68 protein-coding genes are annotated in these 56,538 nt (G+C 41.0%); 53 read left to right on the plus strand and 15 right to left on the minus strand.

Annotated elements, in window-relative coordinates; translation table 11 throughout:
• Positions 1-256: 256 nt before the first annotated feature.
• The 3 genes from F9K23_14970 to F9K23_14980 all read left to right on the plus strand — a co-directional run bounded on the left by F9K23_14970 (position 257) and on the right by F9K23_14980 (position 2,319).
• Entirely contained in the window at positions 257-637 is a 381-nt protein-coding gene (locus F9K23_14970; GenBank protein ID KAB2914012.1) for a hypothetical protein, read from the plus strand.
• A 12-nt stretch (positions 638-649) separates the two neighbouring features.
• Complete coding sequence (locus F9K23_14975; GenBank protein ID KAB2914013.1) at positions 650-1,051, plus strand: hypothetical protein; 402 nt, start codon at positions 650-652, stop codon at positions 1,049-1,051.
• A 200-nt stretch (positions 1,052-1,251) separates the two neighbouring features.
• Positions 1,252-2,319 (plus strand): T9SS type A sorting domain-containing protein, encoded by a 1,068-nt coding sequence (locus F9K23_14980; protein KAB2914014.1) that lies wholly within the window; start codon positions 1,252-1,254, stop codon positions 2,317-2,319.
• A 49-nt stretch (positions 2,320-2,368) separates the two neighbouring features.
• On the opposite strand, the gene F9K23_14985 is transcribed toward F9K23_14980, so the two are convergent.
• The 4 genes from F9K23_14985 to F9K23_15000 all read right to left on the minus strand — a co-directional run bounded on the left by F9K23_14985 (position 2,369) and on the right by F9K23_15000 (position 4,985).
• Positions 2,369-2,743, minus strand: coding sequence for a glyoxalase (locus tag F9K23_14985; GenBank protein ID KAB2914015.1), 375 nt, complete (start codon positions 2,741-2,743; stop codon positions 2,369-2,371).
• Between the two features lie 20 nt (positions 2,744-2,763).
• Positions 2,764-3,219 carry a GyrI-like domain-containing protein gene (locus tag F9K23_14990; protein KAB2914016.1) on the minus strand — a complete coding sequence of 152 codons (456 nt, stop codon included), beginning with the start codon at positions 3,217-3,219 and terminating at the stop codon, positions 2,764-2,766.
• A gap of 132 nt (positions 3,220-3,351) precedes the next feature.
• Positions 3,352-4,329 (minus strand): YafY family transcriptional regulator, encoded by a 978-nt coding sequence (locus tag F9K23_14995; protein ID KAB2914017.1) that lies wholly within the window; start codon positions 4,327-4,329, stop codon positions 3,352-3,354.
• Complete coding sequence (locus tag F9K23_15000; protein ID KAB2914018.1) at positions 4,326-4,985, minus strand: NAD(P)H-binding protein; 660 nt, start codon at positions 4,983-4,985, stop codon at positions 4,326-4,328. The genes F9K23_14995 and F9K23_15000 overlap by 4 nt, the downstream gene beginning before the upstream one ends.
• Positions 4,986-5,088: 103 nt before the next feature.
• Here F9K23_15000 and mnmD point away from each other — a divergent pair, with 103 nt between their 5' ends.
• Positions 5,089-5,757 (plus strand): tRNA (5-methylaminomethyl-2-thiouridine)(34)-methyltransferase MnmD, encoded by a 669-nt coding sequence (mnmD, locus tag F9K23_15005; protein ID KAB2914019.1) that lies wholly within the window; start codon positions 5,089-5,091, stop codon positions 5,755-5,757.
• Positions 5,758-5,875: 118 nt separating this feature from the next.
• Positions 5,876-6,499: a hypothetical protein gene (locus F9K23_15010; protein ID KAB2914020.1), complete on the plus strand. Its 624-nt coding sequence runs from the start codon at positions 5,876-5,878 to the stop codon at positions 6,497-6,499.
• A 35-nt stretch (positions 6,500-6,534) separates the two neighbouring features.
• Here the strand turns inward: F9K23_15010 and F9K23_15015 are convergent, their stop codons facing one another.
• Complete coding sequence (locus F9K23_15015; GenBank protein KAB2914021.1) at positions 6,535-7,437, minus strand: EamA family transporter; 903 nt, start codon at positions 7,435-7,437, stop codon at positions 6,535-6,537.
• Between the two features lie 238 nt (positions 7,438-7,675).
• Here F9K23_15015 and F9K23_15020 point away from each other — a divergent pair, with 238 nt between their 5' ends.
• From F9K23_15020 to F9K23_15175, 32 genes are all read left to right on the plus strand, one after another.
• Positions 7,676-8,086, plus strand: a complete 411-nt coding sequence (locus F9K23_15020; GenBank protein KAB2914022.1) for a 30S ribosomal protein S12 — start codon at positions 7,676-7,678, stop codon at positions 8,084-8,086.
• 15 nt (positions 8,087-8,101) lie between these two features.
• Positions 8,102-8,569 carry a 30S ribosomal protein S7 gene (gene rpsG / locus F9K23_15025; GenBank protein ID KAB2914023.1) on the plus strand — a complete coding sequence of 156 codons (468 nt, stop codon included), beginning with the start codon at positions 8,102-8,104 and terminating at the stop codon, positions 8,567-8,569.
• A gap of 44 nt (positions 8,570-8,613) precedes the next feature.
• A complete protein-coding gene (fusA, locus tag F9K23_15030; protein ID KAB2914024.1) occupies positions 8,614-10,722 on the plus strand; it encodes an elongation factor G in 2,109 nt (702 codons plus the stop codon).
• A 16-nt stretch (positions 10,723-10,738) separates the two neighbouring features.
• Positions 10,739-11,047, plus strand: coding sequence for a 30S ribosomal protein S10 (rpsJ, locus tag F9K23_15035; protein ID KAB2914025.1), 309 nt, complete (start codon positions 10,739-10,741; stop codon positions 11,045-11,047).
• Between the two features lie 7 nt (positions 11,048-11,054).
• Positions 11,055-11,684, plus strand: coding sequence for a 50S ribosomal protein L3 (locus F9K23_15040; GenBank protein KAB2914026.1), 630 nt, complete (start codon positions 11,055-11,057; stop codon positions 11,682-11,684).
• A 1-nt stretch (position 11,685) separates the two neighbouring features.
• Positions 11,686-12,318 carry a 50S ribosomal protein L4 gene (gene rplD / locus F9K23_15045; GenBank protein KAB2914027.1) on the plus strand — a complete coding sequence of 211 codons (633 nt, stop codon included), beginning with the start codon at positions 11,686-11,688 and terminating at the stop codon, positions 12,316-12,318.
• Between the two features lie 14 nt (positions 12,319-12,332).
• Positions 12,333-12,626: a 50S ribosomal protein L23 gene (locus tag F9K23_15050; protein KAB2914028.1), complete on the plus strand. Its 294-nt coding sequence runs from the start codon at positions 12,333-12,335 to the stop codon at positions 12,624-12,626.
• Positions 12,627-12,631: 5 nt separating this feature from the next.
• Entirely contained in the window at positions 12,632-13,459 is an 828-nt protein-coding gene (gene rplB, locus F9K23_15055) for a 50S ribosomal protein L2 (protein KAB2914029.1), read from the plus strand.
• A gap of 11 nt (positions 13,460-13,470) precedes the next feature.
• Positions 13,471-13,731, plus strand: coding sequence for a 30S ribosomal protein S19 (gene rpsS, locus F9K23_15060; protein KAB2914030.1), 261 nt, complete (start codon positions 13,471-13,473; stop codon positions 13,729-13,731).
• 19 nt (positions 13,732-13,750) lie between these two features.
• Positions 13,751-14,101 carry a 50S ribosomal protein L22 gene (locus tag F9K23_15065; protein KAB2914031.1) on the plus strand — a complete coding sequence of 117 codons (351 nt, stop codon included), beginning with the start codon at positions 13,751-13,753 and terminating at the stop codon, positions 14,099-14,101.
• A gap of 1 nt (position 14,102) precedes the next feature.
• On the plus strand, positions 14,103-14,939 hold the full coding sequence (gene rpsC, locus F9K23_15070) for a 30S ribosomal protein S3 (protein KAB2914032.1): 837 nt from the start codon (positions 14,103-14,105) through the stop codon (positions 14,937-14,939).
• A gap of 30 nt (positions 14,940-14,969) precedes the next feature.
• Complete coding sequence (gene rplP, locus F9K23_15075) at positions 14,970-15,392, plus strand: 50S ribosomal protein L16 (GenBank protein KAB2914033.1); 423 nt, start codon at positions 14,970-14,972, stop codon at positions 15,390-15,392.
• Between the two features lie 2 nt (positions 15,393-15,394).
• Positions 15,395-15,598: a 50S ribosomal protein L29 gene (locus tag F9K23_15080; GenBank protein ID KAB2914034.1), complete on the plus strand. Its 204-nt coding sequence runs from the start codon at positions 15,395-15,397 to the stop codon at positions 15,596-15,598.
• Positions 15,599-15,613: 15 nt separating this feature from the next.
• A complete protein-coding gene (gene rpsQ / locus F9K23_15085) occupies positions 15,614-15,883 on the plus strand; it encodes a 30S ribosomal protein S17 (protein ID KAB2914108.1) in 270 nt (89 codons plus the stop codon).
• A 9-nt stretch (positions 15,884-15,892) separates the two neighbouring features.
• Positions 15,893-16,261, plus strand: a complete 369-nt coding sequence (rplN, locus tag F9K23_15090; GenBank protein ID KAB2914035.1) for a 50S ribosomal protein L14 — start codon at positions 15,893-15,895, stop codon at positions 16,259-16,261.
• A gap of 1 nt (position 16,262) precedes the next feature.
• Positions 16,263-16,610, plus strand: a complete 348-nt coding sequence (locus tag F9K23_15095; protein ID KAB2914036.1) for a 50S ribosomal protein L24 — start codon at positions 16,263-16,265, stop codon at positions 16,608-16,610.
• Positions 16,611-16,624: 14 nt separating this feature from the next.
• The gene (rplE, locus tag F9K23_15100; GenBank protein ID KAB2914037.1) at positions 16,625-17,176 is read left to right on the plus strand and encodes a 50S ribosomal protein L5; all 552 of its coding nucleotides are present in this window, start codon (positions 16,625-16,627) and stop codon (positions 17,174-17,176) included.
• Positions 17,177-17,185: 9 nt separating this feature from the next.
• Positions 17,186-17,455, plus strand: a complete 270-nt coding sequence (gene rpsN / locus F9K23_15105) for a 30S ribosomal protein S14 (protein KAB2914038.1) — start codon at positions 17,186-17,188, stop codon at positions 17,453-17,455.
• Between the two features lie 50 nt (positions 17,456-17,505).
• Positions 17,506-17,901: a 30S ribosomal protein S8 gene (rpsH, locus tag F9K23_15110; GenBank protein KAB2914039.1), complete on the plus strand. Its 396-nt coding sequence runs from the start codon at positions 17,506-17,508 to the stop codon at positions 17,899-17,901.
• Positions 17,902-17,922: 21 nt separating this feature from the next.
• Entirely contained in the window at positions 17,923-18,480 is a 558-nt protein-coding gene (locus F9K23_15115; protein KAB2914040.1) for a 50S ribosomal protein L6, read from the plus strand.
• Positions 18,481-18,508: 28 nt separating this feature from the next.
• Positions 18,509-18,865 carry a 50S ribosomal protein L18 gene (locus F9K23_15120; GenBank protein ID KAB2914041.1) on the plus strand — a complete coding sequence of 119 codons (357 nt, stop codon included), beginning with the start codon at positions 18,509-18,511 and terminating at the stop codon, positions 18,863-18,865.
• A gap of 12 nt (positions 18,866-18,877) precedes the next feature.
• Positions 18,878-19,396, plus strand: coding sequence for a 30S ribosomal protein S5 (locus tag F9K23_15125; GenBank protein ID KAB2914042.1), 519 nt, complete (start codon positions 18,878-18,880; stop codon positions 19,394-19,396).
• Between the two features lie 18 nt (positions 19,397-19,414).
• Positions 19,415-19,594: a 50S ribosomal protein L30 gene (gene rpmD / locus F9K23_15130; protein ID KAB2914043.1), complete on the plus strand. Its 180-nt coding sequence runs from the start codon at positions 19,415-19,417 to the stop codon at positions 19,592-19,594.
• Between the two features lie 4 nt (positions 19,595-19,598).
• Entirely contained in the window at positions 19,599-20,072 is a 474-nt protein-coding gene (locus F9K23_15135) for a 50S ribosomal protein L15 (GenBank protein ID KAB2914044.1), read from the plus strand.
• A 33-nt stretch (positions 20,073-20,105) separates the two neighbouring features.
• A complete protein-coding gene (gene secY, locus F9K23_15140; GenBank protein ID KAB2914045.1) occupies positions 20,106-21,443 on the plus strand; it encodes a preprotein translocase subunit SecY in 1,338 nt (445 codons plus the stop codon).
• 67 nt (positions 21,444-21,510) lie between these two features.
• Positions 21,511-21,729: a translation initiation factor IF-1 gene (gene infA / locus F9K23_15145; protein ID KAB2914046.1), complete on the plus strand. Its 219-nt coding sequence runs from the start codon at positions 21,511-21,513 to the stop codon at positions 21,727-21,729.
• A gap of 17 nt (positions 21,730-21,746) precedes the next feature.
• Complete coding sequence (locus F9K23_15150) at positions 21,747-21,863, plus strand: 50S ribosomal protein L36 (GenBank protein KAB2914047.1); 117 nt, start codon at positions 21,747-21,749, stop codon at positions 21,861-21,863.
• 6 nt (positions 21,864-21,869) lie between these two features.
• Positions 21,870-22,247 (plus strand): 30S ribosomal protein S13, encoded by a 378-nt coding sequence (gene rpsM, locus F9K23_15155; GenBank protein KAB2914048.1) that lies wholly within the window; start codon positions 21,870-21,872, stop codon positions 22,245-22,247.
• 28 nt (positions 22,248-22,275) lie between these two features.
• The gene (gene rpsK, locus F9K23_15160; protein KAB2914049.1) at positions 22,276-22,665 is read left to right on the plus strand and encodes a 30S ribosomal protein S11; all 390 of its coding nucleotides are present in this window, start codon (positions 22,276-22,278) and stop codon (positions 22,663-22,665) included.
• A gap of 26 nt (positions 22,666-22,691) precedes the next feature.
• Complete coding sequence (gene rpsD, locus F9K23_15165; protein ID KAB2914050.1) at positions 22,692-23,300, plus strand: 30S ribosomal protein S4; 609 nt, start codon at positions 22,692-22,694, stop codon at positions 23,298-23,300.
• Positions 23,301-23,323: 23 nt separating this feature from the next.
• On the plus strand, positions 23,324-24,316 hold the full coding sequence (locus tag F9K23_15170; protein ID KAB2914051.1) for a DNA-directed RNA polymerase subunit alpha: 993 nt from the start codon (positions 23,324-23,326) through the stop codon (positions 24,314-24,316).
• 77 nt (positions 24,317-24,393) lie between these two features.
• Entirely contained in the window at positions 24,394-24,948 is a 555-nt protein-coding gene (locus tag F9K23_15175; protein ID KAB2914052.1) for a 50S ribosomal protein L17, read from the plus strand.
• A gap of 60 nt (positions 24,949-25,008) precedes the next feature.
• On the opposite strand, the gene F9K23_15180 is transcribed toward F9K23_15175, so the two are convergent.
• Positions 25,009-25,833: a hypothetical protein gene (locus F9K23_15180; GenBank protein KAB2914053.1), complete on the minus strand. Its 825-nt coding sequence runs from the start codon at positions 25,831-25,833 to the stop codon at positions 25,009-25,011.
• A 39-nt stretch (positions 25,834-25,872) separates the two neighbouring features.
• The gene (locus F9K23_15185) at positions 25,873-26,715 is read right to left on the minus strand and encodes a hypothetical protein (GenBank protein ID KAB2914054.1); all 843 of its coding nucleotides are present in this window, start codon (positions 26,713-26,715) and stop codon (positions 25,873-25,875) included.
• Positions 26,716-26,845: 130 nt separating this feature from the next.
• Between F9K23_15185 and carA the strand changes: the two genes are divergently transcribed.
• From carA to F9K23_15215, 6 genes are all read left to right on the plus strand, one after another.
• Positions 26,846-27,925, plus strand: coding sequence for a glutamine-hydrolyzing carbamoyl-phosphate synthase small subunit (carA, locus tag F9K23_15190; GenBank protein ID KAB2914055.1), 1,080 nt, complete (start codon positions 26,846-26,848; stop codon positions 27,923-27,925).
• A gap of 112 nt (positions 27,926-28,037) precedes the next feature.
• Positions 28,038-29,327, plus strand: a complete 1,290-nt coding sequence (locus F9K23_15195) for a phosphopyruvate hydratase (GenBank protein ID KAB2914056.1) — start codon at positions 28,038-28,040, stop codon at positions 29,325-29,327.
• Positions 29,328-29,494: 167 nt separating this feature from the next.
• Positions 29,495-32,080: a T9SS type A sorting domain-containing protein gene (locus tag F9K23_15200; GenBank protein ID KAB2914057.1), complete on the plus strand. Its 2,586-nt coding sequence runs from the start codon at positions 29,495-29,497 to the stop codon at positions 32,078-32,080.
• Between the two features lie 215 nt (positions 32,081-32,295).
• A complete protein-coding gene (locus F9K23_15205; protein KAB2914058.1) occupies positions 32,296-32,778 on the plus strand; it encodes a hypothetical protein in 483 nt (160 codons plus the stop codon).
• 28 nt (positions 32,779-32,806) lie between these two features.
• Positions 32,807-33,238 carry a hypothetical protein gene (locus tag F9K23_15210; GenBank protein ID KAB2914059.1) on the plus strand — a complete coding sequence of 144 codons (432 nt, stop codon included), beginning with the start codon at positions 32,807-32,809 and terminating at the stop codon, positions 33,236-33,238.
• Between the two features lie 112 nt (positions 33,239-33,350).
• Positions 33,351-34,655, plus strand: coding sequence for a hypothetical protein (locus F9K23_15215; protein ID KAB2914060.1), 1,305 nt, complete (start codon positions 33,351-33,353; stop codon positions 34,653-34,655).
• A 1-nt stretch (position 34,656) separates the two neighbouring features.
• Here the strand turns inward: F9K23_15215 and F9K23_15220 are convergent, their stop codons facing one another.
• Positions 34,657-35,847 (minus strand): CapA family protein, encoded by a 1,191-nt coding sequence (locus tag F9K23_15220; protein ID KAB2914061.1) that lies wholly within the window; start codon positions 35,845-35,847, stop codon positions 34,657-34,659.
• A gap of 174 nt (positions 35,848-36,021) precedes the next feature.
• Here F9K23_15220 and F9K23_15225 point away from each other — a divergent pair, with 174 nt between their 5' ends.
• The 5 genes from F9K23_15225 (at position 36,022) to F9K23_15245 (ending at position 43,762) form a co-directional block, all read left to right on the plus strand.
• Positions 36,022-36,255 (plus strand): DUF350 domain-containing protein, encoded by a 234-nt coding sequence (locus F9K23_15225; GenBank protein ID KAB2914109.1) that lies wholly within the window; start codon positions 36,022-36,024, stop codon positions 36,253-36,255.
• Positions 36,256-36,260: 5 nt separating this feature from the next.
• Positions 36,261-36,698, plus strand: a complete 438-nt coding sequence (locus F9K23_15230; protein ID KAB2914062.1) for a DUF4178 domain-containing protein — start codon at positions 36,261-36,263, stop codon at positions 36,696-36,698.
• Positions 36,695-38,083, plus strand: coding sequence for a DUF4178 domain-containing protein (locus tag F9K23_15235; protein KAB2914063.1), 1,389 nt, complete (start codon positions 36,695-36,697; stop codon positions 38,081-38,083). The genes F9K23_15230 and F9K23_15235 overlap by 4 nt, the downstream gene beginning before the upstream one ends.
• 150 nt (positions 38,084-38,233) lie before the next feature.
• Positions 38,234-39,898 carry a polyamine aminopropyltransferase gene (locus F9K23_15240; GenBank protein KAB2914064.1) on the plus strand — a complete coding sequence of 555 codons (1,665 nt, stop codon included), beginning with the start codon at positions 38,234-38,236 and terminating at the stop codon, positions 39,896-39,898.
• Between the two features lie 207 nt (positions 39,899-40,105).
• Positions 40,106-43,762 carry a PKD domain-containing protein gene (locus F9K23_15245; GenBank protein KAB2914065.1) on the plus strand — a complete coding sequence of 1,219 codons (3,657 nt, stop codon included), beginning with the start codon at positions 40,106-40,108 and terminating at the stop codon, positions 43,760-43,762.
• 4 nt (positions 43,763-43,766) lie between these two features.
• Here F9K23_15245 and F9K23_15250 read toward each other — a convergent pair whose 3' ends face one another.
• The 4 genes from F9K23_15250 to yidC all read right to left on the minus strand — a co-directional run bounded on the left by F9K23_15250 (position 43,767) and on the right by yidC (position 47,561).
• Positions 43,767-44,057: a septum formation initiator family protein gene (locus tag F9K23_15250; GenBank protein KAB2914066.1), complete on the minus strand. Its 291-nt coding sequence runs from the start codon at positions 44,055-44,057 to the stop codon at positions 43,767-43,769.
• A 158-nt stretch (positions 44,058-44,215) separates the two neighbouring features.
• Positions 44,216-45,382 (minus strand): class I SAM-dependent rRNA methyltransferase, encoded by a 1,167-nt coding sequence (locus F9K23_15255; protein ID KAB2914067.1) that lies wholly within the window; start codon positions 45,380-45,382, stop codon positions 44,216-44,218.
• A 3-nt stretch (positions 45,383-45,385) separates the two neighbouring features.
• The gene (locus tag F9K23_15260) at positions 45,386-45,682 is read right to left on the minus strand and encodes a DUF3817 domain-containing protein (protein KAB2914068.1); all 297 of its coding nucleotides are present in this window, start codon (positions 45,680-45,682) and stop codon (positions 45,386-45,388) included.
• Positions 45,683-45,689: 7 nt separating this feature from the next.
• A complete protein-coding gene (gene yidC, locus F9K23_15265; protein ID KAB2914069.1) occupies positions 45,690-47,561 on the minus strand; it encodes a membrane protein insertase YidC in 1,872 nt (623 codons plus the stop codon).
• A gap of 372 nt (positions 47,562-47,933) precedes the next feature.
• Here yidC and F9K23_15270 point away from each other — a divergent pair, with 372 nt between their 5' ends.
• From F9K23_15270 to F9K23_15280, 3 genes are read left to right on the plus strand one after another with little or no spacing between them, the layout of a single operon-like run.
• Complete coding sequence (locus F9K23_15270; protein KAB2914070.1) at positions 47,934-49,031, plus strand: Nif3-like dinuclear metal center hexameric protein; 1,098 nt, start codon at positions 47,934-47,936, stop codon at positions 49,029-49,031.
• A complete protein-coding gene (locus F9K23_15275) occupies positions 49,032-49,790 on the plus strand; it encodes a hypothetical protein (protein KAB2914071.1) in 759 nt (252 codons plus the stop codon).
• Between the two features lie 6 nt (positions 49,791-49,796).
• Positions 49,797-51,332: a tetratricopeptide repeat protein gene (locus tag F9K23_15280; protein KAB2914072.1), complete on the plus strand. Its 1,536-nt coding sequence runs from the start codon at positions 49,797-49,799 to the stop codon at positions 51,330-51,332.
• Positions 51,333-51,335: 3 nt separating this feature from the next.
• Here the strand turns inward: F9K23_15280 and F9K23_15285 are convergent, their stop codons facing one another.
• From F9K23_15285 to F9K23_15295, 3 genes are all read right to left on the minus strand, one after another.
• Positions 51,336-51,875: a hypothetical protein gene (locus F9K23_15285; GenBank protein ID KAB2914073.1), complete on the minus strand. Its 540-nt coding sequence runs from the start codon at positions 51,873-51,875 to the stop codon at positions 51,336-51,338.
• Complete coding sequence (locus F9K23_15290) at positions 51,859-52,383, minus strand: hypothetical protein (protein KAB2914074.1); 525 nt, start codon at positions 52,381-52,383, stop codon at positions 51,859-51,861. The genes F9K23_15285 and F9K23_15290 overlap by 17 nt, the downstream gene beginning before the upstream one ends.
• An 81-nt stretch (positions 52,384-52,464) precedes the next feature.
• Complete coding sequence (locus F9K23_15295; protein KAB2914075.1) at positions 52,465-52,746, minus strand: hypothetical protein; 282 nt, start codon at positions 52,744-52,746, stop codon at positions 52,465-52,467.
• Between the two features lie 135 nt (positions 52,747-52,881).
• On the opposite strand from F9K23_15295, the gene F9K23_15300 reads away from it, so the two are divergent.
• Positions 52,882-54,285, plus strand: a complete 1,404-nt coding sequence (locus tag F9K23_15300; GenBank protein KAB2914076.1) for an MATE family efflux transporter — start codon at positions 52,882-52,884, stop codon at positions 54,283-54,285.
• 58 nt (positions 54,286-54,343) lie between these two features.
• Positions 54,344-56,533 carry a S46 family peptidase gene (locus F9K23_15305; GenBank protein ID KAB2914077.1) on the plus strand — a complete coding sequence of 730 codons (2,190 nt, stop codon included), beginning with the start codon at positions 54,344-54,346 and terminating at the stop codon, positions 56,531-56,533.
• The last annotated feature ends 5 nt before the right edge of the window (positions 56,534-56,538 follow it).

Below are 56,538 nucleotides of genomic sequence, written 5' to 3' on the forward strand. Positions count from 1 at the left end.
GTATAGCAGACCATCTTAAAGGCCTGAGCAATCTATCAGAGAACAATTTTGCCACAAAGACACTAAGACGCAAAGTAAATAGCGCCTTAGTGTCTTTGTGGCATTTTATAGAAAAGCCAATTGAATTTTTAAAAATTAATTTTCAATAAGTTTTGAAAATACAAAAATATACTTACCTTTGATGTGTGATTTGAACAGGGCAATTGGCCCTTTTTTAAAGTTATAAATTTTCAAATGTTTTTGAAAGTTAAATAAAATGATTTCACTTAACCTCACCGGATACCTGATTTACCTGCCCATCACATTTTACATTACGTTTTATGTGGGCGGGGTGCTGTATCGAAGCGGTGAAGCCTTTTTAGCCGACATTTTTGAGGGTAATGCCGCCTTGGGTCATGCTTATAACACATTCCTACTCACGGGCTATTACCTCCTCAACTTAGGCTATGCTACGGTTTCCATCACTTGGTGGAATGCGATTGAAACTACCGGTCAACTGGTTAATGAACTGGCTTTGCGTTTGGGGGTCATTATTATGGTACTAGGCATCATCCACTACTTTAATATGTATGCCTTTTGGCGGTTTGCACCCAAACTAAAAGAATTGTACGAGAACCTTAATAAATCATCAACTTAATAATTATCAATCATGGATACTCCATTCATCGTTATCGCCTACAGTGTGTATTTACCCGTAACAATTATGCTTACGTATTACGTGGCCCGTGTATTGTTTAGCAACGGCAAGGTGTTTATGCTGGACATTTTCAGAGGGCGGGAGGAGATTGCCTTTGCAACCAACAAACTGTTTCAGGTCGGGTTTTACCTGCTCAATATCGGGTTTGCTTTGCTGATGCTGAAAGCCGAAACAGGAGTGTATAACACACAAGGTTTGTTTGAAATACTGAGTTTGAAAGTTGGACGTTTCTCAATATACTTAGGTTTGATGTTGTTTGCTAATTTGTACTTGTTCTTTAGGGGCAAACGTAAATCAAAAGAAAACCAGTTGAGGGCTGAAGGTAAATTGGTTGAACCCAAACCCGAAGAATGAGACAGACCCCGTTACATCTAACCAAAGTATGTTTTAATTGATATAAAGCCAACCGTTACACAAGCCCAAAGACACAAAAAGTTCCGTGTCTTTGGGCTTGTGTGTTAACGATAAAAACAGCCATTGCTGCAACAAATTGCCTGAGGAAACGGTCAATAGTGTTGAAAATCAGCAAATCAGGTTAACTTTGTTTAAACACTATGAAAAAACTATTTACCTTATTAACAGCCGCATTTAGTGTAAGTGCATTGAGTGCTCAGATAACCATCACCAAAAGCGATATGCCTGTTGCGGGAGATAGCTTTCAGTACATGACTGTTCAACCGATTGGAGCAGGTGTAAACGTAAACAACACAGGCGCTAACACTATTTGGAATTTTACAAATCTTACCAAAAACGATAGTACAATGGTTAGGTATTATCGTTCAGCACAAACCCCTTATTCGTTTTACTTTTTAAACACTATGGGGCAAAAAATTGCCGATGATTTGGGCTTCGGTCAGTTTTCGTTTCAAGATGTGTATTCATTTTACAAAGCAACCAACACGGGTTTTACGGCTGAAGGAATAGGCTTCAAGTTCAGTAGTATTCCCTTGGCAGGTTTTTATACTGAAGAGGATTATATCTATAGGTTTCCGCTTACTTATGGAAAAACCGACAGCGGAGATTTTAGAGTGGTGGTTCAAATACCCGGCTTGGGCAAATACTCACAGAGCGGAACACGTAAAAACTATGTTGACGGCTGGGGCAAAATAACGTTACCAAACGGCAATCCGCTGGATTGTATCAGGGTGAAATCAGTACTTACACAAACCGATTCAATATCAGTAACACAACCCTTTCCGGTTTCGTTTGGGTTTCCATCCAGCCGTGTAGAATATAAATGGCTTACCAAAACCGATAAGGTACCTGTATTAGAATTAAGCGGTACGGAGTTAATGGGCAATTTTACACCTACATCTGTTCGTTATCGCAGTCAATCAAAAACCGGCGGCGGTGGGGGTAATGTAAGTGTTAGTGAAGTACAAGAAAACAAAGTAAGGGTATATCCTAACCCTGCTTCTGACAAGTTGATAATAACACTTCCTGATTACGGAACAACCCATGTGAAGTTGTTTACCATGGAGGCAAAAGAAATCAATGTTCAGTTTAACCGCAGTGCTGCGGGAATAGAACTGGATGTAACCAACATACCTGTTGGAAGCTATATGGTATTTGCCAATAGCGGCAATGAGATTGTTTGGGAAAAGTTTACCATAAACCGGTAATACAGCTTTGACTTTTATAAATGAAAAGGAGGGGACTACCCCTCCTTTTTTATTGTTGGGGGTAGGTAACCACATCAACATTTACCCCATTAGGGTCGGTAAGGGTAAAGTGACGCTCACCCCACTCCTCATTGCGAATGTCTAACGTTATAGGAATGTTTAAAGCCTTTATGCGTTCATACTCAGCATCCACATTTTCTACTTCCACAATCAGATAAATACCCTGTCCTGTAAAGGGTTTATGAAAGATAGGGTTTTGTGTAGGATGATTGGGTAACAAAAAGCTGATTTCAGCATTTTTTGCAGGGGTTTCAAGCACAGCATAAAACTCGTTTTCAAAACGAACTTTGCAACCAAATGCAGTGCTATAAAAAGCAATGCTTTCTTGCATTTTTTCTGTAATAATTCCGGTGTTCAGTATCATAGTTTTCTTTTTTTTTGGGATTATTCAATTCCTACTTGTATCAGGGTAATCATACTTTCAGGGGCATCCAAATCAGAGTGGATATAAATCTCTCGGTTTTTGTAGGTAGGCGTTAAACCATTCTGACCCATATAGCCAAACAGTTTACCGTATGTTTCGGGGATTTTTGTCCACTCGCCTTCGTGTATCGCCCATACGCACTTAAATTCTTCAGTGCTTTTAGTGGCAAATTCGCCCGTGTAATTCTCTGGGAATGCTTCAACAGGTATTGCAATTTCAAGTGAGAATAATTGAGCTTCATCGCCAGTAAATCCATCATAGAGCCAATAGGGAGGACCTACAATGCGCATATTGTTTTTAAGCGCATCAGCGTACAAACGATCGGCAATTACCCCAACGTATTGGGCAAGGTCTGTTACCTTAGTTTCAGTGCTGTAATAAAGCAGATTAATAGGGTTGATTATTTTAGTTTGCATAGTGTTATAGTTTGTAGATGCAAACCAACTACGCCTGTATGACAACCCTATGTCAACAGGGTTGAATGAATATGAAAATACATCTGTATCGGGTTGAAAACCAATACTATTAAATTACACTTCTTAAATAAATTAACCGGCTAAAACGGGTTCGTTAATTTCTGAGTGATAATGGGCATACACCTCTGCTGCCATTTTCTTGGTGAGTTCTTTTAATGAATCAGGATACAACGGGGTAACTTCGTTCCCGAAGCCAAGCAACCAGCTGGCAACGCCTGCGGATACCTCACACATAAACGTCATATCAGTGGTGTCTTCTCCGCGTTTCTCATCCACAAAGCCAAAATAGTATTTCTGCTCACCCACAAAACGAAGCATATTGTTGGTAAACCGTATCACAATCTTCTCAATGTTTTTGGGCTTCATGAATTTTTCAAAATGGTGTTGCAGGCCATCAAAAGCTTCTTTCTCAAAAAACTCGTCAGTGGTATGCATACTTTTAATGCGGTCGGTACGGAAATCACGGAAATCGTGCCGAAGCCTGCACCAGCCAATTAAGTGCCAGTGGCCGCTGTAAAAACACAAGCCGTGTGGTTCAATTTTCCGTATAGAGGTTTTGTTGTTGTGAAACGAGTAATACTCCACCTCAAGCACCCGCTGGTGGGCAAGTGCATCCTGTATGTCGGCTACAAAATGATTGGGAAAACCCTCGGGATGTTTTAATTGTTTGTATACTACAATAGATGAATCCAGTTTTTCAAGATATTCCTTCTCGTTGCCGCGAAGCACAGCACGTATTTTCTTCATTGCAGCACTGTAGGGCTGTGATATCGAACTGTCAGATAATTTCTCAAGCAGTTTTTCGCCCGTAAGCAAAGCCGCAGCTTCTTGTTTGCTAAAAATAACAGGCGGCAGATGATAGCCTTCTGCGATAAAATATCCAACACCCGGTTCAGCTCCAATAGGCACGCCTGCCTCTTCTAAGGCTCTTATATCACGGTACACTGTGCGCACACTTATCTCAAAGCGATTGGCAATCTCTTCGGCTTTCACTATCCGCTTACTTTGCAGATGTATCAATGTGGCTACAAGTCGGTCAATGCGGTTCATAGTTTACCAATAACAAACAACTCATCGTTCTCCACAAATCTAAGCCCTTTTTCATCATCCCCTGCAAGTTGTATCATAGCTTTTGCAACCGTGGCCGAGGGTATTGCCTTATACCGTTTTAGTTTTCCTACAAACAGCGGGTTAAATAGTGTCATTATCCATTTGCCTATCAACTCGCCAAACCTTGTTTCTTCCCTTTTGCCCAACAATAATGATGGTCTCACAAAAACAGTTTTATCAATGCCTAAAGCCGCAATGTCTTCTTCCATTTGCCCTTTGGTGCGTATATAAAAGTTACTGCTGTTTGCGATAGCTCCAACAGAGGATATGGTTACCATGCACGGGATGGCATTACGCTTTGCAATTTTGGCCAGTGAAACGGGTAATTCATAATCCACTCGTTTAAAAGCTTCTTGCGAACCTGCCTTTCTAATGGTAGTGCCCAAGCAACAAAACAACACATCGCCGCGTATTTCATTTTGTATCAGCTCAGGGTCACGCAAAGGGTTTACCAACTCTTTTAACTTTGGGTGTTCCTTTCCTGTACTTGCCCGCACAATTATCTTAACAGTCCCGTAGTCAGGATGTGCCAGCAAGTAATCCGTGAGCAGGGCACCGGTTTGTCCGGTAGCGCCAAAAACAAGGGCGGTTTTCATTACTAACAAATATAAAAGGTATTATACACCTTACTGAAAACTTTTGACGAACGGATACCATTTATAAAATAAAAGCAGTGCAGTATTTTTGTAAGTGTATATAATGCTTGAAATAATAACTACCGCCGATGGTTCGTCAAGTTTGTATCATCCTGATTTGAACGAAACCTATCATTCTCGTAACGGTGCATTGGCCGAGTCGATGCACGTGTACATTGATGCTGGTTTTTCCTATTTGTTACAACGGGGAGAAAAAGCTGTGAATATTTTTGAGATGGGTTTTGGTACTGGGTTAAATGCGGCACTTACTTATAAACAATGGACACACAATAAAAATGTGCTTGTTAATTATACCACTATCGAAAAGTACCCGGTGCCTATTGAGATTGCTGTGCAGTTGAAATACGACGGAATAACCGACGAACCGGAAATATCAAAAGCTTATGCCGAAATGCACCAATCGGCTTGGGGCAGTTGGTTTAATTTAGCAACAGGTTTTGATGTGATAAAAGTTGAGGGGGATATCACTCAATATCATCACAAGGGACATTATAACCTTGTTTATTTTGATGCTTTTGCGCCCTCAAAACAGGCTGAGGTTTGGCAAACAGAAATTCTTGAAAGCCTTGTGGCAGCAATGGATAGGGGAGGGGTGCTGGTTACCTATTGCGCAAAGGGACAGTTTAAAAGAACCCTTAAAGCGCTGGGGTTACAAGTAGAAGCATTACCCGGACCGGCAGGTAAAAAACAAATTACCCGGGCACACAAGTAACCAAAAAACTATACATCCTTTGGTATAAGTGGGGTAAAAAGTTTTTTTGCATTTAGATTAAATATATATATTCGACGGTAGAATATTAACTACCGAAAAACTAAACACACACGCAAGCATGAAAGTTCTAAAAGCAGTATTTATAATCCTTATTGTTTTAGCAGCCTTACTAGTAATAGTTGGCTTGTTTATGCCTTCAAAATTCAGCACTGAGCGTTCATTAGTAATTAATGCACCCCAGGAGCAAATTTTTGAGCAAATAAATAATCTTAAGAACTGGAATAATTGGAATGCTTGGAACAAAACAGATCCTAACTGGCAGGTAACATACAGCGAAGCACTTTCAGGTGTAGGGGCATCATACTCATGGGTAAGCCAAAACGAACAGATTGGCAAGGGTAAGGTTACTATCACCAAATCAGAACCGATGAGTGTTGTGGATGGTACCATGGAGTTTGAAGGAATGAATCCCGCAAAAATCTATCATAAACTTGAGCCACAAGACGGCGGCATAAAAGTTACCATGGGTATTGAATCAGATTTGGGAAATAATATACTTATTAAATATATGTTTGGTTTGTGGGGTGATAAAATGGTAGGCGGAAACTACGAGAAGTCGTTGCAAACACTTAACGATTATATTAAAGCTAATCCTCCTGCACCACAAGCACCGGCAGAACCTGCTGCTAATGATACTGCGCATAACCACGATAGTAGTGCTGCTACCCAACCGGCGCATTAATACGAAACAAGATTTAACCTATAATAAAAAGCCGCTTATTGCGGCTTTTTTGTTGTATTGATACCGTTGTTTACTAAGTAAACCCCTGCAAGGGTTAATACGGTAGATATGGCTATCTTAAAAGTCAGTTGTTCATTAAGAAAGTACCACCCTAAAAATACAGCTACAATGGTATTGATGTGTGAGTACATTGAAACTGTTGTTGCAGGTAGTTTATTCAGCACATACATAAAGCAGCCGTATGCCACTATTGAGCCAAATATAATAAGGTAGGCAAGTGCCCAAAGTGCATCACTGCTAACAACGTTTAGTTTTGAAAATTCACCCGAAAAAAAGGCAAACGGCAGCAAAAACAATCCGGCAGTAACCATTTGCCAACCTGAAAACTGTAAAGAGTGGAGCGTAATGGTAGCTGTTTTACGGTAAACCGCTCCATAACCCCAGCACACTATTGCAATAAACATAGCCAGCAGGCTCCATCTAAAATCCTCGCTTTTCAGCAAATCAAGCTTTTCATAAAATATAAATAGCTGCCCTACAAAGCCCAACAGTATACCTGTAATTACCTTAGCATTCGGTTTGCTTTGTCCCAAAGCCCAGCTAAAAAAGAAAACCGCAAACGGAAAAGTTGCGCTGATAATAGCAGTGAGTCCGCTGCTCACAAATTGCTGTGCCCAAACCAATAATCCGTTTCCAATACCCAACATAAGCAACGACATTATAATAATGTGCTTAAACTGGTCTTTAGGAGGTAGCGGGTATTTACGGATAAAGAAATAGGTGAGGATTAATGTTCCGGCTATCAAATGCCTTAAACTGGCAAACAACATTGGGGGGAAGCTCTTTATGCCCACCCCTATAGCCAAGTAAGTTGTGCCCCAAAAGAAGGCTACGCATGCAAAAGCACCCCATGCTTTTGCACTATCATTAACTGCCATTAGTTTATTAAAGGCTCAAAAGTAAATTTAATTTACCGTCCCTCAAAAAAACACACCAATTATAATACCTGTTTGCACTACCTTTGTTAGCTTTTTTACAATGCACAGCAAGTTCTATTTAGCTAAACAGTTAAATATGCGTAAAGAAAATTTAAAAATTTTATGTAGTGTGTTGTATTTGGGCAAAATAAGGCATACCTTTGCCGTCCTTTTAAAATAGAATAATTGTAGATAAAATATGCCAACTATACAGCAGCTGGTAAGAAAAGGCAGAAAAACCATAGAGTTTAAGAGTAAATCTCCTGCCCTAGATTCTTGCCCCCAACGCAGGGGTGTTTGTACCCGTGTTTATACCACAACTCCTAAAAAACCAAACTCGGCAATGCGTAAAGTTGCCCGTGTAAGGTTATCACACGGTAAAGAGGTGAACGCGTACATACCCGGCGAAGGACACAATTTGCAAGAGCACTCGATAGTATTGGTACGTGGCGGTAGGGTAAAAGATCTTCCCGGTGTACGTTACCACATCGTGCGTGGCGCATTGGATACAGCCGGTGTTGAAGGCCGTAACCAACGTCGTAGTAAATACGGAACTAAGAAACCAAAACCCGGACAAGCTCCCGCAGCTAAAGGTAAAGGCAAAAAATAATAGCACTTTAAGGCAATGAGAAAAACCAAAGCGAAGAAAAGAATATTGGCGCCAGACCCCCAGTATAACGATATATTGGTGACCCGCTTTATAAACAACATGATGTATGATGGCAAAAAACAACTTGCCTTTGCATTGTTTTATAAAGCTTTAGAAATCGTTGAAGGCAAAATTCAAGAGAGGGGTATCGACGTATGGAAGAAAGCCCTAAACAACGTAATGCCATCAGTAGAAGTTAAAGCCCGCAGGGTGGGTGGTGCTACATTCCAAATTCCTATTGAAGTGCCCGCAGAAAGGAAAATAGTGCAAGGCATGAAGTGGATGATTGAGTACTCACGCAAACGCAACGAGAAATCATATCCCGAAAAACTAGCTGCTGAAATTATTGCCGCTTCAAAAGGTGAAGGTGCTTCAGTGAAGAAAAGGGACGACACACACCGTATGGCTGAAGCAAACAAAGCTTTCTCACATTTCAGGGTGTAAGATATTTAGTAACAAAAAAAATTAAAATACAACAATAAAAATTTATGTCACGCGACTTAAAATACGTTAGGAACATCGGTATCGCTGCTCACATTGATGCCGGTAAAACAACTACTACAGAACGTATTTTGTATTATGCCGGTGTAAACCACAAGATTGGTGAAGTACACGATGGCGCAGCCACTATGGACTGGATGGTACAAGAACAAGAAAGAGGTATCACCATTACTTCGGCTGCTACTACTGTATTTTGGAACTACCTTGACAACAAATACCAAATTAACATTATCGATACTCCCGGTCACGTGGATTTTACCGTTGAGGTAAACCGCTCACTTAGGGTATTGGATGGTTTGGTGTTTTTGTTTAGCGCAGTTGATGGTGTTGAGCCTCAATCTGAAACTAACTGGCGTTTGGCTAACAACTATAACGTTGCCCGTATCGGTTTCGTTAACAAAATGGATCGTGCCGGTGCTGACTTTTTAGCTGTTGTTAAACAAGTTCGTGATATGTTGGGTAGCAATGCAATTCCTTTGCAATTACCCATCGGTGCTGAAGATGAGTTTACAGGTGTTGTTGATTTGATCAACTTCCGTGGTATGGTGTGGAACGAACACGACAAAGGTATGACCTATGAAGTAGTTCCTATCCCTGCTGATATGGTAGATGAAGCTACTGAATGGCGCGAAAAATTATTGGAAGCCGTATCTGAATACGACGACCGTTTGATGGAGAAATTCTTTGATGATCCTACATCAATCACCGAGCGTGAAATTTTGGATGCTCTTCGCAAAGCTACTCTAGATATGAAAATCGTTCCTATGGTGTGCGGTTCATCATTCAAAAACAAAGGTGTGCAAACAATGCTTGACCTTGTTATGGAATTGATGCCTAGCCCACTTGATAGGGACAACGTTAAAGGTACTGACCCTGATACCGGTGCTGAAATTTCGTTTAAGCCTAGCGAAAGCGAACCATTTTCTGCTCTAGCGTTCAAAATTGCCACTGACCCTTATGTAGGCCGTTTGTGCTTCATTCGTGTGTACTCTGGTGTTTTGACTGCCGGGTCATACGTTTACAATACTCGTTCAGGTAACAAAGAGCGTATCTCACGTATATTCCAAATGCACGCCAACAAACAAAATCCAATCGATAAATTGGGTGCTGGTGATATTGGTGCTGCTGTTGGTTTTAAAGATATCAAAACAGGTGATACTCTTTGCGACGAAAGCCGCAAAATTGTATTGGAAGCAATGGATTTCCCAGAGCCTGTTATCGGGTTGGCAATTGAGCCTAAAACTCAGGCCGACGTTGATAAACTAGGTGTAGCTTTGGCTAAACTAACTGAAGAAGATCCTACTTTCCGTGCACAAACCGATCAAGATACAGGTCAAACCATCGTATCAGGTATGGGTGAATTGCACTTGGAAATTATCCTTGACCGCTTGAAACGTGAATTCAAAGTAGAGTGTAACCAAGGTGCTCCTCAGGTAGCATACAAAGAAGCTATCACCGGTAACTATACTCACCGCGAGGTTTACAAAAAACAATCAGGTGGTCGTGGTAAATTCGCTGATATCATGTTCGAAGTGATGCCTGCTGATGCTGATCACAAAGGTGGTTTGCAATTTGTAAACGAAATCGTTGGTGGTTCTATCCCCAAAGAATTTATACCCGCAGTACAAAAAGGTTTTGCTGCAGCAATGTCAAATGGTGTATTAGCAGGTTACCCTGTAGATAGCCTTAAAGTTCGCTTGTTTGACGGTTCATTCCACGCAGTTGACTCGGATTCGTTGTCATTTGAATTGGCAGCTAAAATGGGTTACAAAGACGCGTGTGCAAAAGCAAGGCCAGTACTACTAGAACCTATTATGAAATTGGAGGTAATTACTCCTGAAGAGTACATGGGTGATGTAATGGGTGATTTGAACAAACGCCGCGGACAAATGGAAGGTGTTGATACTCGTGCCGGTGCACAGGTTATCAAAGCTAAAGTTCCCCTTTCAGAAATGTTTGGTTATGTAACAACTTTGCGTACCATCACTTCAGGTCGTGCTACCTCAACTATGGAGTTCTCTCATTACGAAGAAGCTCCTCGTAACGTAACTGAGGAAGTATTGGCAAAAGTTAAAGGAAAATCAGTAAACGCTTAATAAGCTTAGTATAACAATGGTAAGCCAAAAGATAAGAATAAAGTTAAAATCATACGACTACAACCTGGTGGATAAGTCGGCTGAAAAAATCGTGAAGACGGTTAAGAGCACAGGCGCTGTAGTTAGCGGGCCAATACCCCTTCCTACCGAAAAGAAAATATTTACTGTGCTACGCTCTCCCCACGTAAACAAAAAAGCGCGCGAACAATTTCAAGTATGCTCTTACAAAAGATTGCTTGATATTTACAGCTCAACCGCAAAAACTGTAGATGCCCTGATGAAGTTAGAACTTCCCAGCGGTGTAGATGTGGAAATTAAAGTTTGATAGCACAATGTTAGGACTAATAGGAAAAAAAGTAGGAATGACCAGCATTTTTACCGAAGATGGTAAGAATGTAGCCTGTACAGTAATTGAGGCTGGCCCTTGCGTAGTAACTCAGGTGAAAAGCAAAGAAACCGACGGTTACAACGCAGTACAAATGGCTTATGGCGAGAAAAACGAAAAGCACACTACCAAGGCTATGCAAGGCCACTTTAAAAAAGCAGGTACTACGCCAAAAGCAAAACTTGCTGAATTTAAAGGTATTGACAAAGACCTTGAGCATGATATGAAACCCGGTGAAGTACTTACTGTTGATATTTTTCACGAAGGTGAATTTGTTGACGTAATCGGTACCTCTAAAGGTAAAGGTTTCCAAGGTGTTGTTAAACGCCACGGATTTAGCGGGGTTGGTATGGCTACTCACGGTCAGCACAACAGGTTGCGTGCTCCCGGTTCATTGGGTGCATCATCGTTCCCTTCAAAAGTATTCAAGGGTATGCGCATGGCAGGCCGCACAGGTGGCAGCAGGGTATTGAGCATTAACCTTGTGGTAGTGAAAGTAATTAAAGAACATAACCTATTGGTACTTAAGGGTACAGTGCCCGGTGCCAAAGGTTCATACGTAATAGTAGAGAGATAAAATGGAACTTAGTGTATTAAACATACAAGGTGCAGATACCGGAAGAAAAGTTGTACTAAGCGACGCTATTTTCGGTATAGAGCCAAACGATCACGCTATATACTTAGACGTGAAGCAGTTTTTGGCTAACCAACGCCAAGGAACACACAAAACCAAAGAGCGTTGGGAAATTAACCGCACTACCAAAAAGCTTAAAAGGCAAAAAGGTACAGGCGGAGCCCGTGCGGGTAGTATGAAATCTCCATTGTTTCGTGGTGGTGGACGTATTTTCGGTCCTAAACCTCGCGACTACGGTTTCAAACTAAACAAAAAAGTTAAACAATTGGCTCGTAAGTCAGCATTAGCTCACAAAGCTAAGTTGAATGAGATTGTAGTAGTTGAAGATTTCAACCTACAAAACCCAAAGACTAAAGACTTTGTAAACATTCTTGCAAATCTTAAGCTAGCCGATAAAAAAGCTGTTTTTGTTCTACCTGAGGTAAACAATAATGTAGTTCTTTCAAGCCGTAACATACCCAACTCAAAAGTGGTATTAGCTTCTGATTTGAACACATACAGCATATTGGACAACCAAAGCCTTGTGCTGGCTGAAAACTCAGTAAAAGTTTTGGAAAATATACTTAGCAGTAAATAATTGGAGGAAAGAACATGAGCAGTATATTAAAAAAGCCCCTGATTACAGAAAAAAGCCAGGTTGCTACCGATAAGCTTAAGAAATATGGTTTTGTAGTTGAAAAACAAGCTACTAAAGACCAAATCAAAGCTGAAATTGAAAAATTGTACAGTGTTGAGGTTGAAGCCGTAAACACTATGATATATGCAGGCAAAGCAAAAGCCAAATACACCAAAAAAGGTGTTTTTGCCGGGCGCACTCCTGCCTTTAAAAAAGCATTTGTTACACTTAAAGAGGGTCAACATATCGACTTCTTTGAAAACGTATAAGTAAGATGGCAGTAAAGAGATTAAGCCCCGTAACCCCCGGTACCCGTTTTAGGGTAGCTAACGCTTTCAGCGAGCTTACTACAGGAAACAATCCTGAGAAAAGCCTGATTGCTCCCAAAAAATCATCGGGCGGTCGTAACAATCAAGGTAAGATGACCATGCGCTATATGGGTGGCGGTCACAAACAAAAGTATAGGATAATTGATTTTAAACGCGATAAACAAAACATTGCTGCTGAAGTAATGACGGTTGAGTATGATCCAAACCGTACTTGTTTTATCTCTCTAGTTCAATATGCCGATGGCGAAAAACGTTACATCATTGCCCCTAAAGGTATTGTTGTAGGCCAAAAAGTAAATGCTGGCCGTGGCGTATCACCTGATACCGGTAACACCCTATATATCGAAGAAATTCCTCTTGGTAGCACAATTCACAACATTGAGTTGCGCCCAGGCCAAGGAGCTAAAATATGCCGCAGCGCAGGCTCATCAGCCCAACTATTGGCACGTGATGGTAAATATGCTACTATCAAATTACCTTCAGGCGAAACCCGCATGATATTGGTAGCTTGTATGGCAACCATTGGTTCAGTATCAAACCCCGACCACAACCAAGTGGTATTAGGTAAAGCTGGTCGCAAACGTTGGTTAGGCCGTCGTCCTCGTAACCGAGGCGTATCTATGAACCCTGTTGATCACCCAATGGGTGGTGGTGAAGGTAGGGCTTCAGGTGGTCATCCACGTTCACGCAAAGGCTTGTTAGCTAAGGGTTATAAGACACGTCATCCCAAAAAGGCGTCAAGTAAATACATTTTAGAAAGAAGAAAGAAATAAGGTAATATACTATGGCACGTTCACTTAAAAAAGGACCTTTTGTAGACTGGAAATTGGAGCGCAAAGTGTTTCAAATGACAGAAGGCAAAAAGAAATCAGTAATCAAAACATGGTCTCGCCGCAGCATGATTACACCTGATTTCGTAGGCCACACTTTTGCCGTTCATAATGGCAATAAGTTTATCCCCGTATATGTTACCGAAAACATGGTAGGCCACAAGTTGGGTGAATTTGCACCCACCCGTACATTTAAGACTCACCCTGTTAAGTAATAAATAGCAAGAGAAACCAATGGAAGCAGTAGCAAAATTGAATAATTGCCCAGTATCACCCCGTAAAATGAGGTTGCTTGCCAACCAAATCAGGGGGATGCAGGTTGAGAAGGCGCTAAACACCTTGAAATTCAACCAAAGGCGCCAATATGCCATCAGGCTAGAAAAGTTGCTTTTATCTGCAATAAACAACTGGGAAAAGAAAAACGACCGCGTTGTAGATAGCAGCCTTTTCATCAAAACCGTTTTTGTTGACGGTGGTCCGATGATGAAACGCATAAGCCCAGCTCCTCAAGGAAGGGCATACAGGATTAGAAAGAGATCTAATCACGTAACATTAATTGTTGACTCTAAAGAAGATAAGAACTAATATGGGACAGAAAGTAAATCCGATAGGTTTTAGGTTAGGTATAATCAAAGGTTGGGATTCTAACTGGTATGGTGGAAAAACAGCCGCTGATAAACTATTTGAGGATGATAAAATCCGCCGCTACCTAAATGCCCGTATTACAAAAGGTGGTATAGCTAAGATAGTTATCGAGCGCACTCTTAAGAGAATCATCATTACTATTCACACTTCAAGGCCCGGTATCGTTATCGGTAAAGGTGGCAGCGAGGTTGATAAGATTAAAGAAGAAATCAAGAAACTTACCAAAAAGGATGTTCAAATCAACATTCTTGAAATCAAACGTCCAGAACTGGATGCTGCTTTGGTAGGTGAAAATATTGCCGGACAAATTGAAGCCCGTGTTTCATACAAACGTGCAATTAAAACTGCTATCGCATCAACTATGCGTATGGGCGGTGCCGGTATCAAAATTATGATATCAGGTCGTTTGAACGGAGCTGAGATGGCACGTACAGAAGTTTACAAAGAAGGTCGTACTCCTTTGCACACACTTCGCTCTGATATTGATTATGCTTTAAGCGAGGCACTTACCGTATACGGTAAAATTGGTATCAAAGTATGGATTTGCCGTGGCGAAGTTTACGGTAAACGTGACCTTTCTCCCAACTTTGTTAGCAACCAAGATCGTGCACCTAAAGGTGATCGTGGTGGCGACCGTCGCGATAATCGCGGAGGCGACCGTCGTGACAACCGTGGTGGAGATCGCCGCGATAACCGTGGCGGTGGTGATCGCCGTGGCGGTGGCCAAGGTGGAAACAACCGTGGTGGTGGAAACAACCGTGGAGGCGGAAGGCGATAGTTAGCAAAAGGATTTTAAAAGACTAAAGAAATGTTACAGCCAAAACGTACAAAATTCAGAAAACAACAAAAAGGCAGGGTAAAAGGTATAGCCCAACGCGGACATACCATTGCTTTTGGCACATTTGCCCTTAAAACAATGGAGCCTTCTTGGATAACTGCACGCCAAATTGAGGCTGCCCGTATTGCCCTTACACGTTTTATGAAACGTGAAGGTAAAGTTTGGATACGCATATTCCCCGATAAACCCGTAACTAAGAAACCTGCTGAGGTTCGTATGGGTAAAGGTAAGGGTGCTCCAGAATATTGGGTAGCAATTGTTAAACCGGGTACCATTATATTTGAAGCCGAAGGTGTACCAGTAGATGTAGCTCAAGAAGCTATGCGTCTTGCCGGACAGAAACTGCCTGTGGCTACTAAATTTGTGGTTAAACACGATTATACCGCTGAATAATTATGAAAAATACAGAGATAAGGCAGCTTTCAACCGTTGACTTGGTTGAAAAACTTAGGGAAGAGAGGGCATTGTTGCAAAAGATGCAATTTAGCCATGCGGTATCGCCCGTAGAAAACCCTATGAAATTAAAAGCTTCTCGCAAACTTATTGCCCGCTATCTTACAGAGCTTAGCAAAAGGAATAAGGAGCAGCAGGCACAATAATTTATGGAACAGAACATGGAAAACAATACCATAGAGCGCAATATGCGCAAAGAGATTGTGGGTAAAGTAGCCAGCAGCAAGATGGATAAATCTATCGTGGTTACCGTAGAGCGTAGGATGAAACACAAAAAATACCACAAGTTTGTGAAGAAAACCTTTAAGTTTTATGCCCATGATGAGAAAAACGAATGTCAAGTTAATGACATCGTTCGCCTGATGGAAACCAGGCCGTTGAGCAAAACCAAACGCTGGCGTTTGGTTGAAATTGTAGAAAAAGCTAAGTAATTAATTAAAATGATACAGCAGGAATCAAGACTTAAAGTGGCTGATAACAGCGGAGCGAAAGAAGTGCTGTGCATCAGGGTATTGGGCGGAACTAAGAAACGTTATGCCAGTGTTGGCGATAAAATCGTAGTTTCGGTTAAAGACGCAATGCCCTCTGGCGGTGTTAAAAAAGGTGCCGTTTCTCGCGCAGTTGTTGTTCGTACACGCAAAGAAGTTCGCAGGCCAGATGGTTCATACATCAGGTTTGATGATAACTCATGTGTGTTGCTAAACTCGCAGGATGAGCCACGCGCTACACGTATATTTGGACCCGTTGCTCGTGAGCTAAGGGACAAACAATTTATGAAAATAGTATCGTTAGCACCGGAGGTATTATAATATGGAACGTAAATCAAACAAACAGCAAAAGCTGCACGTAAAAAAAGGCGATACTGTAAAAGTACTTGCCGGTGATGAAAAAGGTAAAAAAGGCCGCGTTATTCGCGTATTGCCTGCTACCCAACGTGCCGTAGTAGAAGGTGTTAACATTGTTACTAAACACCAAAAATCAAGGGCTGCTAACCAACCCGGTACTATTTTGAAGGAGGAAGCTCCGATCCACATCAGCAATTTAATGATTGTTGATGAGAAAGGAAATGCTACCCGTGTTGGCAGACGCGCCGGTGAAGACGGAAAACTGGTAAGGTTTTCTAAAAAATCAGGCGAAGAAATTAAAGACAATAATTAATAAGAGCGAACGATATGTATAACCCACGTTTAAAAGAGCATTACGATAGCAAAGTAAGGCCTGCCCTAACTGAGAAGTTTGGGTACAAAAACGTAATGGAAGTTCCCAAACTGCTTAAGATTTGTATTAATCAGGGTGTGGGTGCTGCCGTTGCTGATAAAAAGCTGGTTGATTCAGCCGTTGCTGAAATGACTTTGATAGCCGGCCAAAAAGCCGTTCCTACAAAATCAAAGAAAGCGATTTCTAACTTCAAACTTCGTGAGAATATGCCTATTGGTGCAAGGGTAACCCTACGCCGTGAGCAGATGTACGAATTTTTGGATAGGTTGATTTCTACTGCATTACCTCGTGTACGTGATTTCGGCGGTCTAGCTGTTAAAGGCTTCGACGGTCGTGGTAACTATACTTTGGGTATCACCGAACAAATTATCTTCCCTGAGATAAATATTGACAAAACCAACCGTATTAATGGTATGGACATTACTTTTGTAACAAATGCAAAAACTGATGTTGAATGCCTTGAACTGTTGAAACAATTCGGTTTTCCATTTAAAAACGCTGAGTAATAAAATACAATGGCTAAAGAATCAATAAAAGCAAGACAACGCAAACGCGAACGTTTGGTAGCTACTTACGCCGATAAGCGTAAAGCACTTAAAGAAGCCGGAGATTACGAAGGTCTTCAAAAATTACCCCGTAACTCTGCTCCGGTTCGTTTGCGCAACCGTTGCAATATCACTGGCAAGCCCCGTGGTTATGTAAGGATGTTCGGCATTTGCCGTAACCAATTCCGCGAAATGGCCCTTAAGGGCATGATTCCGGGTGTTACCAAAGCAAGTTGGTAATACTCAGGATATCGGTTTTATGTTTAACATATTTTAAGAGATAGAATAAAATGACTGATCCAATTTCAGATTACCTCACCAGGTTGAGGAATGCGATAAAAGCAAACCATCGCATTGTAGAGATACCCTCTTCAAAACTAAAAAAAGAGATTACAAGGGTACTTTACGAAAAAGGTTACATCTTAAACTACAAGTTTGAAGATGGCCAAATTCCAGGCGTTATCAAAATCGCCCTAAAATACAACCCAGTATCTAAAGCTCCGGCTATCCGCTCTTTGCGCAGGATTAGCAAACCCGGTTTAAGGCAGTATGCAAAATCAGATGCTTTGCCAAGGGTTATCAATGGCTTGGGTATAGCTATAATTTCAACTTCTAAAGGTGTAATGACCGATAAAGAAGCACGCCTTAACAATGTGGGCGGCGAGGTAATTTGTTATGTGTACTAATTTTAAAGGAGAAAAAGAGAAATGTCACGTATAGGAAAATCACCCGTCAAACTTCCACAAGGTGTTGAAGTTAAAGTTAGCGACAAAAACGAAATTTCTGTAAAAGGTCCTATGGGTACTCTAACCCAAAAAGTTGACCCAGATATAACTGTTAGTGTAGAAGATGGTCAGGTAGTTCTTACCCGCCCCACCGAACAAAAACGCCACAAAGCAATGCACGGTTTGTACCGTTCTTTGATTAATAACATGGTGATTGGTGTGAGCAAAGGCTACGAAACAAAACAAGAACTAGTGGGTGTGGGTTACAAAGCCTCTAACGAAGGCCAAATACTTTCACTATCACTTGGATATTCGCACGAGATTTACTTGCAAATACCCGATGAGGTGAAAATAGCCACAGAAACTGTAAAAGGTAAAAACCCAACAGTTACTTTAAAATCTGCCGATAAGCAACTTATCGGGCATATTGCTGCCAAAATCCGCAGCTTGCGTAAACCAGAACCATACAAAGGTAAAGGTATCAAGTTTGAAGGTGAAGTTTTGAGGCGTAAAGCTGGTAAGTCGGCAGGTAAAAAATAACCATTAACAGCAAAAAGAGAGTAAAAAAATGGCAACTAATAAACAAGCGCGCCGCTTAAAAATAAAAACAAGCATACGCAGCAGGGTTGAGGGAACCGCTGAACGCCCAAGGCTTTCAGTATTCCGTAGCAACAGCCAGATATATGCACAGTTGATAAACGATGTTGAAGGTAACACGATTGTTGCAGCTTCATCTCGTATTGATGCGGTAAACAACGCAAAAATAACAAAGGTTGAAAAAGCCTTTATGGTAGGCAAAGAGTTGGCTGATAAAGCTAAACAAGCCGGAATAACTAAAGTAGTATTTGACAGGAACGGATACCTGTATCACGGCCGCGTGAAGAGCTTGGCTGATGGTGCTAGGGAAGGGGGGCTTGAATTTTAATAAATTACGAAGATGGTAAAAGCAACAGTAAAAAAAGTACGTCAAAGCGACCTTGAACTTAAAGAAAAGGTTGTAGCTATAAACCGTGTAGCGAAAGTTACCAAAGGTGGCCGCACCTTTAGCTTCTCAGCCATTGTGGTTGTGGGCGACGGACAAGGCATAGTTGGATTTGGCCTTGGTAAAGCTGGCGAGGTAACCGATGCTATCAGCAAAGGTGTTGAAGACGCTAAGAAAAACCTTATTAAAGTGCCTATTATTAATGGTACTGTGCCTCACGAGCAATATGGTAAGTTTGGTGGCGGCCTAGTATTTTTGAAACCTGCTTCACATGGTACTGGTGTAATAGCCGGTGGTGCGATGCGTGCTGTTTTGGAAAGTGCCGGTATTACTGACGTTTTGGCAAAATCAAAACGTTCATCAAACCCCCACAACGTTGTGAAGGCAACTATTGACGCACTTGTGAAAATGCGCGACCCTTTTACCGTGGCGCAACACAGGGGACTTGGTTTGAAACGTGTGTTTAACGGTTAATCATCAGGAGGAAAAATCATGTCAAAAATTAAAATCACACAAGTAAAATCAATCATCGATAGGTCAGAAAGGCAGAAAAAGACTATGCAGGCATTAGGTTTGCGTAAGATGAACCAGACCGTTGAGCACGATGATACCCCAGCCATATTAGGTATGGTTGAGAAAGTGAAACATTTGGTAAAAGTAGAAACAGTTTAAAACAATGAGATTACATACACTAAAACCTGCTGAAGGTTCTATAAAAAGAGAAAAGCGTATTGGTCGTGGTACTGGCTCAGGCCGTGGTGGCACATCAACACGTGGTCACAAAGGTGCCCAGTCTCGTAGCGGTAACAGCCGTAAAAAAGGTTTCGAAGGTGGTCAGATGCCTTTGCAACGTCGTATGCCTAAGTTTGGCTTCAAAAACCCATTCAGGGTTGAGTACAAGGTGTTTAACCTAAGCCAACTTCAAGAAATTGCTGATAAGCACAACCTTAAGTCTATTGATTTTGACACGCTTAAAAAGCACCGTTTGGTTCAAAAAACTGATTTGGTGAAAGTTTTGGGACGTGGCGAATTGAAAGCTGCTCTTGAGGTAAAAGCACATGCTTTTTCTGATACTGCTAAAAAGGCTATCGAATCTGCCGGAGGAACCGCGCATGAGGTTAAACCTAATGCCGAGAAAAAGGATATTTAATCTGCTGGAGGAACCGAGCATACTGCATAATCGATGAAAAAAATTATAACCAAGCTAAAACAAATCTGGAGCATAGACGACCTGAGGATTCGTATCATAAACACCCTTGGTCTGTTGCTTATATACCGTATAGGTTCATTTATCACCCTACCCGGTATCGACCCTAATGAGTTGGGAAACCTTGCTGAACAAGGGGCAGGCGGTCTTTTTGGCCTATTGAACATGTTCGCAGGTGGCGCGTTTTCACGTGCATCAATATTTGCATTGGGTATTATGCCATATATATCTGCATCTATTATAGTGCAGTTATTAACTGTGGCAGTACCATACTTCCAACGTATGCAAAAAGAGGGCGAAGATGGACGTAATAAAATGAATCAGATAACTCGTTATCTAACCATTATTGTTACAGCCTTGCAATCAATAGCTTACCTAACAAACCTGCAAAGCGAAGTTGGTACAGCTATCTACAATCCCGGTGTTTGGTTTAGTATCACTTCAGTGGTTATAATGATAGCCGGTACCATGTTTGTAATGTGGCTTGGTGAGCGTATTACTGATAAAGGTTTGGGTAATGGTATTTCACTTATCATCATGGTAGGTATTATATCACGCTTCCCCGGTTCTTTGTTCTCAGAAATAGGCTTCAAGTTTGATGGTAAAGGCGGCGGTTTGGTGATTTTCTTGGTAGAGATGTTTGCGCTGATATCTGTGATAGCAATTGTTATCATGTTGGTACAAGGCACACGTAAAATACCTGTAAACTACGCTAAACGTGTACAAGGTAACAGGCAATTCGGCGGTATGCGTCAATACCTTCCAATGAAGGTAAATGCTACCGGTGTAATGCCTATCATCTTCGCACAAGCTCTTATGTTCATCCCTATTACAGTAGCACAATTCCTATCGGATTCTGATGTTGGATATTTCCTACGTGTATTCTCAGACAATACCTCGTTGGCTTATAACTTAACTTTTGCCTTATTGATTATCGTGTTCACTTACTTCTACACAGCTATCACGGTTAACCCCACACAGATTGCTGATGATTTGAAAAAGAACAACGGTTTCATACCCGGTATCAAGCCCGGCAAAAACACATCAGAATACATTGATAACGTAATGTCTCGCATCACACTACCCGGTTCATTATTCTTAGCCTTGGTAGCCATATTCCCTTCAATAGCCATCATTTTGGGTGTAAACAACCAGTTTGCAGACTTCTTTGGAGGTACATCACTACTAATTATGGTAGGTGTTGTTTTGGATACCTTGCAACAAATAGAGAGCCATTTGTTGATGCGTCACTACGACGGATTTGTTAAATCAGGCATTAAAGGCCGTTCGGTTCCACAAACTCCAACAATGTAATTATTTAATATTTGTTAATATAAAGTAAAAAATATATTTTTGCAGCCCATTTTAAAAACGCTTTAAGTTGGCAAAACAACCTTCAATAAAACAAGACGGTGTAATAACCGAAGCACTTTCGAACGCTATGTTCAGGGTGCAATTAGAGAACGGACACGAGATTATTGCCACTATTTCAGGCAAAATGAGGATGCACTATATAAAAATATTACCCGGTGACAAAGTGCAGGTGGAAATGTCGCCCTACGATTTATCGAGGGGCAGGATATGTTACCGTTATAAATAAGAAGTAACTTTACTAAAATGAAAGTAAGACCCTCAATAAAAAAACGCAGCAGCGATTGCAAGATTGTACGTCGCAAGGGTAAGCTGTTTGTAATTAACAAAAAGAACCCCAAATACAAACAAAGACAAGGATAATTATTTATGGCAAGGATAGCAGGTATAGATTTACCAAAAAACAAACGCGGTGAAATAGGTTTAACCTATGTATATGGTATAGGCCGCACCAATGCCCGCCGTATTTTAGAGGCCGGTAATATTGATTTGGGGAAAAAAGTATCAGATTGGAACGACGAAGACTTGAACCACATCCGTACTTTTATTACAGACAATATTAAAGTGGAGGGCGAGCTTCGCTCAGAAGTGCAACTTAACATCAAACGTTTGATGGATATAGCTTGCTACCGCGGTTTGAGGCACAGGAAAGGACTTCCGTTGCGTGGTCAACGTACACGTACTAACTCACGTACCCGTAAAGGTAAGCGTAAGACTGTAGCCGGTAAGAAAAAGGCTACCAAGTAATAAATAAATAGTTGAAAGAAAGTAACTAATGGCAACTAATAAAAAAACGGCAAAGAAAAGGGTAGTGCAAGTTGAGTCTCACGGACAGGCTCACATACAAGCTACCTTTAACAATATTATCATATCACTTACCAACCAAACCGGTCAGGTAGTATCATGGGCTTCAGCCGGCAAAATGGGTTTCAAAGGTTCTAAAAAGAACACCCCATACGCTGCACAAACTGCTGCACAAGATTGCGGTAAAGTAGCTTATGATTTAGGTATGCGTAAAGTTGATGTGTTTGTTAAAGGTCCCGGTTCAGGTCGCGAGTCGGCTATCCGTACCCTTCAAACTGTAGGTATCGAAGTAATCTCTATCAAAGATATTACTCCAATCCCTCACAACGGATGTCGCCCTCCAAAACGCCGCAGGATATAATTTTTTAACCCGTAGAATAAGAGACAATGGCAAGATATATTGGACCTAAAAGCAAAATAGCAAGGAAATTTGGCGAAGCCATCTTTGGCCCAGACAAGGTTCTTGATAAACGCAACTACCCACCGGGACAACACGGACAATCACGCCGTAAGCCTAAAAAATCTGAATACGCTATCCAGCTTATTGAGAAACAAAAGGCTAAATATACCTATGGTATCCTTGAACGTCAATTCCGTGGTATATTCCACAGAGCAAACGTTAAAGACGGTATCACCGGTGAAAACCTGTTGAAATTTTTGGAAGCAAGGCTGGATAACACTGTTTTCCGTCTAGGCTTAGCTGCCAGCCGCAGCGGTGCACGCCAGTTGGTTGGTCATAAACACATTACAGTTAACGGTCATATCGTTAACATACCTTCATACCAATTGAAGCCCGGTGATGTAATCAGCGTTCGCGAGAAATCAAAATCTCTAGAATCTATTACAGATGCTCTTTCATCAGGACGCAGCCGCAAATACAATTGGTTGGAGTGGGATAACAATAGCATGACAGGTAAGTTTATGGCTTTCCCTGAGCGTGATCAAATCCCTGAAAATATTAAAGAGCAACTAATAGTGGAGTTGTACTCTAAGTAATCACTAAACCCCTTTTAAGCCCCATGGCAATACTTGCTTTTCAAAAACCTGATAAAGTTATAATGCACAAAGAAACTGACTTTTACGGTCAGTTTGAATTCCGCCCCCTTGAAAAAGGTTACGGGGTTACGATAGGAAACGCCCTTCGCAGAATTCTTCTTTCTTCGCTTGAAGGGTATGCTATCACCACTGTGAAAATCCCCAGTGTTGACCACGAGTTTTCAAGCATCAAAGGTGTAGTTGAAGATGTTACTGAAATTGTGCTTAACCTGAAGCAGGTGAGGTTTAAAAAAGTTTCAGATGCCGGTGACAACGAAAAGATTTTTGTTTCACTTAAAGGCAAAGAGCAATTTGTAGCCGGTGATATTAGCCGTTACACAAATGCTTTTGAAATTTTGAACCCTGATTTGGTGATTTGCAACATGGAGCCTTTTGTGAACCTTGAGGTTGAACTTACGGTGAACAAAGGTCGTGGATACGTTCCTGCCGAAGAAAACAAACCCAAAGAGCACGTTATAGGTTTAATTCCTATCGACTCGATATACACTCCAATCAAAAACGTGAAATACCACGTTGATGATTTTAGGGTAGAGCAACGTACTGACTACGAAAAACTGATGATTGAGATTCAGACAGATGGTAGTGTACGCCCTGAAGAAGCTTTGAAAGAATCGGCCAAGATATTGATACAACACTTTATGTTGTTCTCTGATGAGAATATCACTATTGACAGCCAAATTAAAGCTGCCCCTGTTGAAGTGGATGAAAACTTGTTGCATATGCGCAAGTTGCTTAAAACCCCATTGGCTGATCTTGACCTTTCAGTACGTGCATACAACTGCTTGAAAGCTGCTGAGATTAAAACTCTAGGTGATTTAGTAAGCTACGATATTGCTGATTTGTTGAAATTCCGCAACTTTGGTAAAAAATCACTTACTGAATTGGAAGAACTGGTAAGGGAAAAGAACCTTACTTTTGGGATGGACGTTGCAAAATATAAACTGAACGAAGATTAAAATTTAGTTACCGGTTATCAGTTATGAGGTTATCACAATAACTGACTAACTTAAATAACCCAATAACAAATAAAGAAATGAGACACGGAAAAAAAGATAATCACTTGGGTCGTACCAAAGAGCACCGTAAGGCAATGTTGAATAACATGGCCAGCTCACTGATATTGCACAAGCGCATCAGTACAACCTTAGCCAAGGCAAAAGAACTTCGCAAGGTTGTTGAGCCTTTGATTACAAAAGCAAAAGACAATACAACACACTCACGCCGCGTAGTGTTTGGATACTTGCACGACAAGTATGCTGTGAAAGAACTTTTTGGCGAAGTTGCCGGTAAAATTGGCGACAGGCCCGGTGGTTATACCCGCATTTTGAAAACCGGTAACCGTTTGGGTGATAACGCTGAAACTGCAATTATCGAACTAGTTGACTACAACGAATACATGTTGGCAGCTAAAGCTGATAAAGCAGGCAAAGGTAAAACTCGCCGTAGCCGTAGAGGCACTGGTGCTACTGCTAAAACTGAAACTGCTGTTAAGGCTGAAACTAAGCCTGTAGTAGAAGAGGTTAAAGAAGAAACTCCTGCTGTTGATAACACTGCTGAAACCAGCACTGAAGGAGAAACCAAAGAGTAAGTATACATTACTTATACATATAAAAACCCCGCCGCAAGCGGGGTTTTCTTTTTTATACCGTTATGGTCTTGCATTGTTTAGCAAAAAAGCCTTCTCTTCAAATGTTAAACTATCTAAAGTATCCGCTATTTCGATACCTGTTTTCAGTAAGCCCTTTGGTTTTAATATTCTATCTGCCATTTTACGTGATAGGGCCATGTGGCGGAAATAATACTCGGCAAACTTCTTGGGATTCTCAGCAGCCTTCTTAGCCTCATTCCAAACCCTGTTACGCTCCATGCGTAGCCCTTTTGCGGCCTGTTTTGATAGTTTACGTATGGATTGTCGTTTCCACTTCTTATCAGCCTTTAAATGCGGCATAATGTTCTCAAAGTAATCGGCTACAATTTTCTCGTGTATTTTGGCTACCAGTTTATAGTCTTTTTTGTTTGCCTTGGTAGGAGGGTGGGTTTTAAAAACATCGGTAAGTGCAAAGAACAAATCGTGGGTTATGTGGGCACTCATATTCATAATCAGTGATGTTGCATAATGATTGGTATGTTGCTGAGTGTCTAATGCCTGCTTCCAACAGTAATTGTTTACCCCTCCGGTATTTAGCGAATCAAAATTTTTAAGAAAGTAATATCCAAACCGTCCCTCAAGTTTTGATATGAAGGCTGTATCGCGCAGTTTACCTGCTTTTGCAAGAGTTGAAACCCCAATGGATACCCTTTGGTATAAACGGGCAAAATGGTAATAGCAGCTTTGTTGTTGTTGTTTGTTATTAACCAAGCTGTCAAGTTTATGCCTAAACGTAGTGTAGTCATAAGTTTCTTGCGCTTTTATAGAGAAGGGAAGAGAAGAAATGAGAAGAAACAGTGATAAGAAGGCTTTGTTGATTTGCATACAGCCATAAAAATACCAAAAATGAGCAAAGTGTGGGGCTTATTTTTTTGGTACAGGGGCCAGCATACTTAGTTTTGTTGCAAAAGGTAAGCTGTCGAGCGATTTCATCATTTTAAAGCCGGTTTTAATTGGAAACTTAGGGTGCATAAACTGTTGCGCATTTTGCCTGGCAAAAGCCATTTGCTTTTGAGTGATGGCATTTTGCCTTTCAGGATGTTTGTGAGCCTCTAGCGCATTATTCCACGTAACTCTAAGGTATTTTTTCATCTGAAGTTTCACTCCCTTTTTTCCGCTATTAATCAAAACACCCTCTAACCAACTAATGTGAGGGTCGGTTTTGATAAACACCTTCACAATACGGTCTGTTTCTCTTGCCGATATTGTAAAAAACTCTTTTTGTGCCTTTTTAGCATTGTGGTTTGCTGTACCAAATTGGTTAAAATAATTTAACAGGATAAAATACAAATCGTGATTGATGTGTGCGTTGGTGCCTAGTGCTAACCATTGCACATAGCTACAGTTTTTGCAATAGTTTGTATCTAATGCCGCCATCCAGGCATACGGCACACTATCATTGTTGTTATAAGCTGTAAGAGTATTTAGGTAATAAGAGGTAAAGTTCTTTTGGATATAATCTATCAGTACACTATCCGTAAAGTGTCCGGTAGAGTTAGCCGATTGTATCTCTATAAGCATAGTATTATACAATGCTGCAAAGTAGGTTACCGTACTTTGGGTGGTTTTACCTTGCTGTACCACGCTATCAATTTTCTCTACCACTAATTTTCGTGTGGCGAGTTTTGTAGTCTGCTCAGCAATAGTTTGCGCTGTAATCGTACATGATACAAGCAAAGGAAGTATTATATATACAATAAGTTTCACAGGATAAACTAAGCGGTTTATATACTTAGTCAACTATTTAAACCCAAAACGTTGCATTTGGTTTCATTTTATCGTGTAAAAAAATGTAATTTTGCCCCCCAAAAAAGTAACATTGAGTACTATAAATAAAATGCCATCCATCTTACTTCTTGAAGATGGAACTGTATTCCACGGCACATCTATTGGCAAAGTAGGCACTACCACAGGCGAAATTTGTTTTAACACCGGAATGACCGGATATCAGGAGGTGTTTACAGACCCTTCATATTACGGTCAGATTTTGGTAATGACAAGTGACCACATTGGTAACTACGGCGCAGCAGTAGAAGATGTGGAAAGTGATGAAATTATGATTGCAGGTTTGGTGGTGAAAAATTTCTCATACACCTTTTCTCGCAAGCAAGCTAAATATTCATTGCATGAGTATTTTACTGAGCATAACCTAACCGGTATAGCGGATGTAGATACCCGCCAGTTGGTACGTCACATTCGCCAAAAAGGAGCAATGAACGCCATCATATCTTCTGAAATATTGGATATTGATGAGCTAAAAGACAAATTGGCTCAGGTGCCCAACATGGCAGGTTTAGAGTTGTCATCTAAAGTTACTACTCAACAACCCTACTTTTATGGCGATGAAAACGCAGCCCTTAAAGTGGCAGTGTTGGATTTGGGTGTGAAGAAAAACATTCTACGCTGCCTTGCTGAGCGTGGTTGCTACCTGAAAGTATTCCCGGCACAAACTCCTTATCAGGAAATGAAAGCATGGAATCCTGATGGGTTTATGATTAGCAACGGCCCCGGCGACCCCGCCGCTATGCCCTATGCAGTTGAAACTTTAAAACAAATACTGGACGCAAACGAAAAAACCTTTGGTATTTGCTTGGGTAATCAAGTTATGGGATTGGCCTGCGGACTTAAAACCTTTAAAATGCACAATGGGCACCGGGGATTGAACCATCCGGTGAAAAACCTTCAAACGGGTCGTGCCGAAATAACCAGCCAAAACCACGGTTTTGCAATTGAAGGGGATAACGTAAGTGACAGCCCGGTGGAGGTAACTCACGTACACTTGAACGATAACACAGTGGCCGGTATACGCGTAAAAGGTAAAAATGCTTTTGCCGTGCAATACCACCCTGAAAGTAGCCCCGGTCCGCACGATAGCCGCTACTTGTTTGATGACTTTATTGCAATGATGGCTAAATAAAAAGCAATTAGCTTTTGGCTGTCAGCCTTTAGCAGGTTTTAAGCATTTAACCGCTAAAAGCCAAGTGCTAACAGCTGTTCTAATAACTTAACAACGAATAACCGATAACTATATGAGTTTAATAGCTAAAGTTCTTGCCCGTCAAATAATTGACTCACGCGGTAACCCAACAGTGGAAGCCGAAGTAATTACCAATAGCGGTGCTGTTGGCCGTGCTGCTGTTCCTTCGGGAGCATCAACAGGTATTCACGAAGCCGTTGAATTGCGTGACGGCGACAAGAGTGTTTACATGGGCAAAGGTGTAATCAAAGCTGTGCAACACGTTAATAATGAAATTAACGATGCGTTGCAGGGGATGTATATTTTCGACCAGAACGAGATTGACCGTGTAATGCTTGATTTAGACGGTACAGATAACAAAGGTAAATTGGGTGCAAACTCAATATTGGCAGTATCAATGGCTTGCGCACGTGCAGCAGCTGAAGATTGCGGAATGCCTTTGTACCGTTATGTTGGCGGTGTTAATGCAAACACATTGCCCATACCGTTGATGAATATTTTGAACGGTGGAGCCCATGCGGATAATAGTATCGATTTTCAGGAGTTTATGATTATGCCTGTAAATGCTCCTACATTTAGCGAAAGCTTGCGTATGGGTATTGAAGTGTTTCATAACCTGAAAATGGTGCTGAAGAAAAAAGGCTATAGCACTAACGTAGGTGATGAAGGTGGTTTTGCACCGGATATTAAGAGCAACGAAGAGGCTATTGAAACGGTATTGACTGCTATTGAAGCCGCCGGATACAAACCCGGTAAGGATATTTGGGTGGCTATGGATGCTGCCAGCAGCGAAATGTATGACGCTAAAACAGGCTTGTACAAATTTCATAAATCAGACAATAAAGAGCTTACTTCGAGCGAGATGGTAAGTTTTTGGAAAGACTGGACCAGCAAATACCCGATTGTTTCTATAGAAGACGGTTTGGCTGAAGATGATTGGAAGGGATGGAAAGAACTGACTGAAACTATTGGAAGCAAAGTACAGTTGGTGGGTGATGATTTGTTTGTAACCAACGTTAAACGTTTGCAAAAAGGTATTAACGAGGGTATAGCTAACAGTATATTGGTGAAGGTGAACCAAATTGGTACTATTACTGAAACTATTGATGCTATTAACCTTGCCAGCAGAAACTCATACACCAATGTAATGAGTCACCGTAGCGGCGAAACCGAAGATACTACCATTGCTGATTTGGCGGTAGCGATGAACAGCGGACAGATAAAAACCGGTAGTGCAAGCCGCACTGACAGGATTGCAAAATACAATCAGTTATTGCGCATTGAACAAGACTTAGGTACCCAAGCCCGCTTTTTGGGAATGGACTTTAAGTACGTGAAATAATGCTGTAAATTTAACTCGTAGATTATTGAAATTATAGGCCCCTTGCATGTTTGCAAGGGGCTTTTTTGTTTTTTGTAGGTGTTTGTAAATAAAAGTTTTACAGGTTATATGTTGCGTTTGGTAACAATTTGTTAATATTGTTATATCAAACTAATCTATTGCATTTTATGAAAAAAACTATCAACCAATTAGCTAATTGGCATTTTGTGCCGCTAAAACTCGTAGGAACACTACTCTTAATCACAATTTTTTCGTCTGTTTTTGGCCAAATTAATGACCCGCCGGGGTTTGACGCTACAAAGGAGCGGCAAGAGGGTTTAAGAAACGGAGTACATCAAGAGGAAATTGAGAGTTATGTTGAAAAAATGCGCCGTTACTATCAGCATCAAGAGGATATCAGAAAGTTCGGAGGTACCACACGAACTACTCCAACCAGAACCTTTGAACGTAAATCAGGGGGGATTGATTGTTTTGGAGACTTTGAAAATGGAACCGTTCCCTCTTGGACAGGTTACACAGCTTCAAATACAGGGTTAAACAATTTTATAAATAATACTGTAACATTTACTACGGGAGTTGTAAGTGGCCGTCATACAATTATGACCACTGGAAATGATCCAGTTGTTAATGCCGTGAACAAAGTTCATTTAGGCAATTATTCACTTCGTTTGGGAAATAATAGCTCTAATGCGGAGGCAGAGCGAGTGGCTAAAACAATTACTGTAACGGGTACTTGTTTGTCGTTTTGGTATGCGTTGATTTTTGAAGATCCTAGTCATCCAAGCGGACAACAGCCGTTTTTTATGTTCAGAATTTTAGATAACAACGGTAATGTTATACATAGCTACATTAGAGAAGCATCTACCGACCCGTTTTTTACAGCATTAGGAGGAGGTTCAACCGTTGTATATAGAGATTGGACAAAGTATGAGGTAAACTTGGGCTGTCAATACATTGGTAAGGATGTTACCATTGAGTTTACAAATGCTGATTGCTATCAAGGAGCTCATTATGGATATACATACATTGATGATGTGTGTATGGAGAATTGTTGTAATTCATGTGAAAAACTGTTTAACAACGTAGGTGTAATGCTCAATTACAATGTTATATCGTATAAGGGAAGCACCGATTCTTCATGTTGTTACAAATTCAATTGGATTTTTGATCCCGATATTTTCAAGTGTTCACCATTTGGAGTAAGGATATATAACGATAGCAATCCATCCGAAGTATACACTGATTATTTGGATACATTAGGTTTGGTATGGTCTTGCAGAGGGTCAGTCTTTGATGCAAGTGTACTTGATTTTTGTGTCAATAGATCAAACTTCACAAAAAGCAAAAAATTGCGAATAGAGTTTTTAGATCACAATGGAGATGTTATATGTGATACCCTAACTAAAATAATTGAACCTTGTCACTCATCATCATCTGGTTGTAATTGTAACAGCCTGTTTGACAATCAGAACTTTGCAAATACGTCTATCATTAAAAAAGACACTGCTGCATCCGATGAATACGATTGCTGTTTTACTATTGAGCCTTTTAGGGATAGTTCAATCATCAAATGTCCCTATTATGGAATGCGGGTGTATAAAGATACTGTTGGCGGAATAGGCTATGCATATTTAGATAGCTTTAAAACAGGAACTCCTATTGGAGGACCCGGTGCTGATATGGGGGATACAAATAAGATGAAGTTCTGTATAGGGGCATATGTGTTTTCAAACAATGGTCCTCAGAAGCTTCGGATAGAATATCTGGATTCAACGGGAAAAGTTATTTGCTCAAAAACAGAGACCGTAAACTGTGAACAATCTTGCTGTGAGAATGTAAATGTGTTTGTGCGAAAAGATACCACAGAAACTGATCCGTTTAAATGTTGTTACCGCATAGAAGTGTGGGCATTTGCGTGCAATAAAACCTTTACAGCCGAGTTGATGGTAGAAACTGATAGCGGTTGGGTAAATACAGGCAATGATACCTTTAGTATTACCCGCCCTATATTTTTTGATGTGTGTGCTAATAACAGTGATACCACAAGGTATATGGTGTTTATTAAAGACAGTTCTGGCAAGGTGCTTTGTAATAAAGAAGTTATTCAAACCTGCCCAAACTGCTGTGATGTTGTGGCATATACTGCTACCTATGTTCCACCACCACCACACTCAGTTATTGATCGTTGTTGCTGGGATATAAATGTGTACCCTGCTGCTTCTGAAGATTGTAATGTAGGATATTGGGGCGTTTATGATAGTTTACATAAAGTGCCTTCATCGTATTCTCCAATCTTTTCGCCCCCAAGTTCTATTTATCAGGGCAGGCATTGTACGCCTATAATACAAGCACCTAATCCTGCGCCCGGGACATCAATTACTGTGAAATATTGTATTAAACGGTATTTGGCCGTATATGATATTACAGGCAAATTGCTTTGTATTAAGCCGTTTGAATTATGCTGTTATCGTACCTATACTAATAACAACGGAAACCCTCAAGGGCCTTTGAGCATTGGTGTAATACCTAATCCGTTTAACGATGAATTTACTATGAGTATGGATTTGCCACAAGCAATGCCGGTGGCTGTTAATGTTGTTAACTCATCAGGAACTGTTGTGTTTGAGCATAATTACGGACAACAACCTGCGGGTGAGTTTACTACTGAAATTAATTTGGCAGGATTACCTCCGGGCAACTACACCTTGTCTGTAAACAACGGACAAGCCACTGCCCAAATAGTAAAACAATAACTATTTAAATTTTCATAACTACCTACCTTAATCAATCCCCTGCTGCTTGCGGCAGGGGATTTTTTTGTTAAATTTTTTTAGCCCTTAGTAGTAGGCTGTTGTGCTTTTGTATCACAATAACGCGCAGCCGTATAATACACAAGGTTTGTAGGTTTTTTACAGGCAGCGTAGGGATAAGTTGCAAGGGTCTTTCATGAAAAAGCCATGAAAAAGCCATGAAAAAGAGCCAATTAAAAACCATGTTTATTTTATTGCTGATACAGCTGTTTGTTGTATCCGCTTGCAGTAAAAAAGAAGAAAGTCCTGAGCCAACAGTTAAAGAAACACCCGGGCAAGGCAATAATGGAAACAATAACGGGGGTAATAACCCACCTCCGGCAGCAGATACCACCAAGATGTTTACCGATATGGGTTGGTTTATTAAAAAGCTATCCAAAGATGGGGTAGAACAAACCGGTCACTTCTTAATCGGGGCATCGTATAAATTTAATTTACCCAATACCTACTTCTTTTCAATACCAGGTTTTCCATCAGCCGACGGTACTTGGGTGTTTGAGCCTACTACTAAGAAAAGTATCAAGGTAACTAACCAAAACGGAACCAGTACATGGAAAGTACTTTCTATCTCAACAACTAAACTGGTGGTTGAAGAAAATCAGGGTAGCAGCGGGGTATGGATAACAGAGTTCTCACATTAATACAAACCATAAATTAAACTTAAACATCATGAAGAAAAACGTATCAAAATCATTAACAATGTTAGTAGTGCTACTGTTAGCGTTTGCATCTTGTAAAAAAGATGAAGGAACCACTACACCCGCCAACAATACCCCCACTGTAAACAATGAGCCTGCGCTAATTGCAGATAAGTGGATTACCCAAAAAGTATTTATTGACGGTGCAGAACAACAAGGACACTTTTTGTTAGGTTCTATTTATCAGTTTTCGGATGACGATAAGTACACGTTTCTTATTCCCAACTTTGGTAATGCGGGCGGTACATGGAAGTTTGAAAACGCACAACAAACGATTCTTAAACTAAATGCCCCACAAGGTCCGGGACAAACATGGAACATTAAAACACTAAATGCAACCGCATTAGTTGTTGAAATGAATTCTGACGGCAAACTGTGGAAGTACGAGTTTTCTCACCCGTAATCAATTAAAGCAGAGATAAACATAATCAGAGGCTGCGGGCAGTATTGTCCGCAGCTTTTTTATTATATGGTAAAACGTTTTATTTCGTTAGTATAAAACTAACCATTTACTGATGCGAATAATTGTTGCCTGCCTAATGATTTTCTTTACAGGGATAACACAAGCCCAAGATGCTGCCATTGCTCTGCCGAATATGAATGTGCTATATATTGGAATTGAAAACGAAGTAGAAATTGCTGTAAATGGGTATAGCCCAAAAGAACTGGTAAAAGAGCTTACCAACGGACAGGTTATTGAGCGTGACGGAAAAACTTTTTTGGTTGTAGGTGTTAGAGGGATTACTACTTTAAAAGTGGGTGTGAAAAAAAAGAAAAATATTAAGTGGCTGAAAGAACAGGAGTTTAGAGTTCGGAAAATTCCCGAACCGCAACCTATGCTGGGAGTGCTACAACATGGGGAAACGCATAGTATTCAGCTAATTATTGCCAATGCACAAAGAATTTACATAGGATTGGGCGATGGGTTTGCAGCATCATCAGTAAAATCAATAGTTAACAAGTATTCTATTACGCTGATAGATTCGTTTAACTATGAAACTTTTAAAGTAGAAGGCTCTTTAGTTTCTGCTGCGGTGCAGTCAAAAATCAGAAGACTTGCGGCTGGAGGTAAAATTGTTATTTCAGATGTTTACTACGATGTGTATCACGATGGGAAACCCATTGTAACGAATGAACGGTGTGAACGCATGGGAAATGTAGTGATAACAGTGAGGCCTGATATAGGTGCCAGTAGTTTTGACGGTGGCTTTTACGATACTGCTGCCAAAGTGTATTACAGCAGTTTTAGAACAAACGATGCCGCATTTACCGATTTTGTAGGGAAGATGAAACACGGGTATTGGAACTATTATACGGGGTACTGCCCACAAAGAATGTGGGGACAGGAGTATTACGACAGTGGCCGGTTGAAAACTCTGAAAGTATGGGATAGTAGCGGTCGGCTTGTGTTAGATGTTAGTAACGCCTTAAATACCGATACAATGTTTTGGGTAGAATATTTTCCAAATCGAACCATTAAGCGTGAAGGGGTTGTTTTAACCAACAATGCCGGATATGCCTATGAGGGTGAATTAGCAGAGTTTAAAGATAAAGTATCAGGAAATCCAGCCCTTAAAAGCTATTCTGCAATGAACTTTACCCCCATAGGAAAATGGGTTGAATACTATTCAAACGGAGCTGTACGTCAACTGGCATACTTTACTGTAGTTGATGGTAAATACCTCGACAAATATTATTATGTTGAAGATGAAAGCAGTTTTCCCAAAGCAGTAGTTGCAGATGGGGTTTGGACAACGTATGATGAAAACGGTAACTTAATTGCCGAGTTCAAATACAACAAAGGGTTTTATATGAAATAGGTTATTTCAACAGCCACTGCTTTTTCTCACCGTCAAACACATACTCACCCACATTGGTGCTGTGTTTCTCAAACAACTCGTGGCTATCGTCCCTAAACAATTGTAGCTGTTTTAACGCTTGCTTATCCAACGTAATGCTATCGTTTTCGTATTGTGATACGGGGTAAATGGCATAGCTGTTTTTGCCGTTCACTTCCTTTTTATCCACCCACGTTAAAAAGTAGCCACACTCTTTTAGCGTAGTGGCTTTTTCTTTTTTCTGCAACACCAATTTAAACATAGCCCCGCCGTCTTTATAGCGTTCGCGTTGGTTGCTTACAAAGTTACCAAGCGAGTACACTACAATGCTTTCGCGCTTTAGTGTGCTGTCGTATTTGCGGTGCATGGGCTGCAGCACGTGCGGGTGCGACCCGATTACATAATCAGCACCGTAACGAAGGCATATATCCGCATAGTTTTTTTGGTATGCATTGGGCAAAGGTTGGTACTCATCGCCCCAATGGGTAACAATGATAATCTTGTCAGGGTTCAACCTTTTGGCAGCTTTTATATCCTCTTTTATCACCAATGAGTCAAGCAAATTCACAATGGTGGGTTCGGGTACAGGTATTCCGTTGGTGCCGTAGGTATAGTTAAGCACCGCTACTTTTATACCGTTTTTCTCCAGCCACAAAATATTGTGTTTTTTACGGTCGGCTTCATCTTTAAATGTACCCGTACGCGGTATGCCCAAACTGTCTAACACTTGCACGGTGCGTATAATGCCGTTTTTACCGCGGTCGCAACTGTGGTTGTTAGCAGTAACCAAATACCGTATTCCCGAGTTTTGCATGGCATTTGCCAAAGCATCAGGAGCACTGAACTGCGGATAACCGCTATACGGTTCACCTGCCAGCGTAAGCTCAAGATTGGCGATACTGAAATCAACCGACGATGCAATGGGGGCAATGGGAGCAAAGCAAGAAGAGTAATCGTACACTTTGGTGGAGTCGTTATAAGCTGCCCTTATTTGCGGGCCGTGTTGCATTACATCGCCCATAAACAACAACGAGATTTCGGTGGCACTATCAGCCGCTTGTTGCTGTGGAGTTTCAATTGTTTTGCTATGGGTTTGTTTACAAGAGCAACCAATAGAAACAGTGGTGGCAATGGCTGCAACGGCAAGATATTTTACTAATAAGGGGGCTTTCATGTATTTACGGTAAAGGGCAAAAATAATATATAAACGGCGGTTGCAAAGCAAGTTAAACACTCTGTGTACAGCAATCTTTTCAAGTACCCCGAAAAGTAATATTTTTGATGCAAGTAACCTTAACTAATGAAAAAACTCATCTTACTGTTTGTATTTGCGTTAACCAGTTTTCCGATGTGGGCCGATGTGGCCGAAAGGCCTTTTTACGAAAAAGGAATACCCGGAACACTTATCTACTCAGCAGTCGGAATTTTAATTGCCTTGTTGGCGTTTAAGGTAATTGACTGGATTACACCCGGTAAATTATCGAAACAAATTACAGAAGAAAAAAACGTAGCGTTAGCAATAGTTACGGGAGCCCTTATTTTGGGCATTTGCATTATTGTAGCCGCAGCCATTTCAGGTTAATTTTTATGCTGGGGATACTTATCGGCAGCGAAATCCAAATTAAGAAAGTTTCGTATAAGGTAACTGCATACGTTTTGTATTGCAGCGAAGGCGAGTATTGGGCTGAGTGGCAGTTGACCAACAGTGTGAAACGGGTGTTTTGGCTGGCACAAGACAGCAGCGGCTTGACATTGTATGAAGAAATGCCCGAAAAGCCTACGATAGATATATATGAGGCTAAAGTGGCTAATGTAGTAAAGGTAAACGGGGCGGATGTATGGCCTATAGCCAATTATAAAGCTACTGTTATTGAAACAAGCGGGGATGCCGGATTACGTGAAAACGATGTTGAAGAAGTAGCCGAATTAGTAAATGATAGCGGAAGATTTGCAGTGGTTGCGCACCACCATGAGTTGAAATTATATAAGAGTGAACTACTCACCAACAAAGACGTTAAAATTTGAGTACCACCCATAATTGCCCCGATTGTTCAGCTCCGTTTACGGTGCATAGCCAGCTTAGTCATTACTATGTGTGTACTAAGTGTAAATCGCTATTGCACAAAAACAAGGGTAGTTGGGCAAAAGATGTTGCTGCAAATGGCGTTTACATCGAAAAAATTGCCAGTGCGCTTTGGATAGGGGATAATATAAAGATAAAGGGTGCAGACTATACTGTAATATCATTGGCGGGCTACAAAGGGAACTACTTTGAATGGGACGAAGACGACGGAAAGTATTTGGGTGCAGATAATTACAGGTTTATTGAGGTAGGCTTGCAAGATGCTAAGGGCTTTTTTGTTACCATGATTGAAGATGTGGATGGGTTTACCATTTCGCAGCGGGTAATACCGCCACGAAGTTGTATTCCTGAAGAAACATCAAAAGGGGATATTGCTTTTTTTGAGCTGAAAGGCAGCGGTAGAAAGCTTGAGCAAGGAAACTACAAACCCACATCGTTTGTGGGTGAGTTTAGCTACAAACCCGATGTTGAAGAAACGACTTACTATGCGGATATCAGAACTAATGAGCCTAATAGAAAAGGCATAATATCTGTTGAGTGGCAGTTTAACAATCGTGTACCGCATTCTGTTGAGTTTTTTGAAGATACCCCCCAAGAGTTCGGAGGGTTGGGAGCAGTAATAAAGGACGAGGTAATGCTTGAGCGGGCAAAGCCCCTTGTTTGGGCAAAGAACTCGGTATTCTTATTTTTTGCTCTCGCGATGGCCTTTTTAGTAATGGCCGCGATAATGAAGGTTTCAAGCGAGAATTTAATTTTTAAAGAAACGTTTTCATACGGTTTTTACGAAGGTTTTCGGAAAGATTCTGTAGTGACTCAAGAATTTGAGCTTGGGGACGTGGGTGCAATGTACGAGTTAAAACTAAAGAATGCACCCGGTTCATCTGCCGACCAAACCTTAGATGTAGTGATTGATGTTGTTGACGCCAATAATAAAATAGTAAATAGTTTTGACACCGATTTTTTTATTGAAACAGGGTATGATGATGAAGGCGCTTGGACAGAAAGTGAAAAGGAGGCGACCCTGCTGTTAAGGCTTGACCAAGGGGGAGTATACCGTCTTTTGATAACTTACGCAAATACCTCCATTGCCAATAATAGCATTTCGGGTAATTTAAATGTACAACTAAACAAAACCCATGTGCTACGTTACTACATATTTGGGTTTGGAATATGTTTGCTGCTTGGGTTTATTTGTATGCAGTTAGAGGCTTGGTACATGTACAAGTACTTTAAAAAATCAGTAGGCTTTTTTTCAACCGAACATGCTCAGGTTTTTTGGGGCGTAGTGGGGGTTATTATTATAATTTTACTTTTCAGTTACTTATAATGTTAAAGTATTCAAAATACATACTTGCCTTCTTTGGTGTGGTAATATTCTCAACTGTTTTTTGGGCATCAAGCAGGGGTTGGGGCATACCAACAGTTACTAACAAAAGCGTAATAAAAGAAGCTCAAAACTGTCCGCCTGAGCAACGCGATGCATGGGGTAATTGCCCTACAAGAACAACTCGGTCAAGCATACGGTCACGTTATTTTTCGGGAGACGGTAATGGAAGTGGCGGAAAATAAAAACACTATAAGTGATAAGCACGTACCCGTACTGTTGGCATCCATACTGGTAATATCCGCCTGTGCCATCTTGTATGAATTGCTGATAAGCACCCTTTCCAGCTACTTTTGGGGCAGCAGCATCCTGCAGTTTTCAATTACCATCGGTGTATTTCTTTCCTCAATGGGTTTGGGGGCATACCTGTCAAGGTTTATCACTACCCGCTTGTTAGAGCGTTTCATAGTTATAGAAATTTGGCTGGCGTTGCTGGGCGGTTTATCCGCACTCATACTCAATGCAGCCTACACTCTCACTCAAAATTATTACCTCATAGCCATTGGTCTTATCATACTTTTAGGTACGCTTATAGGGTTAGAAATCCCGCTACTCACCCGCATACTTCGCAGTTACAAAAACCTGCGCAATACCATTGCCAATGTGCTCTCGTTCGATTATTTGGGTGCTTTGCTGGCATCGTTGGTATTTCCGTTTTTGTTACTGCCTTATTTGGGTGTAATGAAAACCTCTTTTGTAGTGGGCTTATTAAACTTAGCCGTTGCAGCGTATTCATTATTTATTTTCAGGCGTGAAGTACAAAAATGGGGGCGAAAAATTATGGCAACTGTAGCTGTGTTTATTGCCCTGTTGGGTGGTTTTGCAGCCGCGGTAAACATCACCGGATTTTTTGAAAAATTTGTGTACCAAGATGAGATTATCTACACTTCACAATCACCTTATCAAAAGATAGTACTTACCCGCTGGAAGGACGATATACGGTTGTTCCTTAACGGTAACTTGCAATTTTCATCGGTTGATGAATACCGATACCACGAGCCTTTGGTGCACATACCCATGCTATTGGCAGGAGAAGGGACTAAAAACGTGTTATTGCTGGGTGCCGGCGATGGGCTGGCCGCCCGCGATTTATTACAACATTACAGCGGATGTAAAATTACTATTGTAGATTTAGACAAGGCTGTAACCGATATATGCGCAAGCCATCCGCTAATTACAGGCATTAATCAAAATGCACTTAAAAATCCTGCTGTAACCATCGTAAACGATGATGCGTTTAACTTTATTAAGAACAGTAATACAAGGTACGATGTGGTGCTGATTGACTTACCCGACCCGCACGACCCGGGTCTTAGTAAGTTATATTCAAGGGAGTTTTATGAATTGGTACGTCAATCGTTAGCAGTGGGAGGGGTGGTAGTTACACAAGCCACCTCGCCGTTTTTTGCCACCAAGCCTTTTTGGTGCATACACAACACAATGGGGCAGGTGTTTAAACAAGTAGTGGCTTATCATACCCAAGTTCCCTCGTTTGGTATGTGGGGTTTTCAAATGGCATATAACCTGCCTCAGCAAATGGAAACTGTTGTACCAAGCGATAGTATTGCAAAACACATTGCTCAAAAATTTTCGACAAAAAAATGGAGTAAGCCACTACAGTATTTAAATGCTGCTACCATACCCTCAATGTTTGTTTTTGAAAACGATGTTGACCGTATTAAAACCGAAGTAAACACATTGGATAACCATGCACTGCTGCACTATTATGAAGATAGCTGGAAACGGTTTAACCCTTAATTTGTTGGAGTCTTGAAATGTAAAACTACATTAATTTTATACAAAAGCCCTTCGTGTGGCAACGGTTTTCCTATAAATTGCGTTTAGTATAGTAAACAACCTTTTTTGACCCTTAAATCTTATATATTATTTGTTTTTTGTTTATTTACAGTAGTACCGCTACAGTTACATGCACAATGCAGTATTAACGCCCTCTCTAACGGTTGTTTGGATGATTTAATAAGTTTTAAAGTAAGCTCAGGGCAAACCATCACCGCCACCCAATGGGATTTTGGCGATGGTAATACCTCCACCCAATCGGCACCCGGTTACAAATACAATGTGGCAAAAGCATACACAGTAACGGCTATTGTTACACTTCAAAACGGAACCAAGTGCACCGCTACACACAACATCATTATCCATCCCAAGCCCATCAGTAATTTTTCGGTAAACGGTAACAGTTCATTTTGTTTCTCTAAAAACAATGTCTGTATTACTGATAACTCAACACCGGGGGCTACGGGTAATCCTATTGCTCAGCGGGTGTTTTTGTGGGACGACGGGGCAGGAGATAATTCAACAAACCCCTCGGCTCAAAAGGTATTGTGTCACACATATCTTCAAACAGGCACTTATACCCTTATTATGGAAACTACCGACGATAAGGGATGTATTGCCAAGAGTTCACAAAAAATTACGGTGCAGCCCGATTACGATGCCGACATGGCGTATGATTTAACCGTAAACCCTTCAGATTGTAAGTTTACCGTGTGTTTTACCAATAAAACCAAGCCAAAGGATACTGCAAACGTAAGCAGTTATATGTGGGATTTTGGCGACGGTAATACCAACAACAATATGGTAAATTATGATTCGGTTTGCCATGTGTATCCCAATAGCGGTAATTACACCGCCAAACTGATAGTAAAACATAAAAGCGGTTGTTCTGATACTGCCTTCACCACCATAAACATCACCAAGCCCAAAATTAACTTTAAGCTCAAAATACCTGATTCGGTATGTTTGGGTACCATGGGCCAGTTTTTAAATGATACCACCAATAACGGGGCCTTGTACCGTTGGTTCATTAAAGATTCGGCTACCAATATAGAGCGCCCGATGACGGGTTTAAACAACCCCATTGATGTTAGCTTCACAACTCCCGGTAAGTTTTATATTAAACTGAATATACTGGTAGATAACTGCCAGCAAAACGGTTATGATTCAGTAGTTGTGCGTTGCCCCAGTGCAGGATTACTTCCCTTAAACAATCGTTTGTGCGATGCAGGTGATACTACTTATTTCTGCAATAGCAGTTGTTATTATCAATCATACAACTATAAACAGATATGGGATTACGGACATGGTGAGGCGTGCACAACGGATACGAAAAACGGAATAAATACCAACCGTAACTGCCGTTTTTCAGTGGATAATAACGGTAAGCACTTGTATGGCTTTACGGATACAAGTAAATCGTATGCGTGTTTTACGCCATCATTATATATTGTTGACACAGTAACGGGGTGTGAAAGTACAGGTTCTAATCTGGTAATGTTGGGTATGCCCCCGTTGGACAGCTTGAAAGTGGTTGAGCAGGTTTCGGAATACTGTACCGATATTGGTGGGATAAACAGCGAACGGGTAGTGAGTTTTTTAATTTCGGGGTTGAGTTGTAACCAAGCCTGGAATATGTATCTCAATTTCGACTCAGCAAGAGGCAAAGACTTGTTTTCAAAAGTAACGCCTAATCCCCCCCCACAATTCAGGTACACTTACACGGGCAATCCTACTGGTGATGTTACCATTGGTTTTGTGGTGCAAAACGGAAACCCTACAGTATCAAAATCGTGCTTTGATACGCTGACGATTAAAGGAAAAACTTGTGAAGACACAGTATGGTACCACCATAAATTTAATATGGCGGCAATACCTAACCCCAAGGTAGGATATTATGACGATAGAGGGTGTTCACCTTTTAATTTTACGGTTAGACCCGAAGATACCGTGCAGTATGGGGTGCATAAAATGAAATGGGAGTGGGGGGATAGTACTGCCGATAGTTTGGTACTAAATCCGGGCGACTCAATAATTCCTGTGAGATACCATACTTACCGTAAGAATGGCTTGTACACTGTAATACTCACCATGACAAATAGCAAAGGTTGTTCGGAGCTTGAGTATATGTTGATTGGGCTGGGGTATGACAATTTTGTGGATTACGACAGTATTGTATGTGCAGGAGACTCTGTGGAACTGAAAGAATACGTTTCTTATTTTGACAATGCCCATCCGTTTTGGAAAGACAGTTCACGGTTGGCTCAGCCAAATAAAGAAAAACTGTTTTGGGATTTTGACGACGGTAAAGGCTTTGTTACCAAAAAGCCTGAAACAAAAGTGGTGTTTGCCAATGAAGGTACTTACCGTGTGCGAATGGCTACTGAAGACAGTACCGCTTGCCGTGATACTTTTACATTTTATATACGGGCTGTAAAAGCCGATGCATACATACGCAGTATGCGGGATACTTTTTATTGCAACGATAATATCATACGGTTTTACGATTCCTCATTCGGTAGTCCGCAAATACCCGGTGATGTGGTGGTGGGCTGGCATTGGGAGTTTGGCGATTTTAAAACCCCCAGCTACCTGAAAGACCCTTACCATTTTTACAGTTCGTACGGACAAAAAGTTGTTTCTGTAGCGGTAAAATCTGCGGCAGGATGTAGGGACACTGCCTATAAAACCATTTATATCGATGGGCCGGTTCCGTATTTTGAGATTATTTCCGATTCGGTGGGTTGCGACCCGTTGAAGATAGAATTAGACAATACTTCAAAGCGGGTAAAAACTTGGATTTGGAGCATGGGTGACCCTGCCAACACAACTATAAATACTGATAAGGATTCAAACATTAAGTTTACCTATACCCCGCCCGGCACTTATTACATTAAGCTGTTCGGTGCGGATAGCATTTATAATCCTAATACGGGTAATACTTATTTCTGCTCGGCTACCTACCCCGATACTCCTTTGGTGAAAAAGGTGGTGGTGATACCCAATTATCCCGTGGGGATGGATATACCCGATACCATTTGTCAAAACAATCCTGCAATCATAAAAAGCGTATCAGCATCGCGGTACGATGATTTCCGTTGGTGGATGGGCAATGGGGATAGCGTATTTACCGATACGGAAACGTTTGTGTACATCTATCCCGATGCAGGTAATTTCAGGATTGACTTTAAACCAACGTATGCCCCTAATCAGTGGGAACGTTTGTGTATTGCTGATACGTTTAAAGACATTACGGTAATACCCATTGAAGCTGATTTTGACATTAATCCCAACTCAAAAGAGCCGGTATTTCATTTCACCAATAAATCAACCAATGCAGTGCGGTACGAGTGGGACTTCGGACATCCGGCTTCTGGTAATGATAATAAATCAACGCTTAAAGACCCCTCTCACAATTACAAAACCAGTTTGGGCACGTTTACTGTGTGTTTGCGAGCTTATAATAAAGAAGAGTGCGTAGATACCGTATGCAAGCAAGTAAGCAATAATTACCTGCCCAGATTGTTTATTCCCAATGCTTTTTCGCCGCAGGGAAATGATACCACCAACTTACGTTTTGATATTGATATTTACTTAGCGGGCTATTATCACCTAAACATCTTTAACCGTTGGGGCGAGAAGGTGTTTGAAGGTTTTGAAGACGGTGAAGGAAACTTAGACGGCCTTAACTGGGATGGTAAACACTTTATAACAGGCAGTCTGTGCCCATCAGGGGTGTATTTTGTAGTGTTTGAATACGAGATTGTAGGGCTGGAAGGCAAAAACACCTACAAAGGCACGCTAAATCTTTTTAGGGAAGAGTAAGGAACTATTTGTCCTCTTTAATAATCACAAACACGTCTTCGTTGTCTTTTTTCATCAAGTACTTTTCACGTGCAAATTTTTCAAGACTATCGGGGTGGGTAAATAGTGCGTTGTACTCGCTGCGGGCAATATCAGCCTGCTCGCGGTAGTAATCACGCTCTTCAATAGCTTCGTTGTAGGTGCGTTGCAAACGCCAAACATCCCACCAGTTGTTTTTGTCAAAAAAACTCATCCACACCACAAAAGTGCCTACTACTACCAAATAGCGGTATTTATAAAGAAACCGTACTATCACACCACAAAGTTAGAGTATTAATAATGCTTGGGTAAAAAACTTACTGTGGATTTGTGGATTAGTAAAAAATTGGTGCTTGATGATTAGTGGTTGAGGGATTAGGGATTAGGGAGGGTATCAACATTGTAAAAAAAATAAATGTTGAATGAAAAATACACCTACTCTACCCACAGCAGCAGCCCCTTCAGGTATTCTCCTTCGGGATGGAAGATGTTTACAGGGTGATCGGGCGGTTGGGTAAGGTGTTTCAAAATGCGCACATTACGACGGGCATCAGCCGCAGCCCCGAACACGATTTTTTGAAACAAGGTTTTATCAATGTTTTGTGAGCACGAGAAAGTAAAAATCAACCCACCGGGTTTTATTTTCTTCATCGCTACCATGTTCAACTCTTTGTAACCCCTTGTAGCATTAGGCACTGAACGTGCGTTTTTGGCAAACGCAGGCGGGTCAAGCACCATTATATCATATTCTTCGCGAGTTTGTTTTAAGTAATCAAAACAATCTTGTGCAATGGCTTGGTGGCGGCTTTCGTAACCATTCAGTAGTACGTTTTCTTCGCACTGTGCAATCGCATCTTTCGAAATATCTACCGAGTGTACCTGTGTAGCTCCACCGGCCAACGCATATACGCTAAAGCCTCCTGTGTAGCTAAAAGTGTTCAGTATGCTTTTACCCTGCGAAAGCGTTTTTAGTAGTTGGCGGTTATCGCGTTGGTCGATAAAGAAACCTGTTTTTTGTCCGGTTTCTACATTCACCTTAAACTTTTGTCCGTTTTCAATAACGTCTAAGGGCATTTCAATAGATTCGCCCAACCAGTCTTGCGCCCCAATCCCTTCAAGCACTTGCGAGCTGTTTTTGGTTTTCAGGTAAATATGCTTAAACCCTAAACGGCGGAACTCAGCCTCAATAACAGGTATTAGCTTTTCGGTACCCTTTATCAGTATTTGAGCCACCACTACATTACCATACACATCGGCAATAATACCGGGAAAGAAGTCGCCTTCGGCGTGCAGTAAGCGGTAGCAGTTGGTGTTGCTAAAATCAACAATGCTTTGGCGCATTTGGTAAGCCCGTTCAATTTTGGCTTGCCAATACGCCTCGTCAATCTCAACGGGGTTTTGCGTAAATTCAAAAATACGGCAGCATATCTGGCTGTTAGGGTTAAAAAAACCATAGCCAAGCAAGCTGTTATCGTTGCTGCGTATTTCAATAATTTCTCCGTTTTCGGCAGCAGGAGTATGCTGCACAGCCCCTGTAAACAGCCAAGGGTGGCGGTTGATTACCGCACGCTCTTTTTTGGGTTTAAGTACAAGGGCTTTCATTAATTATTGGGCCTCCGCTTTAAAAATTTTCGCATCGGCATAAAACGTTCCGAAAGGAAATATCGAAGCCAATAATGTAATGATAACCTTTCTGGCGTTCCAGCTATAATCAATACTTACTTGTATTGCTGCCAATACATACAGAATAAATAAAATACCGTGTGCCATACCAACTACTTCTACTGCTTGCGGCATACCCATTGCATATTTCAGCGGCATTGCAACAAACATTAATAGTATTAGCGATATACCTTCGGCAAATCCTATTAATCTCAATCGTCCTAACGAGGTTTTCAGCATTGTACTATTATTTGTTAGGGTTAATACCACGTTTTTTAGCCATGTCTTCCAAACGTTGCTGGAAGGCTGATTTCTTAACAGGTTTCTTTTTATTCTCCTGAATTTTGCGGTGAAGAGCATCTTCATCTACAAAACGACGGATAATAAACTGCTGTGCAATAGAAACCATGTTGGTTAAGAAGTAATAGTAAGTTAAGCCTGCTGCGTAGTTGTTAAAGAACCCAAGGAAGAAAATAGGCATAATATAACCGATGTACTTCATTTGCCCTGTAACACCTGTAAGCTGGTTATTCAGCATGGTGTAGATAAGGGTAGAAACCGTCATCAGCAGGGTAAACAAGCTCACGTGGTCGCCGTAAATGTCATATATCAAAGGAATCTTACCAAAATCCAAAATGCTATCGTAAGTACTCAAGTCAAACGCCCACAAGAAGCTTTGTTGCCTTAGCTCGATAGAATTAGGGAAGAACTGGAACATGGCAATAAGGAAAGGCATTTGTAACAGCAACGGTAAGCAACCGCCCAAAGGAGATACGCCTGCACGTTTAAACAATGCCATTTGCTCTTGTTGTATCTTTTGCAAGTTGTCGCCGTGTTTGGCTTTCAGTTCGTCAATCTCAGGCTTCAAAATACGCATCTTAGCCGATGAGATATAAGAGCGGTACACCAAACCAAACAACAGGGCTTTGATAATCAAGGTCATTAACAAAATAATGATACCGTAATTACCCGTTACCTTGTTCAGGTACTTGAATATCGGCAAAATCATGCCCTTGTTTATCCAACCGAAAATACCCCAGCCCAACTGTACCAACTTATCCATTCCAAGGTCAAGTTTCTTCAACTCCTCATATTTGTTAGGACCGAAGTAGAACTTCATGTTCACCGCTTGATTCTCTTCGGTAACATTAGCAAGTATGGTGCTGGCCTTCAATGTTTTCACATAGTAAGGGTTGGCTATGTCTTCGCTTTCAATAGTAGCACCGCTGAAACCTTCGGGAGAAAGTGATATAAGCGTAGTATTAAAGAACTTTTGCTTGAATGAAACCCACTCTAAACCACCCGCAGGTTTTTGCTGCTCATACTTGGTTTCAGAAATGTAATCCACCTCTTTATCCAAGCCCCTGTAATAAACAGTTGAGGCTTCTTTTTCAGCTTTTAAAGCGTGCTCTTGCAAAGGCATACTAACCTGCCAATCCATTTGCATAAAACGCTGTGTATTTGATAGGTAGTTTTTAATCCCTACCATCTTCACAGTATAAAACAACTCGTAGCTATTGGGTTTCAACCAATATACCTGTTCAAGGTATTGAGTTTCAGAAAAGGCTATTTTTAGTGAAAGGATGCTCGAATCGCCTTTTACGGTTACGTTTTTAGCCGATGGGGTAAAATACAACCTCGAAGTCGAATCGCTAAATCCGTCAGCCGAAACAAAACGGATGTTAAACTTAGCATCGTTGTTTTCGAACAGAATTAACGGCTCTTGGGTTTCAACACCTTCGTGTTTTGCGCGCTTATAGTTTTTTAACTCTACTGATTGAGGGTGACCGCCTTTGGTAGAAAGCTGTACTTTAATCAGTTCGTTTTCAATGGTTACAAGTTCTTTGGTGCCCTCGGCAAAACGGCCAAAAGTACCTACGGGACCTTGTTTAACAACTGATGCAGTATCAGTGCTGTCGTTACGTTGAACGGTATCAGCGGCAACAGCAGTGGCAGCGGTTGCTTTTGCAGTAGAATCAGCAACACGTTGTATTTGTGCAATGCTGTCTTGTTTTTTGCGGGCGGCTTCAATTTCGCCAACATTATCGCGGGTAAGGAAAAAATACCCTACCATAATTACCATTATCAGCGATAAACCTATTATCGAATTTCTATCCATTGGTCTTTTCTAATCGAGGCGCAAAGGTAGGATTTGGGGGGGAATGTACAAGGGGTAAAAATCTCTTTCGGTAAGCGGGGCAAAACCTTCTATCAAATAAAGGTTGTTATCAGTTAATGAAGAGTTTAATCCTTTGCTTTTCATAAGCGGCAGGTTTTATACCTGCCGTCCGACGGGCATAAAGCCCGCCTTTAGTAAAATGTATCGTTCCGAATGGTTTTAAACCATTCGGAACGATACACTCAAAAGGTCTTAATTTTATATTCAGACTTGATGATCTTATGATAAAATTAAAGCGCGGACAGATATTGTTAGGTAATTTCCTTTGTTTTAAAATAAGCAAACTGTTTCTTGAAAACATAACTTTGCCTTGTGCAGATAAAAGACATTACACAATACCTTGAAACAATAGCTCCGCTGGCTTTGCAAGAAAGCTACGATAACAGCGGCTTGATAGTAGGGGATAGGCAAACACCCGTAAAAGGCATTTTAATAAGCCTTGATTGTACCGAAGAAGTGGTGCAGGAGGCTATAGAAAAAGGCTGCAATTTGATTGTTTCTCACCACCCCATTGTTTTTAGCGGGTTAAAAAAGATTACCGGCGCCAATTACATTGAGCGGGTGGTAATAAAAGCGATACAAAACAACATAGCCTTATATGCTATACACACCAATCTTGATAATGTGCTGAAAAGTGGTGTGAACGGAAAAATTGCTGAGAAATTGGGATTGAAGAATACCCGCATACTATCACCCAAAGGTGAAATACTTTGTAAATTGGTAACGTATTGTCCCACTGCACAAGCCGATGCGTTGAGACAGGCAATATTTGAAGCAGGTGCAGGAGTGATTGGCAACTACGACCAATGCAGTTTTAACAGTGATGGAATAGGTACGTTTAGGGGGAATGATGGCGCAGACCCATTTGTGGGCAAGGTGGGCGAGCTGCACAAAGAAAACGAAGTGCGGATAGAGACTGTTTTTCCTGCATGGGCACAAAATAGTGTGGTAGCGGCTTTATTGGCGGCACACCCTTATGAAGAAGTGGCGTACGACGTGTATGCACTTAAAAACAAACATCCGCAAACGGGAGCGGGCATTATAGGCTCATTGTCCGATGAGATGGATGCCAACGTTTTTTTAGAACATCTGAAAAACACAATGAAAGCCGACGGAATACGTTATACATCGTATGCAAAAAAAATAAAAACAGTGGCAGTGTGTGGCGGGTCGGGTAGTTTTTTGTTACGCGATGCAATGGCACAAAAGGCCGATGTATTAGTTACTGCCGACTTTAAATACCACCAGTTTTTTGATGCTGAAGGCCGCATTATGATTGCCGATATAGGCCATTATGAAAGCGAGCAATACACAATTGAACTTTTAGGCGAGATTTTAAATAAAAAATTCACTACTTTTGCGGTTCTTTTTACGCAAGTAAATACAAACCCAGTAAACTATTATAAATAGATGGAAGCTACCATTGAAGAAAAACTGAAGGCTCTGCACACATTGCAGCAAATTGATTCGCAGATTGATAAAATTAAATCAGTTCGCGGGGAGTTGCCAATGGAAGTTGCTGACCTTGAGGACGATATTACCGGCCTTGAAACTCGTATTCAGAAATTTAATGCTGAGATAGAAGAGTTTGAAGAGAACATTCAGGCCAACAAAAACAAAATTAAAGATGCCCAAACCTTCATTAAGAAATACGAAGGGCAGCTTACCAATGTGAAAAACAACCGTGAGTTTGACGCATTGAACAAAGAAATTGAAATCCAAGGTCTTGAAATCCAAGCGGCTGAAAAGCGTATCAACGAAGCGAAGCGTTCGATAGATCTTAAAAAGGAGATAATTGCTTCTTCTACTACTGAGTTGGAAGGTCGTCGTATTGACCTTGAAAACAAAAAGAAAGAGTTGAACAACATTGTGGGCGAGACTGAGAAAGAAGAGCAAGAGTTGATGAAAACCCGCAACAAAGCTGAAAAAGATATCGAAGAGCGTTTGCTGTTTGCTTACAACCGTATCCGCGGATCTGTAAAGAACGGTATTGCCGTAGCTACAGTTATCCGTAACTCTTGCAGCGGTTGCTTCGGTACTATTCCTTTGCAAATGCAGTCTGACATCCGCCAGCACAAACGCATTATCATTTGCGAACACTGCGGACGTATTTTGGTTGATTCGCACAAAGAAGAAGAGGAAGAAATGGTAGAGCGTTTTATGGCCTAAAACCATATGACAGCGATACACAACAACATACACAAAAGGCTTTTGGCAACTGCTGCCAAAAGCCTTTTTGTTTTTATAGCTTTACTCATAACCACCAGCCGTGGTTTGTATGCCGGTTTTGACTATAGCGCTAACTATCAGGCGGCAATGAAAGAAATTCTGTCGCTGAAATTGGAAAGCGGTAGTGCAATACTTGCCAAAGAAAAGGCAGCGAATCCTAATAACACGTTAGTGATTTTGGGCGAAGACTATGTTGACTTTTTTAAGATACTGATTAACGAAAACAAAGCCGAATATGATAAACTGGTGCCCAACTTCTCAGCACGTTTAACGGCTTTAGAGAAGGGGGATAAAAACTCACCTTGGTACAATTACAGTCGCGCCGAAGTTTATGTACATTGGGCAACACACCGTTTACGTTTTGGTGAGTATTTTAAAGCCGCTACAGAAATACGTGAGGCATATAAAATACTTGAGGAGAATATTAAAAAGTACCCTGATTTTTTGCCCAACAAAAAAACAATGGGCATGCTTGAAACCATTGTGGGAACTATCCCTGAAAACTATCAATGGATGGCAAACATCGTGGGGCTTGATGGGGATATAAGCAGTGGAATTGCAAAAATTGAGACCATCATAAAAAGTACCGCCAAACTGGATTATTTGCCTTTGCAAAAGCAGGAAGCACTGTTTATTTATGTGTACCTTCAAATGTTTGTGTTAAAGAAACCGCAAGAGGCATGGGTATTGGTTGAGAAAAACACCAACGACTATCAAACCAACCTGTTGAATTGCTATTTGCGGGCAAACATTGCGCTTAAATGCAAGAAGACGGATGTGGCTATTGAAACCTTAAAGAAACGCCCTACAGGAAAAGAATACCACAAGTTTTATTATTTGGACTATCTGATGGGGCAGGCAAAGCTGTACAGAAACGATGCCGATGCGGATAAATACTTCAAAATGTATGTTTCGTTCCATCCCGGCCAGAATTATATTAAAAGTGCTTACATCCGCCTTTCGTGGTTTTACTTTTTAAAGAAAGAAACGGCCACTTACGAGCGTTACCGTTCAATGGCTTCACGCTATGGAGCCGAGGAGATTGAGGAGGACAAACGGGCACAAAAAGAGGCAAAAGCCGGTGTAGCAACCGATGAAGTTTTGCTGAAAGGTATGTTGTTTTTTGATGGCGGATATAATGATAAGGCACTGGCTACGCTAAATAGCGTTACCGAATCGAGATATTCAACTGCTGAACAAAAACTGGAGTATAACTACAGAAAAGCAAGGGTGTATCACGAGATGGGTAAAACCGATCTTGCTATTGAGTTGTACAAAAAAGTAATGACCGATGGTAAAGATTTAACGGTGTATTATGCGGCCAATAGTTGTTTGTTATTGGGCAATATACACGAAGACAAAGGTGAATACGGAAACGCTTGCAATCGCTACAAGCAATGCGCAGACTATAAAAACAAAGAGTATCGAAACAGTATTTTGCAAAAAGCCAAAGCCGGTATGAAGCGGCTAGGGTGCAAATAATTCTTACCAAAAAATTATCTGGTAAATCTTAGTGTGTGATTTTCTCCATTGTTTAGCACCTTTATATTCTACCGCTTTTCCTTTCGTATAAACAATAAAGCTCACCTCGTTTGATTGGAAGTAGTCGGCAAGTCTGTCGCCGGGCATATCAATACTTTGGCGGGTAAACTTGTGTCTCTTAAAGTTTTCGTTAAACAGGTGTTTAATACTATTATCAGTAAAGGTAATACCGTTGCTATACACCACAGTTACAGAGTCGGCCACAGAAAATGGAGGCTCTCCGTAAATGCTTAGGTTAATCACAACATCTTTTTTTACAGTATCGCCCTTTATGTAAGTATAGTCAGCAGTTAGTTTATCTCCATCGACAGTTTTGAAATCAATAGGCTTGATATAAAAAAGCATTTTGCCCTCGCCCTTAAAGTACGATTCTGCATACTCTGTTATCTTTCCACCATTTCCGGTTACTCGCAATCCTCCGCACGAATACCAAAAACAAGCAGCCATACTGAGGTATAACAGTATTTTATTTCTTCTTCTCATCTTCACAAATCATTTGTTTAAAAAAGGCGTCAACATTATTATAGAACTCATCGCGGGTTTCAACTTTATCAAACACCGCATCTACTAATACCGAGTTTGTTAAATTCTTCTGCTTGAAATGTATTTTAACAAGGTTTTGTCCGTTGGTTTTTAGGATGTTATAGCAGTGGTATTGCGTGCTATCCATTTCTTTCACTTGTTGATTAACAATAGTTATTGAGCTGTCAGCCTTTATTTTCTCAGCTATTTTATCCGGCAAATCACCCAATACAAAACTGAAATAGCGTTTGCCCTCATCAGTAACCGTCAGTTTATTAATATAGCATTGCACATCCTTCACCCGCAATACGCTGTCATAAAGCTTCAAGGCCTCTTTGCTTACACCGGTTTCTTTTTCATCGCTATCAAGCACGTAGCAGCCAATCATTCCGTAATTCATCTTGGTTTTGGTTTTGCAAGAAGCAAAAGCTACAATGGCAAAAAGGGCTATCAGTTTTAGTAGTTTCATCAATATTTGTTTTATGGGCAAAATAAAAAAAGAGTAACAATGCTGTTACTCTTTTTTAGTATTTGTAATAACTGGGAATAATTATTCACCGGTTACGATACATTCGTACTTGATGTAAAGGTTAAGAATGTTAAAGGTTTTGAAGTCAACAGTAGATATTTTAGAAATACCACCGTCTTTAGCTGCTGACATAATGCTGGCGTCAGCGTCAAAACACAATACTCCAAGGTAACAAGCACCTGAAGCGCGACCAACTTTTGAACCTACTTCGTTGCTAGTAGCAGCAACAGGAACAGTTAGTGAACAAGAAGCAATGCTTAAAGCAGCAAACAAAACTAGTGTTGATTTGATTAACTTTTTCATAGACAATATTTTTAAGTGTAAAGCAATAATAACCATTTTTAGCGGTTTTCCAAATCTTGCCCGTATGAAAAATTTATAACCTGCTATTTTCCACCAAAAAAAGTAACTTCGCCGCCCTTTCAGCAAAGGCAGGTCATGCAGAACTTTTGGCAACAATACCGCAGCGATATCAGGCAAACTTTTTTGCTCAGTCTGCCTATTATTATAGGTCAGCTGGGTAATATTTTAATGGGGTTGTTTGATAATGCAATGGTAGGAGCAATGACATCCACAGCATTCGATCCTAATGAGCCTGAAAGATACGGTGCAATGGCAGTAGCGGCAGCAGGTGTAAGCAATGCTATTTATTTTTTGTTTACAGTGCTTGGCGTGGGTATTATGATGGCTGTTTCAACATTAGTTTCCATTAGTAAAGCAAAGGATGACACAGCCGCTTGCGGAGGGTATTTAAAGTATAGCATTGTAGCTTCGTTTCTTATAACCGTTTTGCTTACAGTTGTTTTGTTATTGATGATTGATAACATAGAGTTGTTTGTAAAGGGGGAATTGATACAGAAAATGGGGCGTGAGTATTTGTTTATTATAACACTGGGCACATTTCCTATGTTGGCGGGGTTGGCGGTTAAAAACTTTACCGACGGACTTTCTTACACCAAACCCGCTATGGTAATTACCTTAATAGGGGTGGTAATGAATATATTTCTGAACTGGCTATTTATTTATGGAAACTGGGGCTTCCCTGCATGGGAATTAAACGGAGCAGGTTACGCCACCGTCATATCTCGTGTTTTCATATTTGTAGCGCTATTGGTGTACGTTTTCCGTTCTAAACTATTGGCTGCATACAGGGTAATGCCTAAAGGAATTAACCTTGCATCACCACAATTAAAACAAATATTCAAAATTGGCTTGCCATCAGGCTTGCAATACTTTTTTGAGGTAGGAGCCTTTGCCGCCGCCAATGTAATGACTACCTGGATAGGCCCCTACCAGTCAGCAGCCCATCAGGTAGCCTTGTACTTAGCCGCTGTATCCTACATGATTTCAGTCGGGCTTTCATCAGGAGGGGCGATACGTGTTGGAACTGCATTTAGCGACAGAAATTTAGGAGCCATTAAACGCGCAGGCTATTCGGCACTTATATGGGTTACCTTCTCAATGGCAATAACGGCCTCAATATTTTTGATATTTAACCAAACCTTGCCTGGCTTGTTCAACAAGCAAGCCGATGTAATGGCCTACGCATCATCGTTACTACTTATAGCGGCTTTGTTCCAGTTTTCTGACGGGGCACAAGCCGTTGCATTGGGCATATTGCGCGGTGTTACCGATGTGCGTTACCCAACCGTAGTTACACTATTTGCTTACTGGGCGGTAGGTTTGCCTTTGGCCTATGTATTTGCCTTTAACTTTGATTTGGGAGTAGAGGGTATTTGGTATGGCCTCACCATAGGACTTACAATCTCAGCGGTATTGCTTACCCGTCGTTTTTGGGTACTTACAACGAAGAAGAGCCCCTTTTCACCGAAATTTGATTAGCTTTTTTGAGGCTAACCATACATACTGTATTTTTGTCGCCCATTAACTTATTATTACCATGATAAAAAAAGTAGTACTATCCTTATTCCTAGCCTTTAGCATGCTTGCTGCTAATGCCTCGTTCGAACCGTCTGACGAGGGAATGTGGCTGCCCATTTTGCTAAAAAAATACAATTACGACCAAATGAAAAAGCTGGGCTTGAAACTTAAGCCAGAGCAGATTTATGACGTAAATAAAGCCAGCCTGAAAGATGCCATCCTTTGGTTTGGCGGAGGTTGTACAGGTGAAATAGTATCGGGTACAGGGTTGGTACTTACTAACCACCACTGCGGATACGGAGCCATACAATCACACAGTACAGTTCAAGATAACATCTTAGACAATGGCTTTTGGGCTAAAACACTAGCCGAAGAAAAACAAAACGCCGGTCTTAGCGTATCACTATTGGTGCGTATGGAAGATGTATCATCGCAAATAATGCCTGCTTTGATGGGCTTAAACGATGAGCAAAAAGCCGGAAAAATTAAAGAACTAAGCGATACAATTGCTAAAAGGGCTACCAATGGTACTCACTACGAAGCATTTGTAAAAGACATCTTTAAAAACAACCAATACATACTATATGTAATGGAGCGCTTTACCGATATTCGTTTAGTAGGAACTCCCCCTCAAAACATTGGTAAATTTGGTGGTGATACTGATAACTGGATGTGGCCGCGTCACACCGGTGATTACTCAATGTTCCGTATCTACGCCAACAAAGAGAATAAACCTGCTGATTACTCAACCGAGAACGTACCCTACAAACCCAAATACTCACTTTCAATTTCATTGGATGGTGTTAAAGAAGGCGATTACGCTATGATTATGGGTTTCCCCGGTCGCACCAACCGTTACGAAACCGCAATGGGTATCCAGATGGCAATTGATAAAGTAAACCCTGCCATTGTGAAATTGCGTGAAAAAAGGCTAGAATTGATGAAGCAACAAATGAGCAAAGACGTTGCTGTTCGTATTCAACTATCATCACGTTATGCTCAAATTGCTAACTACTGGAAATACTTCATCGGCCAAACCGAGCAAATCAAACGTCTTAAAGTAGTTGACCAAAAGAAAGCCGACGAAGCCAAGTTTAAAACATGGGCAGAAGGTAAAGCCGAATACGCTAACCTCTTCAATAACATTGATAAAGCCTACGCTGAGTACTTGCCTATTTGTACACACCGCACCTATTTGAGTGAAGGTATCTTGGGTTCAATCATTCTTAACCAAGCATCAGGTTTTGCAAGTTTGGATAAAGCCCTTGCCGAAGGTAAAGAAGATGCAAAAACTAAAGCCGTTGATGGTTTGAAAAAACGCACAGAAGCTATCTTTAAACTATACAACCCAACTGTTGAAGAAAACATATTGGCTGCAATGTTGGGCTACTTCTACTCTGATATTCCTAAAGACCAACACCCTGCTATTTTGGGTGAGATTTTGGCTCAATACCCCGGTGTTAGCGCTGATGAAGCCTTTACTAAATATGCCGCCAGCGTTATGGCAAACAGTATGATGGTATCGCAAGATAAAATCAACGCGTACTTAGCCAACCCAACGTTGGAAGCTTTGAATGCCGACCCTGCTTACAAGCTGGTAAAAGCATTTAACGATAACTACGATAAAAACTACAAAGCCCGTGTTGATGCATTTAATGCCGCTACAGCTAAAGAAGGTGAATTGTACATTAAAGGTTTGATGGCAATGGACCCGACCAGAAACTTTTATCCTGATGCTAACAGCACTTTCCGCCTAACCTATGGTTCGGTAAAAGGATATACCGCAAAAGATGCGGTAGTGTATAAGCACTTTACTACTCTTGACGGTGTTGAAGAGAAATATGTACCCGGTGATGACGAGTTTGATGTACCTGCAAAATTGTTGGAACTAAACCGTAACAACGACTTTGGTGCCTATGCTGATAAAGCCACCGGAGAATTGATTACCTGCTTTATTACTGATAACGATATTACCGGCGGTAATAGCGGTAGCCCTGTAATGAACGGTAAAGGTGAATTGATTGGTTTGGCATTTGACGGTAACTGGGAAGCAATGAGCGGTGATATTGTATTTGATACCCGCTACAAACGTACTATTAGCGTAGATATACGCTATGTATTGTTTACCATTGATAAACTGGCCGGTGCAACCAACATCATCAAAGAACTTAATCTTGTAAAAGGTGGTAAAAAAGTAACCATCTACTAAAATAG

The organism is Bacteroidota bacterium, assembly GCA_008933805.1.
Classification (GTDB): Bacteria; Bacteroidota; Bacteroidia; order UBA8524; family UBA8524; genus SB11.

Excerpts from the sequence above, each read along its gene's own strand:
- F9K23_14970 (KAB2914012.1), top strand. The coding sequence starts at position 257 with ATGATTTCACTTAACCTCACCGGATACCTGATTTACCTGCCCATCACA.
- F9K23_14975 (KAB2914013.1), top strand. The coding sequence starts at position 650 with ATGGATACTCCATTCATCGTTATCGCCTACAGTGTGTATTTACCCGTA.
- F9K23_14980 (KAB2914014.1), top strand. The coding sequence starts at position 1,252 with ATGAAAAAACTATTTACCTTATTAACAGCCGCATTTAGTGTAAGTGCA.
- F9K23_14985 (KAB2914015.1), bottom strand. The coding sequence starts at position 2,743 with ATGATACTGAACACCGGAATTATTACAGAAAAAATGCAAGAAAGCATT.
- F9K23_14990 (KAB2914016.1), bottom strand. The coding sequence starts at position 3,219 with ATGCAAACTAAAATAATCAACCCTATTAATCTGCTTTATTACAGCACT.
- F9K23_14995 (KAB2914017.1), bottom strand. The coding sequence starts at position 4,329 with ATGAACCGCATTGACCGACTTGTAGCCACATTGATACATCTGCAAAGT.
- F9K23_15000 (KAB2914018.1), bottom strand. The coding sequence starts at position 4,985 with ATGAAAACCGCCCTTGTTTTTGGCGCTACCGGACAAACCGGTGCCCTG.
- mnmD (KAB2914019.1), top strand. The coding sequence starts at position 5,089 with ATGCTTGAAATAATAACTACCGCCGATGGTTCGTCAAGTTTGTATCAT.
- F9K23_15010 (KAB2914020.1), top strand. The coding sequence starts at position 5,876 with ATGAAAGTTCTAAAAGCAGTATTTATAATCCTTATTGTTTTAGCAGCC.
- F9K23_15015 (KAB2914021.1), bottom strand. The coding sequence starts at position 7,437 with ATGGCAGTTAATGATAGTGCAAAAGCATGGGGTGCTTTTGCATGCGTA.
- F9K23_15020 (KAB2914022.1), top strand. The coding sequence starts at position 7,676 with ATGCCAACTATACAGCAGCTGGTAAGAAAAGGCAGAAAAACCATAGAG.
- rpsG (KAB2914023.1), top strand. The coding sequence starts at position 8,102 with ATGAGAAAAACCAAAGCGAAGAAAAGAATATTGGCGCCAGACCCCCAG.
- fusA (KAB2914024.1), top strand. The coding sequence starts at position 8,614 with ATGTCACGCGACTTAAAATACGTTAGGAACATCGGTATCGCTGCTCAC.
- rpsJ (KAB2914025.1), top strand. The coding sequence starts at position 10,739 with ATGGTAAGCCAAAAGATAAGAATAAAGTTAAAATCATACGACTACAAC.
- F9K23_15040 (KAB2914026.1), top strand. The coding sequence starts at position 11,055 with ATGTTAGGACTAATAGGAAAAAAAGTAGGAATGACCAGCATTTTTACC.
- rplD (KAB2914027.1), top strand. The coding sequence starts at position 11,686 with ATGGAACTTAGTGTATTAAACATACAAGGTGCAGATACCGGAAGAAAA.
- F9K23_15050 (KAB2914028.1), top strand. The coding sequence starts at position 12,333 with ATGAGCAGTATATTAAAAAAGCCCCTGATTACAGAAAAAAGCCAGGTT.
- rplB (KAB2914029.1), top strand. The coding sequence starts at position 12,632 with ATGGCAGTAAAGAGATTAAGCCCCGTAACCCCCGGTACCCGTTTTAGG.
- rpsS (KAB2914030.1), top strand. The coding sequence starts at position 13,471 with ATGGCACGTTCACTTAAAAAAGGACCTTTTGTAGACTGGAAATTGGAG.
- F9K23_15065 (KAB2914031.1), top strand. The coding sequence starts at position 13,751 with ATGGAAGCAGTAGCAAAATTGAATAATTGCCCAGTATCACCCCGTAAA.
- rpsC (KAB2914032.1), top strand. The coding sequence starts at position 14,103 with ATGGGACAGAAAGTAAATCCGATAGGTTTTAGGTTAGGTATAATCAAA.
- rplP (KAB2914033.1), top strand. The coding sequence starts at position 14,970 with ATGTTACAGCCAAAACGTACAAAATTCAGAAAACAACAAAAAGGCAGG.
- F9K23_15080 (KAB2914034.1), top strand. The coding sequence starts at position 15,395 with ATGAAAAATACAGAGATAAGGCAGCTTTCAACCGTTGACTTGGTTGAA.
- rpsQ (KAB2914108.1), top strand. The coding sequence starts at position 15,614 with ATGGAAAACAATACCATAGAGCGCAATATGCGCAAAGAGATTGTGGGT.
- rplN (KAB2914035.1), top strand. The coding sequence starts at position 15,893 with ATGATACAGCAGGAATCAAGACTTAAAGTGGCTGATAACAGCGGAGCG.
- F9K23_15095 (KAB2914036.1), top strand. The coding sequence starts at position 16,263 with ATGGAACGTAAATCAAACAAACAGCAAAAGCTGCACGTAAAAAAAGGC.
- rplE (KAB2914037.1), top strand. The coding sequence starts at position 16,625 with ATGTATAACCCACGTTTAAAAGAGCATTACGATAGCAAAGTAAGGCCT.
- rpsN (KAB2914038.1), top strand. The coding sequence starts at position 17,186 with ATGGCTAAAGAATCAATAAAAGCAAGACAACGCAAACGCGAACGTTTG.
- rpsH (KAB2914039.1), top strand. The coding sequence starts at position 17,506 with ATGACTGATCCAATTTCAGATTACCTCACCAGGTTGAGGAATGCGATA.
- F9K23_15115 (KAB2914040.1), top strand. The coding sequence starts at position 17,923 with ATGTCACGTATAGGAAAATCACCCGTCAAACTTCCACAAGGTGTTGAA.
- F9K23_15120 (KAB2914041.1), top strand. The coding sequence starts at position 18,509 with ATGGCAACTAATAAACAAGCGCGCCGCTTAAAAATAAAAACAAGCATA.
- F9K23_15125 (KAB2914042.1), top strand. The coding sequence starts at position 18,878 with ATGGTAAAAGCAACAGTAAAAAAAGTACGTCAAAGCGACCTTGAACTT.
- rpmD (KAB2914043.1), top strand. The coding sequence starts at position 19,415 with ATGTCAAAAATTAAAATCACACAAGTAAAATCAATCATCGATAGGTCA.
- F9K23_15135 (KAB2914044.1), top strand. The coding sequence starts at position 19,599 with ATGAGATTACATACACTAAAACCTGCTGAAGGTTCTATAAAAAGAGAA.
- secY (KAB2914045.1), top strand. The coding sequence starts at position 20,106 with ATGAAAAAAATTATAACCAAGCTAAAACAAATCTGGAGCATAGACGAC.
- F9K23_15150 (KAB2914047.1), top strand. The coding sequence starts at position 21,747 with ATGAAAGTAAGACCCTCAATAAAAAAACGCAGCAGCGATTGCAAGATT.
- rpsM (KAB2914048.1), top strand. The coding sequence starts at position 21,870 with ATGGCAAGGATAGCAGGTATAGATTTACCAAAAAACAAACGCGGTGAA.
- rpsK (KAB2914049.1), top strand. The coding sequence starts at position 22,276 with ATGGCAACTAATAAAAAAACGGCAAAGAAAAGGGTAGTGCAAGTTGAG.
- rpsD (KAB2914050.1), top strand. The coding sequence starts at position 22,692 with ATGGCAAGATATATTGGACCTAAAAGCAAAATAGCAAGGAAATTTGGC.
- F9K23_15170 (KAB2914051.1), top strand. The coding sequence starts at position 23,324 with ATGGCAATACTTGCTTTTCAAAAACCTGATAAAGTTATAATGCACAAA.
- F9K23_15175 (KAB2914052.1), top strand. The coding sequence starts at position 24,394 with ATGAGACACGGAAAAAAAGATAATCACTTGGGTCGTACCAAAGAGCAC.
- F9K23_15180 (KAB2914053.1), bottom strand. The coding sequence starts at position 25,833 with ATGCAAATCAACAAAGCCTTCTTATCACTGTTTCTTCTCATTTCTTCT.
- carA (KAB2914055.1), top strand. The coding sequence starts at position 26,846 with ATGCCATCCATCTTACTTCTTGAAGATGGAACTGTATTCCACGGCACA.
- F9K23_15195 (KAB2914056.1), top strand. The coding sequence starts at position 28,038 with ATGAGTTTAATAGCTAAAGTTCTTGCCCGTCAAATAATTGACTCACGC.
- F9K23_15200 (KAB2914057.1), top strand. The coding sequence starts at position 29,495 with ATGAAAAAAACTATCAACCAATTAGCTAATTGGCATTTTGTGCCGCTA.
- F9K23_15205 (KAB2914058.1), top strand. The coding sequence starts at position 32,296 with ATGAAAAAGAGCCAATTAAAAACCATGTTTATTTTATTGCTGATACAG.
- F9K23_15210 (KAB2914059.1), top strand. The coding sequence starts at position 32,807 with ATGAAGAAAAACGTATCAAAATCATTAACAATGTTAGTAGTGCTACTG.
- F9K23_15215 (KAB2914060.1), top strand. The coding sequence starts at position 33,351 with ATGCGAATAATTGTTGCCTGCCTAATGATTTTCTTTACAGGGATAACA.
- F9K23_15220 (KAB2914061.1), bottom strand. The coding sequence starts at position 35,847 with ATGAAAGCCCCCTTATTAGTAAAATATCTTGCCGTTGCAGCCATTGCC.
- F9K23_15225 (KAB2914109.1), top strand. The coding sequence starts at position 36,022 with ATGTGGGCCGATGTGGCCGAAAGGCCTTTTTACGAAAAAGGAATACCC.
- F9K23_15230 (KAB2914062.1), top strand. The coding sequence starts at position 36,261 with ATGCTGGGGATACTTATCGGCAGCGAAATCCAAATTAAGAAAGTTTCG.
- F9K23_15240 (KAB2914064.1), top strand. The coding sequence starts at position 38,234 with ATGCATGGGGTAATTGCCCTACAAGAACAACTCGGTCAAGCATACGGT.
- F9K23_15255 (KAB2914067.1), bottom strand. The coding sequence starts at position 45,382 with ATGAAAGCCCTTGTACTTAAACCCAAAAAAGAGCGTGCGGTAATCAAC.
- F9K23_15260 (KAB2914068.1), bottom strand. The coding sequence starts at position 45,682 with ATGCTGAAAACCTCGTTAGGACGATTGAGATTAATAGGATTTGCCGAA.
- yidC (KAB2914069.1), bottom strand. The coding sequence starts at position 47,561 with ATGGATAGAAATTCGATAATAGGTTTATCGCTGATAATGGTAATTATG.
- F9K23_15275 (KAB2914071.1), top strand. The coding sequence starts at position 49,032 with ATGGAAGCTACCATTGAAGAAAAACTGAAGGCTCTGCACACATTGCAG.
- F9K23_15280 (KAB2914072.1), top strand. The coding sequence starts at position 49,797 with ATGACAGCGATACACAACAACATACACAAAAGGCTTTTGGCAACTGCT.
- F9K23_15285 (KAB2914073.1), bottom strand. The coding sequence starts at position 51,875 with ATGAGAAGAAGAAATAAAATACTGTTATACCTCAGTATGGCTGCTTGT.
- F9K23_15290 (KAB2914074.1), bottom strand. The coding sequence starts at position 52,383 with ATGAAACTACTAAAACTGATAGCCCTTTTTGCCATTGTAGCTTTTGCT.
- F9K23_15295 (KAB2914075.1), bottom strand. The coding sequence starts at position 52,746 with ATGAAAAAGTTAATCAAATCAACACTAGTTTTGTTTGCTGCTTTAAGC.
- F9K23_15300 (KAB2914076.1), top strand. The coding sequence starts at position 52,882 with ATGCAGAACTTTTGGCAACAATACCGCAGCGATATCAGGCAAACTTTT.
- F9K23_15305 (KAB2914077.1), top strand. The coding sequence starts at position 54,344 with ATGATAAAAAAAGTAGTACTATCCTTATTCCTAGCCTTTAGCATGCTT.